This is a genomic window from Veronia pacifica, assembly GCF_001707825.1.
Taxonomy (GTDB): Bacteria; Pseudomonadota; Gammaproteobacteria; order Enterobacterales; family Vibrionaceae; genus Veronia; species Veronia pacifica.
On sequence record NZ_LYBM01000026.1, the window covers coordinates 1 to 57,671 of the forward strand.

Here is a 57,671-nt window from a genome sequence, read left to right on the forward strand (position 1 = left end):
GATTAGAACCCAAGGCAAAGAACACAACCAAACGGATGTTACTAAGGACCGATTGGACTAGTTTTTGGGGTGCAGGTCAGAGCCTACGATTTATGTTTAGTGGAAATTACTATGCCTGCGGCGAGTGAACAGTCGAGTGACTGTTTGACGTTTTCAGACGCACAACAAAGGTTCGTTGTGCGAATTTTATGTTGTATTGATTATGCTGTGTATTGAAACTACGGCATAGCCTGTCTAAGTGGTGGAAATCCGAGCGTTTTGCGTCTTGTTTGTGCAGATCATGGTCAAGCGAACAGTTTTTCCTTAAGAGCTTCACAAGTACCATCGATTCCCGGGAAGAGTGACCCAGCGGTTAAACCCATCAGAGTCAATTCTCTAACGACTTTATCCCGCTCACTCCAAGGTATATCAATACACTGTAAAACTGAGATATCATGCTTCTGCTCAAGTTTCTTGATGAATTTTTCAATATCTGCAACGTTTGATATTGTAGCGGTAGCTTGTTGCGGAATCATGCGTGGGTTTTCAGTGCCTAGCAAATCTACGACAGCTAGATTAAAGCAATTTACTATCAATGAATCTAAACCGACATGATAGGTTTCGAGTAATGTTCTGTTGAGCATAAAAATACGAACTTTTCTCTCTGGGTTATCTTTTGCATCTTTAGAAGTTATACCTCTAAATGCAAAAAAGGCAGCAACATAAGGTGAATATGTCCAGTCTAGTAATGGTGTAGGAAAACCGTGATGTTGTGCGAGATTGAGAAATGCGCCGAAATCTTTGTTATCAGCTAGCTTAAACTGATATTTTGTATCTGTCGTCAATTGTCTATGTAACTCAGGAATACACTTATTTCTATAATTGACAAGATCATATCTACCTTGTCTATTAAAACCTGTTTCTAATTTCCATTGTTGGTTCTGGCCTCGAAATATTGTTCCATCTGAAAAATCTAAGGCGTGTCTTTTGAACTCATCCCAACTGTAGTTAAGAGGCGTAAGTGACGAATCTTTACCACAGTTAATGCTATTAAGAAAACCACTCACTTCTGTGCCAATATCAGTTGTCATTTTTATAGAGATTGTGTTTTTGTCTATTCTCTCAACTATTACAACAACCTCATTAGGAATGAACATTTCATTGTCATGATATGATTTAATGCTATCCCAGCTGTCCACTGTTTTAGTAACTGGATGCACAGCTAAAATATCTGTAATGTCAAAAATACATCGATAGTCATCGAACCTCATTATATCGATATATGCCATAAGTGATGGCATCGAGTTGTCTTTATCCTCATAGTGAACGAGGCCTGTAAAACTGTCATCTCTATCATCTATGTTTAGAATTATCTCCCCATCGTTTGTACCAGAAACTGCCCCAAACCACTGACCTTGCATATAACTATTTCCCTCTTACTTATCTATTATTTTTATAACTTTCTTACTTCCGGTTTGAGGGACTCACCCTCTCCCCATCACCATAGCCACTCGGCCTTTCACTTCTATATCAGATTCAGAGACGGTGATTTGATTGCCATCAAAGCTGATCGCCAGTTGCTTACCTGGCAGGCGTTGAACAGAGTTTACTGATAGGCGGCCATCAATACCGATGAGGTAATTACCTGAAATGGCGTCGGTCTCTGAGGTATTGATAAACAGCAGGCTGCCGTCTTGCTCAATAACCAGCGTTTCTTTCGCTTTAAGGCCATATTTCGCCAGTGTTCAATCATCAATAGATGTTGCACCGTTAGCAGATAGATCGCCGTTCTTGAGCGTATGAACAGATACTGCATCAACCAATCGTCCAGATTCAGGGAATGCTTCACCTTCTCCCAGCGTCAACCAAGTCATCGAAATCCCAGTATTTAAATACATGTTTGCAGGCATTTAAAATTGGATAATACTTTTATCTTTCGATGTAAAAATACTCGATCAAAGTATTCCAAATAGCCCTGTAGTTTTCTAATCAGACACGATTTTTGCGGCTTGTTTCAGGCTCAATAGGTTGATCTTTAGTTATCGCAAACATCAAGCTGCGATTGATACTTCATTTCATAAACCAGCCCGTAAACGCCAAGTAGAAACAACAATGCCAGTCGGGTAATGACTGGCATTTTATATATCAAGATCTATCGCTGGTGTTTGTAGGCTTTACGCGAATGCGTCCTCTACAGTCAGCATTTTGATACCGCGAACTTGCATTGAATCCACCGCTAATGCATGCGAAATCGGATCAACGGTACAGCAGCATTCCTCAATCACTTTAGGGTTGTATTTGGCTGCTGCCGGAGACAGGGCTGTATGGGTCACACAGTTGTGGGTCATCATGCCCGTTAGCACGATCTCTTCTATCCCCATCTCCTGAAGTAATGCCTCAAGATTGGTTTTCTCGAAACAATCAGCATGGCGCTTAACAACAACGGGTGAGTTGGGCGCTTCAGCCATAATGTTTTTGTGGATTTCTGCGCCTTCGGATTCATCATAGAAAAAGAGACCTTCACCCAATTCAGGCGAGACGAGATGCTGAATATGAATTATGGGGATGTTCTTTTCATTCGCGATGGACATAGCATCAAGAATTTTCGCTGTGGTGATCTCAGGATGATAAAGCGGGTAGTGCCCGTTATCGAAATAATCGTTTTGGATGTCGATGACAATTAATGCCTGTTTAGCCATGTTATTTCCTCCCTGTACCTTGTTTGATGTGTCCATTATGCTGAATTTGAGCTGTTGAAGTGAGAGTCTAAAATGACACGAAGGAAGGCAAATACGACAAAGGTTATAGGATGAAAACAATTAAAATTGAGGTCATTAATTATCCAACAGCCAGTCAATCTGCGGTACATGGTGTTGTTGAGTCAATGACGCTTGCAAACACAATTTGTCAGCAGTTTGATGTATCAATTAGGTTCGATGTCAGTGTAAGCACGCTGGAAGATTTTGATGTAGAAAGGGTCGTTGATGTCGTGGTGCTACCGCCTTGTATTAACGATGATTTCTATACTCAAACCAATACACCTCTCAATACCTACCTGTTAAAGATGCAGCAACGGGGTGCCGTGCTTGCTTCGGCCTGTGTCGGCGCATTTATTCTCGCAAGAGGTGGGTTTTTAGATAATAAGTTTTGTACGACACACTGGAGATTGGTTGAGCCTTTTCGGGCTGATTTCCCTCAAGTAAAACTTAATGACAGTGCGATCATTGTAAATGAGGGGAATGTTATCACTGCGGGCGGCCGTATGGCATGGCTTGATCTGGTTTTCGAGATAATCTCGTTGTTTACCTCACCGACAATTGCGCTGAGTCTGGCGAAAGAACTGGTTGTAGATTGCGGTTTACGCGACCAGAGATTTTACCGTCAGTTTGTTCCCAGACTGGATCATGGTGATGAGCTGGTTCTGAGAGTTCAACGTTATTTGGATGAGCACTTTGCTGAACCCCTCTCTGTTCAAGATATCGCATCGAAACATTTTGTGAGCGCCAGAACATTACAAAGGCGTTTTCTCAATGCCATAGACTCCACGCTAGTCCAGTATTTACAGAAGCTGCGTCTACACAACGCTTGCCAATTGATGCAACTTACTAAAAACGGAATTGCTGAGATATCGTATGATGTTGGTTATCAAGATGTCAGTGCTTTTAGAAAGGTGTTCAGGAGGGAGTATGGCCTCACCCCAACAGAATTTAGAAAGCGATTTAGTACTTACTCTTCATCGGACTAACGACGCAGTAGAATCTATCCTGAGTAAATAAATCATGGTGATTTTACTCTGATAGCGCACTCTTTTTTTCGTGTTGCATGACCTATTTTGAATTCATTAGGAAATTGATAAAAATCTGCATTCTTCTTGGCAGATAACTGCGACTGGGGTAGAGCAGATAACAGGAAAACTGTCTGGCTTTCCAGCCGGGCAATATTTTCACCAGTTTTCCAGCTTCCACACAGTCTCTGGTAATGTGGTTAATGAGTAGACCAAGCCCCATGCCAGAAAAAACCATATCTTTGGCGAAGACAGGGGAGTTGGTTTCAAAAAAATTCACCGGCGAAAAACGCAGTATCTCCGACTGTCTCTGTAATACCAATTCGCCTCCATTCTTGAGGTTACTGATCAAAATCCATCTTTGTGAGAGAAGGTTTTCCGTTGTGACAGGTTCATTCAAGGTGTCGAGATAGGAGGGGGCTGCATAAACTTCCAGTTCATCATCGAATAGTTTTCTCGCGACGAATCCCATTTCATCCATCGCAGATACCCGAATCGCTAGATCAACCCGGCTTTTTATCATATCAACTCTGTCGTCACTGATAAGAAAATCAAATTCAATAAAAGGGTATTGTGTTGAAAACTCATTGATTCTTTTGAGCAGCCATTTGTTGGCAATATCGTAGGTCGTGCTGAGGCGGATTTTTCCACGCAACTCATCTTGTGACAGAACTTTGTCCGTCATTACAAGAGATTCCAGTACCGACTGGGCGAGCGGGAGAATTTTTTCACCGTCAGGCGTGACACTGAGTGTGCGTGTGGATCGTTGTAATACCCTTACTTTCACCAGCTCTTCCAATTTTCGAATTTGTTCGCTGACGGCTGGCCTACTGATACCTAACAGAGTTGCCGCTTTATTAAAGCTGCCAGTATTAACGACTGCTGCAAACACTGCCATGGCCTTGAGTCTTTGTAACTGCATTTCTATTATTCCGATAATCGTAACAGTGAGATTTGAATTTAGTCCCTTACTATGATTAATTAAAGAAACTACAATTAAATCAATAAATAATTAGTATATGAAATTAAGAATTAAAAATTTGATGAAAATAATTTAAAAAAGGAGAATCTTATGTCATCAGTTAATATGCAAACTCAGAACTTGGCAATTATCGACACGTATTTTTCAAGTCTGGCAGTTGGAGACTTAGATAAATTTGCCAGCCTTTTTTCTGATGGTGTGGTATGGCATCAACCAGGTGACAATAAGTTCTCCGGTGATAAGCAGGGTTTCGGTGAAGTCGGTGCTATGGTTGGCGGTATGATGGAAGACAGTCAAGGCTCATTCGTTGTTCAACCTGACGGTAAAGCTATGGCAAACGGCGACTTTGTCTCCGCTCCTGTTAAATTTAGCGGAAGTAAAGTGATTGGCGATGTTAGCAATGAGGTCGATATGCAGGGCTCAGATTTATTCAGAATTGAAGATGGAAAGATTGTAGAAGTCTGGCTTTTCTCATCAGATCAAGAAGCAGAAGATAACTTCTGGAATATGTAATTAGATGTTATTCAATATTTCATAATGATTTTTAAATAAAAAATTTCATAGACTCATTGAGTTAAAAAATTAATAAGCAAATTTTTTTATTAAAATACACTTTTTGGGTCTATGAAAGATTAACTTGTTTCATAATAAATAATGTGGACAGTTTCATATTTAAAAAATTGTAACTCTTTATAAAGGTACATTATTTTGAATTCATTACCATTGAGCGCCTGATACAGAGGTGCCCTAATGTGTACCAACAAAGTCACAGTTGCTACACAATCACACAATCTCATCAGTCAATGCGAGAGTCATCGTCGAAAATATCAGCTTGACCATGTCCTGCCTCATTCACTCTGAAACAGAACGAACTTTCTGAAATTAGACTATCTCCACGACGTTGGTCGCATCTGATATTTGCGTAGAGTTCAATCGCATTTCACGTTTTCTTGCGTTGTGGTCAAACAGCGTGGTGTTATTGTCTGGACACATATCTATAAAAAATCACATATGTGGTGACATAAACATAAGAGCGTGACGTGTGAGGAATTAACGATGGAAAAGACCCTACCACCAGCCCTTAAAAAGGGCGATACGATTGCTTTTTTTTCTCCTTCTACTCCAATTACTGCTCTGGCCACTGGGCGTTTTGAGAGAGCCCGTCATTTCCTGTCGGAAAAAGGATTTATTCTTAAAGCTGGCTCGCTGACGGGTAAAACAGATCATTATCGATCTGGTTCGATCCAAGAGAGAGCTGAGGAGTTGAATGCCCTGATAAGAGATCCCGCCGTGAGGTGTATTATGTCAACGATTGGCGGCATGAACAGTAATGCGCTGCTGCCTTACATTGACTACGAAGCACTGCTGAAAGATCCAAAAATCATCATTGGATATTCTGATGTGACCGCCTTACTTTCGGGCATCTATGCAAAGACAGGTCTAATCACTTTTTACGGGCCCGCGCTGGTGGCATCTTTTGGCGAATTTCCTCCAATGGTCGACGACACCTATGACAGTTTTAAACAGCTAGTCATAAATGGAATGGGCCAATCTCATCAGTACACTATGCCTGAAGCATGGACGGATGAATTCATCGATTGGAAAACTCAAAGCGGCCCGAAAAGTACACAGCCAAATCAGTGGGTCTTTCAGGGGCAGGGTGTGTATACAGGACGACTCATAGGTGGGAATCTCAATACTATGGCCGGCATTTGGGGAAGTCCTTACATGCCAGAGATTGAAGACGGCGATATTTTATTGCTTGAGGATTCGTTAAAGGGCATCGAAAGTGTGGAGCGTAGTTTTGCTCACTTAAAGGCGTGTGGGGTATTTGATCGCGTAAGTGCTGTGCTGTTGGGCAAGCATGAGAAATTTAATGATAAAGGCACAAAGCGGCAGCCAATAGATGTTCTTAGAGAAGTACTGAATGACCAGCCTTTGCCAATTGTCGTTGATTTTGATTGTTGCCATACGCACCCCATGCTAACGATGCCGCTTGGGGCGACGGTAACCGTTGACTTTGAGCAAGAGACAGTGCGCCTTGAAGATAAGTGGTAGTCGCCGCCAGTTCCGAACCTGTACTGTCTTTCCTTATCTGTCAAGATGCTGTGAATGACTCATCAGTGAGACCGGGATGGTAAACCACTCTCTCTCTGTCATACTATTTGGTAGACTACATTTAAACCAATGAATATGAACTAGTTTGGGGAAAAATCGATGGCTACTGGAAAGACGTTGCTGATAGGTGCTCTGCTTGGACTCTCATGTGTTGCTCACGGTGAGGAAAGCAGCTGGGATAAGGCGAAATCATCGGCGTCAAGTGCCTGGGATTCAGCGTTAGAAGCGGGTGAAAACCTGTGGGACGCAACCAAAGACGGTACAGAAGAAGCGTGGGATTCAACCAAAGAAAAAAGCTCAGACCTTTGGGATAAGACCAAAGAAAAAGGTGCTGACGCATGGGATTCAACCAAAGAAAAAAGCGGCGATATCTGGGAAGGAGCCAAAGAGAAAGGCAGTGAACTCTACGAACAGGGGAAAGATAAAGCCGATGAATTACTGTTACCTGAGAATGGTGAATCAAAAAAGCCAGCTGATGTTGAAGAGCTAGACATTTTTGATCAATCCGCGTGATTTGTAGGGCTCGTCGGTAGCGAACCGACGAGTCATCTAATCACTGGTTCACAACGATCGACTCACCCGCCATTATTTAAATGCCTGCTGTTTTTCTCTCAAATATCTTTTAGTAATAGTCCTTTATTTCTTTTAGCAATGCTTCTTTCCTCTCTGCCTCGATAAACGAGGCGTTAATAGCATTAATGGTGCATTGAACCAGTTGGTGCCGGGTAAGATTCAGTGCTTTGTGTACGGCGATAAAATTATCTGTCATATAGCCGCCAAAAAACGCCGGATCATCAGAGTTGATGGTCACGCACAGCCCCTTTTTCAACAAAAAAAGGATGTTGTGCTGCTCCATAGAGGAAAACACGCGTAGTTTGATGTTAGACAGTGGGCAAATTGTCAGCGGCATTTTCATCTTGGCTAAATCATCGACTAATTTTCTGTCTGACGTACATCTCACGCCATGGTCTATCCGCTCAGCTTTCAGATCGTTAATGGCGGAGCGAATATTGTCTGGCGGTCCTTCCTCTCCGGCGTGCGCCACACACTTTAGTCCAAGTTGACGGCTGGCGGCAAAAACACGACAGAATTTTTCTGGTGGATGACCCACTTCAGAAGAGTCCAGTCCAACCCCGACAATCTTATCCAGATGAGGTTGAGCCTGCTCAAGGGTTTCAAATGCATCCTGCTCACTGAGGTGCCTCAGAAAGCTCATGATCAGCTGAGAGCTTATCCCCAATTCCTCTTCGCCTTTTTTTAACGCATCAGTGATACCGTTTATGACGACGTCAAAAGGAATATTTCGCTGAGTATGAGTTTGTGGATCAAAGAAAATTTCAGTGTGCCTAACATTGTCCTGTTGGCAACGAAGAAGGTAAGCCCAGGTCAGATCAAAAAAGTCCTGCTGGTTTTGCAGAACATTTGCGCCCTGATAGTAAATATCAAGAAAAGACTGTAAATCAGTAAACTGGTAGGCATTTCTGGCTTCTTCAACACTGGAGTAGGGTAAACGGATATTGTTTCGTTTGGCCAGTTCGAACATTAACTCTGGCTCAAGAGAGCCTTCAATATGCAGATGTAACTCTACTTTTGGCATGTCGCGGATAAAATCTTCCATACTGACAACTCCATGATATTACGTGGCGTTAACCCTAATGTTCACGAATCCTATCTGTTCGCTCGATTGGGATTAACAGGACACTGGCAATCGTTAAGTGTAATAAAACCAGTGTCTTAACTAATCATGGCAATAATTCAGTTATCTCGCGAGTAAACCCGTCTGCCGAGTGAGTAAGTTTGTGATACCGCTCGGTCATCGCCCAATGTGGTAAGAACAAACAGCTTTTCTTCAATATTTTTACAGTGCTCCATCCTTGTTTTCATGAGCTCTGTCGCTTCAGGATCGATGACAACGAAATCCGCCTCTTTTCCGGGAATGAAGTTGCCAATTTTGTCAGATAAATACAGCGCTTCAGCCCCACCCAAGGTGGCCTGATAGAGAGACTTTATCGGGTGCAGTTTGCAGCTTTGCATTTGCATTACCTTGTATGCCTCACCCATGGTGTGAATCATTGAAAAAGTAGTGCCTGCGCCGATATCAGTGCCAATTCCAACCCGGACGCCAATTTTTTCCACCTTCTCCAGAGGGAAAAGACCTGAGCCCAGAAACAAATTTGATGTCGGGCAGAAAGCGACTGCCGCTCCTGCTTCTGCCATGCGGTGGCACTGCTCATCGCAAAGGTGAACACCATGGGCAAAGACAGCCCTTGGTTTGACCAAACCGTGTTGATCATAGACATCGAGGTAGTTTTTACTTTCAGGGAAAAGCTCTTTTACCCACGCAATTTCCTGCTTATTTTCAGATAAATGGGTATGTAAATAGACATCAGGATATTCGGCCAGCAATTTACCAGCCATCGCCAGTTGTTCATCTGAACAGGTAGGGGCAAAGCGGGGAGTGACAGCGTAATGTAATCGGCCTTTGTTGTGCCATTTTTCAATCAGGTTTTTACTGTCTTGGTAGCCGGTTTCTGGGGTATCGGAGAGAGCCTCTGGTGCGTGTCGATCCATCAACACTTTTCCGCCAATCATGCGCAAATTACGCTTCTCGGCTTCCTGAAAAAAGACATCCACCGATTCCGGATGCACGGTACCAAAGACCAGTGCTGTCGTGGTGCCATTCATCAACAGCTGATCAAAAAACTCAATTGCAACTTCTGATGCGTAGTCAACATCCGAAAAACGCATCTCCTCTGGGAAGGTATAGTTATTCAGCCAGTCAAGAAGTTGGTCGCCATAGGCACCGATGATTCTGGTTTGCGGATAGTGAATATGGGTATCAATAAATCCTGGAAGGATGAGTTGCCCGCGTAAATCAATAACGTTGAGGCTGGTAGGGAGCTGTTCAGATAACTCCCTGTAATGCCCTAGCGCCTCTATGTGGCCATCTTTGATAACTAACAGGCCATCCTCAAAGTATTGAAAACTGTTTTCAATACCCATGTGTGTCGGGTTGCCAATACTGTGTAAAACGGATGCCCGGTATGCCTCTCGAGAAGACGCTTCATTGCTCATTCTTTGCTTTCCTTGTTCTTTATCTATGCCCGGGCTTTTTTGACATTGTTAGCTTTTGAAAGTGTCAGTGTGTTCTCAGCCATTTTATCGACATTTTGTGCTTTATTTTCAAGGGTCTGATAATACCCAATTAGCTCACCAGCGACTGATACAGCGATCTCAGACGGATGTTTACCTGCCACATTTGAAATACCAATAGGGCAGATCATGCTGTTAATCTGTTCAGGACTAAAATCACGTTGTTTCAAGCGATGTTCAAATCGCTTGCGTTTGGTTTCGGAGCCAATTACGCCAAAGTAGCGACTGTCGCCTTTTTTTAAGATTGCTTTGGTGAGCTCAAAATCCAGATGGTGATTATGGGTCATCACTAGGTAGAAGCCATTGGCTGCCAGTTCTGAGACCTCGGCGACCGGGTCATCAGTCACTTTGGTTTCAACATTCTCTGGCACATTGTCTGGAAACTGCTCCTCGCGTTCGTCCACCCATATGATAGAAAAAGGCAGGCTAGCAAGTATTGGGACGAGTGCTTTGGCGACATGTCCCGCACCAAACAGCATCAGTGGATAGCGTTGTGGCATTATCGGCTCCAGACAAATTGATACCATGCCGCCACAGCATTGACCCAAGCTGGCACCGAGATTGAATCGTTCAATCTGCATTGAGCTGACCCTGTTCTCTAACATTTTGCGCGCAAGTTGTGTTGCCATATGTTCCAGGTGCCCACCACCAATTGTGTCAGTGATCCCGTCGGCTGTTACCAGCATTTTGGTTCCGGCACTTCTGGGTACTGAGCCTTTTTCGTCGATAACAGTCACCAGCACACAGGGAACGGCTTCTTTCTCATATTTTGCCAGCGTATGTATCCAGTCGTAATTTTGCATCAGGCGGTCTCTCCCAATATTTTAGACTCGGAGACGTCGTCCTGAACCTTATGTTCACGGGCACGCTTAATCGCGAGATATACCTGCTCAGGTGTTGCGGGGGCGGGTAGGTAAGGGATCACGCCGTCATCAGCAATACTGACAATGGCATCTTTGATGGCGCTCCATACAGAGATGGCGAGCATAAAGGGAGGTTCACCGACAGCTTTAGAGTGAAATACGGTGTCCTCAGGGTTGGCACGATTCTCAACCAGTTTTACATTAAAAACTTCTGGGACGTCATTCACTGCGGGTATTTTGTAAGTCGCGGGCCCTGCTGTTGCAAGACTGCCAGACTCATTCCATACCAGTTCTTCAGTGGTTAACCAACCCATACCCTGAACGAACCCACCTTCGACCTGACCAATGTCGATAGCGGGATTCAACGCTGCACCGACATCATGCAAGACATCGACACGAAGTACCTTGTATTCGCCTGTGAGGGTATCAAGGATAACCTCAGAACAGGAGACTCCATAGGCAAAGTAGTAGAAGGGGCGGCCTCTGGCCTTTTTATGGTCATAGTGTATCTTTGGCGTACGGTAAAAACCCGTACTTGCCAGTGAGATTTGATTGAACCAACACAGCTCAGCAAAATCTGCAAAGGTCATTGTTGCCTGATCGCCTATAGATACAATGCCATTGCTGAAAACGACATCTTCTTTATCGACCTTGTAATGGCTACTGGCAAAATCGACCATACGTTGCTTGATTGTCATGGCGGCATTCTGGGCTGCTTTACCATTCAAATCCGTACCGGATGATGCTGCAGTTGGTGAGGTGTTGGGTGTTTTTTCTGTATTGGTAGCGGTGACGTTTATGGTGTCAATATCGACACTGAAGGTTTCAGCCACTATCTGAGCCACCTTAGTATGCAAGCCCTGGCCCATTTCTGTCCCACCGTGGTTCAGGCATATGCTGCCATCGGTATAGATAGTGACAAGAGCACCAGCCTGATTGAGGAAGGTGGCGGTAAATGAGATCCCGAACTTGACGGGTGTCAGTGAGATCCCTTTTTTGAGGATCGGATTTTGCTGATTGAAGGTCTTTATGTCTTCGCGACGTTTTTGATAATCACAACTTTGTTCCAGCTCCTCAGTCATTTCCTCCAGCAGGATATCTTCTACTTTCTGGAAATAGTGTGTTTCATCGCGACCATCGTGCTCGCTGTAGTAGTTGCGTTTTCTTACATCAAGCGGGTCTTTGCCGAGCTTGCAGGCAATATCATCCATGATGTGCTCGATGGTCATCATACCCTGTGGGCCACCAAAGCCACGATAAGCGGTGTTTGATGCGGTATGTGTTTTTACGCAATGCCCGGTAATGGTGGCATTGTTAAGGTAATAGGCATTGTCGGAGTGAAACATTGCCCGGTCGACAATAGACCGGGAAAGATCGGTGGAATATCCAGCGTTGCCTGATACGACAATTTCTATCCCCTGAATGCGGCCGGTATCATCAAAACCTACCCGATACTGGTTATAAAAAGGGTGTCGTTTCCCTGTCATTATCATATCTTCCCGACGCGGCAGACGGAACTTAGTGGGGCGTCCGGTTTTGACTGAGATAACAGCAGCGATACAGGCAGGTGAAGCGGCCTGTGTTTCTTTACCGCCAAAACCCCCTCCCATCCGACGCATATCAATCAGGACTTTGTGCATGGGCACTGCCAGCACGGAGGCGACAAGCTTCTGAACTTCGGTAGGGTTTTGTGTGGAGCAGTATACAATGACACCACCGTCTTCGGTTGGCACCACGCTGGACGCCTGTGTTTCCAAATAGAAGTGTTCCTGACCACCGATGTGAATGTCGCCTTTAAGAACATGCGGTGATGCTGCAATAGCTGCTTTTGCATCTCCTCGTTTTTGAGTATGGCTGTCAGTGACAAAAAACTCTTTTGCAAGAGATGCCTCGACATCAATTGCGGGCTGTAGGATTTCATAGTCAACGACAGCGGCCATTGCCCCTTTTCTGGCGTTATCCAGTGAATCAGCGGCGACAGCAATAACGGGCTGACCCACAAAACTCACTTCGCCGTCAGCCAACATGGGATCGCCAGCTTCAACGGGACCGATATCCAATTCGCCCGGCACATCATCAGCCGTCAAGACATAGGCAACACCCGGAATATCGTAGCAAGGACTTGTATCGATACGAGTCACTTTTGCATATGCATGAGGGCTGGTTAACGCGTAGACATGAAGTTGATTAGGGAACTCCTGTCTATCATCAATATATATCGCTTCGCCAGTGACATGCTTTGCAGCACTCTCATGCTTTACTGATTTCGCAACACCCGTGTTAAGCCCTGATTTGGCTTGTTCTAACATTTGTTCACGAGTCATTTCGGGAGCAGTTTTACGAGACATAACTGATCACCTCTATTTGTATATCTTGTTCAGCACTCTGATTTAGCCGTTGTTGTAAGTAAAACCGATAGAGCAGATTAGCTGCTGTTTCGATGCGATACTCCTTTGAGGCCCGGCAATCTGATATCGGCGAGAAGTCTGCCTCCAGTGCTGTCATGGCTTTTTGAATATTGATTGCGTTAAAGACTTCACCGCGTAATGCTTGTTCTGCGAGTGTTGCCCGGGCGGGAACCGCCGCCATGCCTCCGTATGCAAGGCGAACATCGATGACAACGTTATTTTCAATAGTGAAATTAAATGCGGCACATACCGCTGAGATATCATCATCAATGCGCTTAGAGACTTTGTGAGCCTGAAAAATCTGGTTGGCAGAAGGTTTTGGAATGCGTATTTGCTCGATAAACTCTGATACCTGCAATTCTGTTACCTTGTAACCTTTAAAGAAATCATCCAGTGAAATTTCACGTCTCTTGTTGCCCTTACGGAGAACAACACTGGCATTCAGAGCAATCAACAGAGGAGGGGAGTCACCGATGGGAGAGGCGTTGGCAACGTTACCACCGAGCGTTCCCTGATTTCTGACTTGTAGCGATGCAAAGCGATGGAGCAGTTTGCTGAAGTCAGGAAAATAGGGCTTGAGGATGTTGTGAACCTGAGTCAGCGACACATTGGCACCGATTTCAATGTGAGTGTCTGTCTCGTTGACAGTTTTCATGTCGCTGACGTTACCCAAATGAACAAGTATGTCGATGTCACGATGAAACTGAGTCACTTCGAGTGCGAGATCAGTCCCACCTGCAACCATTTTTGCGTCAGGATGCGTAAGTAAAATATCGGCGAGTTGGTCGCTACTTGTTGGTATGAATGCGCTGTGCGACCTGTCTGTCAACTGACTGGGTTGGTCTGTTATCGCTAACAACTTCTCAACGACTTCGGTCTGGTATTCGGTGAACCTATCATGTAGTGCTTCTTCCTGACTGATTGACAGGGCAGCATCTACAATTGGCCTGTAACCTGTGCAGCGGCACAGGTTTCCTGCCAATGCTTCCTCTACATCCATTCTGTCTGCGTTAGGCGCATTTTTGGTGAGTGCGAACATCGACATAACAAAGCCGGGCGTGCAGAATCCGCATTGTGAACCGTGGTATTCAACCATCGCCTGTTGAACTGGATGGAGTTGTTCGCCGGATTTTAAATCTTCGACAGTGATTAACTGCTTGCCTTGCAGCGAACCAATAAACGTCAGGCAAGCATTTACGCTCTGGTATGAAAGTTCTCCATTTTTGACCTCACCCAAGACGACGGTGCACGCACCACAATCTCCCGAGCCACAGCCTTCCTTGGTACCACTCTTGCCTGCTTGCTCACGCAAATACTTCAATACTGTTGTATTCGGCGAGAGCTCACTCACTTCACGCATCTCTTGGTTTAGTAAAAAACGAATCACCAAATTCTCCTTGATACATTCTGCGACAAATTGTTAACCACTCAGCAACATTTAAACTCTAGAATTTATTGACCGAGCGGTCAATAAATTTTGTTAACCAACGGGGATTAAAAGTGAGACTAAGGAGGTGGCATTTACTTTTTTATTTATAAATCACAATAAATTCATTTATTTAAGATGATTAATAAATAACTGGTTTTTTTTGTGGGTTTGTTATTGATAAGGATTTTGAGGAGGTTTTTGTGGTGTCAGTGTAAAGAGATCACAAGTTACTGAAGGCTATAAGGCCAGAGAAGGAATGTGGCGGCTACGGTTAATATTGGTTGAGTTAAATACCAGAATAGCCTTTTCAGCCACTGGTTTGTCAGTGATATATTTAGTGAATACTGGCGAAGCAGGGGTTGCCTCGCCCGAAGAGTCAAAAGTGTTATGACTACTTTTTATTCGTTACATTTGAGAACACAGTATGCAGGTCTTTACGAGGCTTCACTTCATTAAGGCGGAGCTTGGATTTGATATGGCTTAGGTGTTCAACCATCAAGTTTCTGGCGTGTTTTTCATCGCCTTCTTCAATTGCATCTACCAGCATTGTGTGTTCATCTAATGAACAGTTACTGGCTTTACTGGTCTCGTACAATGCAATAATGAGAGAGCACTGTGATACCAAGCTACGTTGAAAACTTAAGAGTGGCGGATTATTTGCCATCTCTGCCAGTTTTATGTGGAACTCACCAGAGATTCGAATAGCGCGCCCTTGATCGCCCTCTAGGGTCGCCTTATCTTCCTCTATGATCATTGCCCGACATTCTTCAATCTGTTTCTTTGAGGCATGTTTGGTGGCTAACTCGATGATGGCCAATTCAAGTACTTCTCTTGCTTTGAGTATCTGATTGGCTTCTTCAACACTCGGCGAAGCGACAACAGAGCCTCTGTTAGGACGGGTAACTACCACCTGTTCTACCGATAGCCTCAACAGCGCGCGTCTGATTATGGTCCTACTCACACCAAAGATTTCTCCCAGCGCCTCTTCACTGAGCTTTGTGCCGGGTGGAAGCCGATGCTCTAAAATAGCATCGAATATGTGACCATAAACGATGTCATCCTGCGTACGTGACGATTGCTTCGTCGTCTTGATTTTTGTTTTCGATAATCCAGCCATCTGCCCAACTTGTGTGGTAAACCATGTGCTCTTGATATGATGATGATGCCAGTTATTTATCTAAAAAGGCAAATTAATCACTCTAAACGCATACATTTTTTTTACCAAATTGTATATCAAAAATAGCTATTTGTACTGTGGGTGAGTGAAAGTTTGATTAGAGTTTGATTATTTACATTACATTTATTAACGCTCGGTGGCATGGGGTTGGTGAGCCAGTATCAAAAAATAAAATTGACTTGGCCTACTGTTTTTAACACTCGCTATATTCAAAGGCCATTGATGTAGCCAATGCGTCTGAAATATTCACCGAGTAGGTATATCTTTGCCCCGCTGTTTTCGTCTTTACTTCGCCTCAAAGCAAATTAGGTCCACCATCAAGTTTGTCGACACTTCACATTTATTCAATTTACAGGCGACATTATTTGAATTTCATCATGTTAAAAAAAACCTTTTAGTTGCAAACGTTCGGAATTCTCAAAAAAAACACAAATCTTTAACACTATGAAAAGTAATGGCTTTATTATTTATGCTCAATTATTTATTCGCCATCTGTCTTGCCTTTATTTTTAGACTTCATTGCATGGAAAAATTATTAGCAATAACAGTTATTTATATAATTTTTTTGTATCAATTATATATAAAATAAGAAGCATAAAAATACAAAAAATGGATGTTTTATTGGTGAGTTTTTTCGTCGCTCATTTACAAATTAAGACCCTCTGTTGTCTCATTAATTAAACGATACCTCGAGAATAATTGTATTCACAAGCTATCATTATTGTATTCAATTTTAGAGGTTGGCATTCGACTTCATTTTTTAAAGAGTGCTGAGTCTTACGTATTTCTATCTGATGTAGCTACTTTGCATGCTAGATAGCAGTGGTTTGGCTCAATTTAATGTATTACCACTACAGCAACTGGCACAGGGAGGTTCACACATGAGTGACAATGATTCGTTAGTCGATAAACTAAGAGATCCAGATTATACACCACCCCTTTCTCAAGCTATTCCCCTAGGGCTCCAACATTTACTCGCCATGTTCGTCGGCAATATCACACCAGCTATTATTATCGCTGGTGCGGCTGGATTTGGTTATGGTTCGAACTCACCAGATTTCCACAATATGATTTACATGTTGCAGGTCTCTATGCTGTTTGCTGGCGTTGCCACATTATTTCAGACCATTGGTTTTGGCCCTATTGGTGCCAGGCTGCCTATTGTTCAGGGGACAAGTTTTGCTTTTGTTCCCATCCTTATCCCTATCGTTGCGGGTAAGGGAGTAGACGCGATGGCAGTGGTCACAGGTGGCGTTATTGCTGGTGGCCTTTTCCATGCTGCACTTGCACCTTTGATCGGTAAGATACGTTTTGCTCTTCCCCCTTTGGTTACCGGTCTGGTTGTCACAATGATTGGGTTAAGCCTGGTGCATGTGGGTATTCAGTATGCGGCAGGCGGTGTTCCAGCTGAAGGAACGGCGGAGTATGGGAGTGCACTGAACTGGACAGTAGCCATACTCGTGGTCGTTGTGACACTCGGTGTGAAGTTTCTGACCAAGGGCGTCACGTCTGTTGCTGCAATCCTCATTGGGATGTTGGTTGGGTATGTGGTTGCGTGGTCATTCGGCATGGTGAGCTTTGCAAATGTAGGCAAAGCCGCCTATTTCTCAATCCCTAATCCCTTTCATTTCGGTATTGATTTTACGGTAGCGGCAATCGTAGGTTTTTGTTTGATGTCGTTTATATCAGCTATCGAAACGGTTGGTGATGTGTCAGGTATTACTAAAGCGGGTGCGGACAGAGAGGCAACATCAGAAGAGATTCGTGGTGCAACTTATGCCGATGGTCTGGGTTCAGCTTTGTCTGGTGTGTTTGGCGCCTTACCAAATACTTCTTTCTCACAGAATGTCGGATTGATTGCATTGACTGGCATGATGAGTCGGGGTGTTGTCACTATCTGTGCGATATTCTTGATTGTCGCCGGATTCGTACCAAAAGTAGGCGCGTTGATCACCACCATTCCAATTGAAGTGCTTGGCGGCAGTATTATTGTGATGTTCGGTATGATAGTGGCCGCTGGTATTTCATTGCTGACAGAGGTGAATTGGAACCGAAGAAATATGGTTATCTTCGCTGTTTCTCTATCTATTGGCCTAGGTTTGCAGCAAGAGCCCGGAACACTTCAGTATGTGAACGATACTGTTAAGGTCTTCCTGACATCGGGTCTTCTCCCGGCGGCATTTCTTGCCATCATATTAAATCTGATTATCCCCGAAGAAGCGTAACTTGACCGTCCCTGTGAATTTACATTCATGGGGACACTCTCCTGACACTGTAAAAACCATCCTCTTCGAAAGCACGACGCATAGAAATTTTCGCAGCGCAGTCTGATTTTACTCTTTCTCTTTTTAGAATTTTCGTTTGGCCTACTTTAAGATCCTATTAATTATGATTGCTTAGTCTAAATAATGTGACTAATCGTCAAATTAAGATTAATTACTCTAACATGTGGTATTGTATTTTTGCGCTATTTCAAAAACAAGTAGAAATAATAATTAAAGGAATATTGTCTTATGCTGAACACAATCAGCCTTCTTATCTGCCGATGCTTTATGACACTCTTGGCTGTGATGTCAACAATAGTCCCACTGCCCAGACCTACTCTGTTCACTGGTCCCAACTCCTCGGCTCAACTTTGCCATACCCTGTCGCTGATGGGGCAAACACGTATTTTACTGGTGACTGACAAACCTCTGGTTGAACTTGGTCTTGCTGGAAGAATAAAAGCAGAGTTGGAAAACGAGGGCGTGAGTTGCGTGATTTTTGACGGGGTATTACCCGATCCCACGTCGGAACAAGTTGAGAAAGGATTAGCCTGTTATCATAGTGAAAAATGTACTGGCGTGTTGGCATTAGGGGGAGGGTCTCCGATCGACTGTGCCAAAGTAATAGCGGCTGCTGTCAACAATAAGAAAAGTGTGCGTAAAATGTCTGGTTACTTCCGTCTTTTTAAAGCACCAGCACCTTTCTTTGTGATCCCGACCACTGCAGGCACGGGTTCAGAAGCGACGATAGCAGCAATCGTTTCAGATCCAGTTACTCATGTAAAAACGCCTATTATTGACCCTAAACTGGTCCCCATAATGGCAGCCCTTGACCCGACGCTTGTTACAGGTTTACCCCCCATGGTCACTGCAGCAACAGGCATGGATGCACTAACTCATGCCGTTGAGGCTTATGTGTCGAGAAATCGTGCACAAGACAGCGATGGTTACGCAATAGCGGCCATAAAGCTTCTCAGCACTAACCTTGAACAGGCTGTGAGAAGCGGCGAAGATGAGAAGGTTCGCTTCAATACCATGTTTGCCTCCTATTTAGCAGGAATGGCTTTTACTAAAGCGGGTGTCGGATATGTTCATGCTATTGCGCACAACTTAGGGGCTAAGTATGGAACGCCTCATGGAATAGCAAATGCAATTGTACTACCAAACGTCTTGGACGAGTTTAAGCATGATATTCAGCCTCGACTCGCAGAGCTGGCCGACGCGGCGGGTGTGAGCAGTGAACACCAATCTGAGTCAGAAAATGCACAGGCTTTCATTGATTATGTTCGTCATTTACAGGCGACATTTTCTATTCCAACAACAGTGGATGACTTGAAGAGTAATGATATTCCTATGCTGGCAAGTGCCGCTTTGAAAGAGGCACATTGGACGTATCCAGTGCCTGTTTATATGAATCAATTACAGTGTGAAAAGTTGATCGCGCGGCTGGTAACGAAAGAAGTATAGAAGTTAGGTGGAGTAGTCAAATAATCGGTATTTTCCGGTCGTTGGATCCTCATTACCATAAATGACCCAACTACAAAGGTAGTCAGGGTCATTAACCACCTCGCCTGTTGAATGTAATACGTATTGACCAGGTTCTGCGGCCATTAAGTGCTCAAAGTCGGGGGGGATTCGAAATTCAGTTTTGGTATCGTTACGGCGTATAACTATGCCTTCCGCATCAACCCTAATGATTGGACCGAATAGCTGGATTCTCTCAATAGCATCATCAGCGGTATCGATTAACGAAATGCCAATCAACAACACTTTATTTATAAGATCATTGATTTCTTTCATAGGTACTCGACGTTATTCAATAAAAAATGCATCCAACTCAACGGATTGAGGGTGCAAAACGATAATATTATTTGTTGTTCTCGGTATCTTAAACTGAGCCCTGATAGAAGGCGTTGCTGTCATATTCATCTATAGATAATTGATCATCAATGTTATGCAAGGCTTGTACGTCAATTTTTAAAGCAATATCAATCAAATATGAAAAATATGAGAAATTTAAGCTTTGTACCTTACACGATTAGCTGATGAGTTTTCATGGGGTATTTCGCTTTAACGTTCCATTAATATGTCAGTTTTTTAATTGTTTCATTATTGAGAATGAAATATTAATAGGTATGTGATTAACCTAACTGTAGTAATTACTGACCTACAATGATCAATAGATGAAAGATCGCGTGTTACGCGTTTAATAAGGGATATGTGTATCAGCAAAAATAAATGCAATAGGCATTATATGATTAAGGTTTAATATGCATATAAATGAACATAAGCTTCCAGCATTCAATATTTACAATAGCCAAATTTTGCAGGTTTATGATTTTTGGGTATTAGGAATGACAAATTTATTTTTTTGGAAGTGTCCGACACGGGTTATTACTGAAAAATTTGAGATATCATTATCTAAAAACCATATTGATGTGGGGGTAGGCTCTGGATATTTTCTCGACCATTGCTTAAAAAAAGATACCTGCCGTATTGGTTTAGTAGACGCAAATAAAACGTGCTTATCAGCAACCTCCAAACGTATTAAGCGTTTTAGGCCAGAAACTTATGTTGCTGACATTAGAGACCCATTAAATGTTGAAACTGAGCAATTTGATTCAATGAGTCTGAATTTTGTATTACATGGCTTACCCGGCACAATGGATGAAAAATCAGTCGTTTTAGGCAACGTACTGAAGCTTTTAAGGCCGGGCGGAAAATTATTTGGCAGCACAGTGTTATGTGACAGTTCGTTGGATACTGGTGTCGCCGCAAAGACGTTAATGAAGATCTACAACAAGTTTGGTATTTACTCTAACCAGTCGGATACCTTGAACGAACTTAAAAAAGTGCTTAATGAGCATCTTGACTACATTGAAATAGACATTGTGGGATGTGTCGCAGTATTTTCAGGCTCGAAAAAGTCTACATCACTTGAAATGGACAATATTAGATTCCCTGTCTCTCCATTTCTATTTAGTGAACAATAAAACTATTTATTATTAGATAGTTAATGCATTAATAGCCTCTCTTAATTTACCTTGGCACCTCGTACTCAATCTACTTCCACAACCTCTCTAACGCTTGGTCAAACTTCAACATAATCCCCTGCTTTTACCTTTTTCTATAAAAGCCGTTTTTATTTTGCATGCAATATTTTTTAAATTACCGTATCACCGAGCTTGTCTTAGCGAAATTTTTGTTATTTTTCTGTTGATGATTTTTGGTACTGTCAAAGAAATTTATCCTTAATGACTGTCTTTTAAGACGGATATAATTATTTATCATACTGGTCATACCACACTTCAGCATTAATATTTCTTTTAAATAATAAAAATTAAATCAAGTAATTAAGTTTTTACAGCGAATCAAAAGTTCCGATTGAGACGGATCTGATTACTTTTTGAACTTGCTTAAATCGTGAATACGATCTAAGAATACAATTGTTAATAATTATTGTATACAAAAAGGAATTAGTGATGGCGAGGATGAGAGCAATAGACGCCGCAGTGGCAGTATTGAAGAAAGAGGGTGTTTCCTTAGCATTCGGCGTACCTGGCGCGGCGATCAATCCTTTTTACTCTGCATTGAAGAAAGTTGAGGGCATTCAGCACATCCTCGCAAGGCATGTTGAAGGTGCCTCTCATATGGCCGAGGGATACACGCGAGCTGAGCCGGGAAATATCGGCCTGTGTATTGGTACATCAGGTCCTGCAGGGACAGACATGATCACTGGTTTATACTCAGCACATGCTGATTCGATTCCGATTCTCTGCGTCACAGGCCAGGCGCCGAGAGACCGTCTGCACAAGGAAGATTTTCAGGCTGTAGACATTGAATCTATTGCAAAGCCAGTGACTAAGTGGTGCGCAACAGTAATGGAACCTGCACTGGTACCACGAGCTTTCCAGCATGCCTTTCAGGTGATGAAGTCTGGCCGGCCCGGCCCTGTTTTGATTGATTTACCTCTTGATGTTCAGCTGGCTGAAATCGAGTTTGATATTGATAGCTACGAACCTTTAGAAGCATACAAACCGTCTGCCAGCAGACAGCAGGCAGAACAAGTTATTAAGATGCTTAACGAATCAGAGCGTCCTCTGATTGTATCTGGCGGCGGAGTCATTAACTCAAATGCTTCAGACAAGCTTCAGGAATTTGCCGAACTTTTAAATATACCTGTTATTCCAACACTGATGGGATGGGGCAGTATCCCCGACGATCATCCACTCATGTCAGGTATGGTTGGCCTACAGACATCGCACAAGTATGGTAATGAAACTCTACTACGTTCTGATTTGGTGCTCGGTATTGGTAACCGTTGGGCTAACCGTCATACAGGCTCACTCGGTGTTTACACTGAAGGCCGTAAGTTTATTCACATTGATATAGAACCAACACAGATAGGAAGAGTGTTTTGCCCTGACCTCGGTATTGTATCTGATGCAGGGGATGCTCTTACTGAATTGTTGGCTGTGGCCAGAGAGCTGGCAAGCGCGGGCTCTTTACCCGATAGAACAGGGTGGGTAGATGAATGTCAGGAGCGGAAAGCAACCATGCTCCGCAAGACACATTACACAGAAAAACCTGTCAAACCAATGCGTGTCTATGAAGAAATGAATCGTGTATTTGGTAAGGACACCTGTTATGTCAGTACGATAGGCTTGTCGCAGATTGCAGCCGCGCAATTCTTACATGTTTACAAACCTCGTCATTGGATAAATTGTGGTCAGGCTGGCCCTCTTGGTTGGACTGTACCTGCTGCTCTCGGCGTACGAGCTGCAAACCCCGATAAAGAAGTCGTGGCAATATCCGGAGATTATGATTTTCAGTTTATGGTCGAAGAATTGGCGGCAGGTGCACAGTTCAAACTTCCTTATGTACATGTATTGGTGAATAACTCTTATCTTGGGTTAATCAGGCAAGCTCAGCGCATGTTTGACATCGATTATTGTGTACAGCTGGCGTTTGATAACCAGAACGCACCAGAGCTTGAAGGGTATGGTGTTGATCATGTCGCTGTGACCGAGGGTTTAGGTTGTAAGGCCTTACGAGTAAAGGATCCGGAAGAGATTGAGCCCGCACTCCAGAAAGCGCGGGATATGGCGAAACAATATCAGGTACCTGTTGTTGTCGAAATTATTCTTGAGAAGGTAACCAATATCTCAATGGGCGTTGATATCAACGCGATCAATGAATTTGAAGCTTTGGCGGAGAGTATTGCAGACGCGCCAACTGCAATTGCCAAAGCTTCAAAGCAATAATCTCTGTAAATGTCTAGCAAATAAGGAAATAAACTATGCCAAAACTTGCTGCCAATTTATCAATGTTATTCACCGAGCTTCCTTTTATTGAGCGGTTTGGTGCAGCAGCAAAAGCTGGATTCAAAGGGGTGGAGTACTTGTTCCCCTATGCGTATGACGCACAGGAGATAAAACAGGAGCTTGATAAGCATGGCCTTACTCAGGTGCTGTTTAATTTGCCAGCAGGTGACTGGGATGGCGGTGAGCGAGGTATTGGCGCGAACCCGGAGCGTGTAAATGAATTCCGCGCGGGGCTCGAGATGGCCATTTCTTATGCCAGAGTGCTAGGTTGTGACCAAATTAACTGCCTTGCAGGCATTCAGCCTGAGAAATTTAGCGAGCAGGAAGCAGAGGCAACGCTGGTTGCTAACCTCAAATATGCTGCCAAGGCGCTTAACGAGGAGGGTATCCGCTTAGTTGCTGAGGCGATAAACACACGTGATATACCGGGCTTCGTGCTTAACAATACCAAGCAGGGTCTGTCCATTCTCGAAAAAGTGGGTAGTTCCAATTTGAAGATTCAGTATGACATTTACCATATGCAGATTATGGAGGGTGATATTGCGCCTACGCTCAGCGAACACATCGAGTCGATTGGTCATATACAGCTTGCTGATAATCCCGGCAGACATGAGCCGGGTACAGGCGAACTCAACTATAAATTCCTCTTTCAGCATATCGACAGCATCGGTTATGACGGCTGGATAGGGTGTGAGTATAAGCCACTGACAACCACAGAAGAAGGACTCACCTGGCTCAAGAGCCACGGCGCATAACGAGGGGAAGCACTATGAGTACAATCGCATTTATCGGAACAGGGATCATGGGTAAGCCCATGGCGCAAAATCTTCAAAAGGCCGGACATAACATTATTCTTTCCAGTCATCGTGGTGCGGCTGATGCTGATTTAATCGGGGGTGGAGCCCACGTTGTTTCCTCTTTAAAAGAGGCTGCGGAAGCAGCTGAATTTATTATAACTATGGTGCCTGACACACCTCAGGTGGCTGAAGTTTTATTCAGTGACAAAGGATTAGCTCAAGGCTTGAGCGCTGGAAAAACTGTCATTGATATGAGTTCTATATCGCCGATCGAAACGAAAGAATTTGCAGCTAAAGTGAAGGAAACCGGAGCCGATTACCTGGACGCGCCTGTATCCGGCGGAGAGGTAGGTGCGATTAATGCAGCACTGACAATTATGGTGGGCGGTGATGAGAGTACGTTTGACTCGGCATTACCTCTGTTTGAAGCCATGGGGAAAAACATTAATCTGGTTGGAGATAACGGTGCCGGGCAGGTCTGCAAGGTGGCAAATCAGATCATTGTTGCATTAAACATTGAGGCGGTTTCTGAAGCCCTGGTCTTCGCATCAAAAGCAGGCGCGGACCCAGCTAAGATTCGAAACGCATTAATGGGAGGTTTCGCCAACTCGAAAATCCTCGAAGTCCATGGAGAACGAATGGTGAAAGGCACCTTCGACCCTGGCTTCAGAATCAAACTTCATCAGAAAGATCTTAACATCGCGCTTCAGGGAGCAGAGTCTCTGGGTGTGGCACTCCCGAATACTGCCAAGCACAGGAACTCTTTTCAACCTGCGCGGAATTAGGCGGCGAGGGTTGGGACCACTCAGCCATGATCAAAGCGATAGAGCATCTTTCTAAACACAGTATCCGCTAAACCGGAAGTCTTGCCCGGCGCATTGAAGGGGCCCGGGCCTTTTTCACTTATAATTTTAATGACAAATCGTATCGACTGAAATTATAAGCTGAAAGAGTAAGCGTAATTAAACGATAAACATGCGACAGCGTCAGGCCTTGATAAAAATGGGTCCTCCAGCCAGTATCAACGGCTAGGTAAGGGTAAAAGACAGTACCGATAAAGGAGTAACGGCACTTTGGTAGATTCGAATGACATCTTTAACATTTCTGATAGCGTTGTAACAGACAGTGCACGGATCGAGCATGTCACCTCGGATCCCCAGAGTTTTTTGCGTTATTTATTCGGCGTTGCAGTAGATGCGGCGTTACCGTTCGGTAAACTTGAACAGTATTTACCCGAGGATAAAAGTGGTCAGCTAGTCGTTATAGGTGCTGGTAAAGCAGCGGCATCCATGGCTAAAGAGCTGGAGAGTTGCTGGACTGGACCACTAAAAGGATTAGTGGTAACACGCTATCAGCATGGTGCAGACTGTCAGCATATTGAGGTCGTAGAGGCGTCGCATCCTGTGCCTGATGATCAGGGAGAGAAGGTGGCAAGGCGAATGCTCAAGCTTGTCTCTGAACTGACAGAAAAGGATCAGGTTATTTGCCTCCTCTCCGGCGGAGGGTCGGCACTTCTTAGTCTTCCAGCAGACGGTGTGCCGTTTGAGGAAAAACGCGATATCAATAAAGCGTTACTCCGTTCTGGCGCGACAATCAGTGAAATTAACTGTGTTCGTAAACACCTCTCCGCAGTGAAGGGTGGCCGACTCGCGAAAGCGGCTTATCCTGCTTCAATGCTAACCCTTGCTATTTCAGATGTGCCCGGTGATGAGCCAGATGTTATTGCCTCTGGGCCAACAGTCGCTGACCCAACAACAAGACAGCAGGCATCTGCAATCCTTGCACGATATCAGATTTCTGTCAGTGAGCAGGTGAGTCAATGGCTTGCCAGTGAGGATAGTGAAACACCGAAGCCCGGTGATCCCGAGTTATCGAGAAGTGACATTGTTTTAATTTCGACGCCATTACAGTCACTAGAGGCCGTTAAACAAGCATCAGAGGGTCAAAATATACCTGCTTTTATTCTCAGTGACAGTATTGAGGGGGAAGCGAGAGATATTGGAATGATGCATGGTGCAATGGCGGTACACTGCGCGACACAGCAGCAGCCTTTCACTCCACCGGTTGTGATTTTGTCTGGTGGAGAAACGACAGTCACGGTAAAAAATAAAAACGGTAGAGGTGGTAGGAATTGTGAATTCCTCTTGTCTTTGTATACGTGGATGCAGAACCAACAGTGTCGTCACCAAATTCATGCAATAGCTTGCGACACTGATGGTATTGATGGTGTAGAGGATAATGCCGGAGCCTTGCTCAGCCCGTCTCTCTATCATTACGCCGAACAGAAAAACCTTAATGCCGCCTTCTATCTGGATGCGAATAACAGCTATGCATTTTTTGAGGCGTTGAATACCTTGGTTGTGACGGGGCCAACCCGAACCAATGTCAACGACTTCAGAGCGATATTGATCCTGCCTGATCCTTGATACAGGCAGTGAACTACCGGCCCCACTCTTCTCGCTTCAGCATCAAAATGCCATCTTTTCCCTTTCTCTGGCTGCTTCGAAGCGAGTTTTTTATTCTGGGTATTGTTGAAATTCAAACTTAGCAGTACTTATTGATGACATGTCATTCCGTCAATGAGAAGTAGGTTAAGACAGCGCGCGTTACCTATATTTTCTCAAGCTCTCTTCAAAACAGACACTTTCATTCGGGTGGAATACACACAACTAACTCAAATAGCCTCATGGTTTAGGTTTTGGGGTACAGAGCTCTCTCTGACTTCAATGATGCTAAATCCGCGTGACAAACCTGCTCGTAGAGAGTATTGACTGAATCTTGATTGATACCTTGGACAGATAAACAGTGAGAACTGTTATCTAATCTTCAGCATACCTCCGGTAAACCATCTTCGAAAATCCATTCTGATTACAGTGCTCTTATTCTGACACAATGATAGCTGTCTGAAGGTCATGAAAAATAACTAAACGCTGCATCTTAAGATCGCATGCGTATATACTTTGCCATGCATCTTGAGACAACGTTGCAATGCCACCTTCTACTCTTAGGGAGACAGTAGGATTAAGAGGTTAATTTTCGGTATCGCTACATGGAGAAATGATGTCACGTATCAGGAAAAAAAATCAGGACAAAATAATAAACGTTGCCAGCAGACTTTTTGCAGAGAAAGGGTACGCAGGTACCAGCACTGCAGAGATTGCCAGCGAGGCAGAGATGCCAAAACCCAACCTTTACTACTATTTCAACACCAAAGACAAACTCTACAGAGCAGTACTTGAGAGTGTTACTAAACCGCTACTTGCTGCTTCTGAACCTCTTTCTAAAACGGATGATCCCCGCGAAGCGTTAACGGAATATATAAAAACGAAAATTATTATCTCGCGAGATCATGCGCTTGCATCGAAGACGTTTGCTAACGAGGTGATGACTGGAGCGACACATCTACCGAAAGATATATCTGATGCTTTGCTAGAACAGTCCCGTTTTATAATTCAAAAGTTTGAGAGTTGGATCGAAAAAGGGTTAATGGCACCTGTCTCACCTTATCATCTCGTATATATGTTATGGGCATCTACACAGACATACGCCGACTTTAATTGGCAGATTTGTCAGGTCGCTGGGAAAAGTGAGCTTGACGATAAAGACTACGAGGATGCCGCGAATTTTTTAGCTGAAATAGTTTTGAAAGGATGTGCGGTAAAATCTTAGTCAGCACCCGGCATGCTTGGATGACATGCATAAAACAATGAGCCCGCAGGTGCGGACTCATTGTGATAATTATGATGCTAGCGAGCACTGATCACATGAGTAAGAGTTTCAGTACAAACAGCGCGCTCAATATGTACATGGCGATAGAAATTTGATCCTGCTTACCTGTACCGACTTTTAGAACGGTATAGGTAATGAAACCAAGTGCGATGCCATTTGAAATTGAGAAGGTTAACGGCATCATCAGTGCGGTAACCGCAGCTGGCACTGCGTTCGTAAAGTCATCCCAATCGACATGGCGGATACTTCCCATCATAAGAAACGCCACATAAATCAATGCGCCTGCTGTGGCATAGGCGGGGATCATACCGGCTAACGGTGCAAGAAACATAGCTGCTAAAAAAAGCAACCCAACGACAACAGCAGAGAGCCCCGTTCTTGCTCCAGCCGAGACACCTGATGCACTCTCTACATAGCTGGTGACAGGAGGACAGCCAAAACACGCCCCGACAACACTGGAAAAGCTGTCGGCTTTTAACGCTTTTGGTAATCCATCTATCTTACCCGTTTCTTTGTTAACCAGGTTGGCTCGTTCTGCAACGCCCATCAGCGTGCCTGCGGTATCAAAAATATTGACGAACAAGAAGGCTAAGATCACGCTGATCATGCCCACATTGAGAATGCCGCCAAAGTCCATTGCCATAAATGTTGGTGCGATACTCGGTGGAGATGATACAAGTCCATTGTACTCAACGAGGCCAAGGAACATTCCAATCGCCGTGACACTGAATATACCTATCAATACTGCACCAAAAACCTGACGTACAGATAGCACACAGATAATGAGGAAGCATAATCCTGCAAGGCCTACTTCAGGTTTGGTAAAGTCTCCAAGTGTGACAAGGGTGGCAGGACTTGCAGCGACAATACCCGCTGTCTTCATACCTATTATGCCAAGGAATAAGCCGACTCCAGCAGTCATTCCATAACGAAGATCATTGGGAATGCTGTTGAGTATCCACTCCCTGACGCTAGATACACTCAATCCAACAAAAATGACGCCAGAGACAAATACAGCTGCGAGTGCGACTTGCCAGGAGTAGCCCATCTCACCGACTACGGTAAATGCAAAAAAAGCATTTAGCCCCATACCCGGAGCGAGCGCCACTGGCCAGTTAGCAAACAGGCCCATCATCAGCGTGCCTATTGCTGCCCCAATGCAAGTGGCCACGAATAACGCACCTGCATCCATACCAGTTGACGACATGATACTTGGATTTACAAAAATGATGTATGCCATCGTTGCGAAGGTAGTAATGCCTCCTATTACCTCTTGTTTGATGCTCGAACCATGCTCAGCAATTTTAAAGAAGTGTTGAAGTGCACCCTTATTTTTTAATTTAGATGTGTCTTCCATGTTTTCTTCCTGTTTTATTCAGTTGCAAACAAGCCTTCCTCGGGCGACAGCCTGAAGAGCGAACTTGTTCAACTATGCGTTGTCTATTGTCGACGCGAAAATCAGCTGCCTCGGTATGTTGAGAAGCTGTATGGAGAGACCAAAAGGGGAACATGATAATGCTGGTTTTGGTCATTAATACCAAACCTCAGCACCACGTCGTCAAGAAATGGGATTTCGTCGAGAGTCATACCCTGTTGCCTAAAATAATCTGCCGTTTCAAAAACCAGCTCATACTGTCCTTTGATGAGATCATCTCCGAGTAAAAGGGGAGAGTCTGTTCGTCCATCATGATTGGTGACCGTTGACGTGATCAGCACGCTTTCAGAGCCTGTCCGCTTGTACAAAGAAATCGAGATATTTGTACCAGGTCTTCCACTTGCTGTATCCAAAACATGTGTCGTCAACTTGCCCATAATTCCCTCTACTATGTAGTCATTAATTGTTATTGCGTCCTCCCAGTTTTTATTTACTGGGTTAAACCGGAACTGCACAGTTTAGTCTGGTAAGGTTGCATACAAATAGCAAGTTTCAATGTGCTGTAACATGTATTCAAAGTGAGAAAACATGTATCAAAATCACCTTTAAGGACACAATATGTGCAGTTTAAATCCATAATAAACTGAGAAAAAAAACTATTTTTAGTTCTTTGTATTATATTTATTCAATTGAAATTAAAGGATTAATTTACATAATTCAGTGCGGGGAATAAAGTGTTTATCATTCTGTTGGATTATTGTATACAATCTGCAATACTTACTTAGGTGCATTCAAAATTATCTGTGGTACCCCGCAAAGGAGACAACATGGCTCATGACTATCCAAGGAATTTGAAAGGATATGCTGATAACCCCCCTCATCCGCAATGGCCGGGTGACGCACGTATAGCGGTATCGTTTGTTCTGAATTATGAAGAAGGTGGCGAACGCTGTGTGTTGCATGGCGATAGAGAATCAGAGGCTTTTCTTTCTGAAATAGTTGCTGCTCAACCACTTCAGCAGAAAAGACACATTTCGATGGAGTCGATATATGAATACGGCTCTCGTGTTGGCGTTTGGCGAATCTTACGGTACTTCAGAGAACAGAAAATACCTCTAACCATATTTGCGGTGGGTATGGCAGCTGAGAGATATCCCGAAGTGATAAAGGCGATGGCTGATGATGGGCACGAAATCTGTAGTCACGGGTATCGTTGGATCGACTACCAAGACGTGTCCGTTGAGGCTGAAACTGAGGATTTGCACCGTGCTATTGCTGCACTCAAAGACATAACGGGAGAGAGACCTCTGGGTTGGTATACAGGACGAACCAGTCCCAATACCCGAAAAATTGTTGCCGACGAGGGCGGTTTTTTATACGACTCCGATGCATATGATGATGATTTGCCTTACTGGCATACCGAAGGCGAAAAACCGCAACTGGTTATTCCATACACCCTAGACGCGAATGATATGAGATTTGCAACGCCACAGGGTTTCAACTCAGGCGATCAATTTTTCCAATACCTGAAAGACAGCTTTGATGTGCTGTACGAGGAGGGAGCTGAATCCCCCAAAATGATGTCGGTTGGCCTCCACTGTCGTCTGGTAGGCCGTCCCGGACGGATGGCTGCTCTGAAACGTTTTATTGAGTATGTTCAGTCACACGACAAAGTGTGGTGTACCCGACGTGTTGATATCGCCAGACATTGGCATCAACACCACCCTTATCAGAAGATTCAAGGATAACGTCATGGCTAGGTTTTCCACGTGCTCGCCGTCAACAATGACTGAACAAGATTTCATGCAAATGTTTGGCGGCATATACGAACACAGCCCATGGATCGCAGCTGAGGTGTGGCAACAGGGTGTTGGCGACAGTGACGACGAAAAAGAGAGTTTCAAAACACGAATGGCAACCGTCTTCAATGATGCAACAGAAGATAAAAAGCTAGAGGTAATAAAAGCACACCCAGATCTGGCAGGCAAAGCTGCGATGAGGGGTGAATTAACTGAATCCTCAACGGCAGAGCAATCGGGGGCAGGCATAGATCAGTGCTCGCCCCGAGAGTTCGAGACATTTACCCGATTGAATGATGCCTACAAACAAAAGTTTGGCTTCCCTTTCATCATGGCAGTGAAAGGGGCCAACAAAGACCTCATTCTGGCCGCGTTTGTCAGCCGTATCGAAAATACCAGAGAGATTGAGCTGGAAACGGCGTATGAGGAAATCAATAAAATCGCCGCATTTCGTCTGGCTGAGCTCTAACTCTTCGGCTGGATTTTGACAAGACAAAAGGGGACTTGTCGTTACCTTTTATAATTAACGAGTGCACCATGTAATCAGGAATAAACACGTTCTGCAAATTGAAGCATATCGACACTGTATTGGTCGGGTGAAAGGGTAAGGGACGTATCTTTATATTAACCAAAGGATGCAGTGAATATGAGTAAAGAGACTGATTTTTGTACCTCAGTGAATTTGGCGAGCGCCAGACTGGGTACCGAAGTCATTTATGCCACTGATGATTTTTTTGCGGATAAAAGCCGTCTCGTTAAGGATGAGCCCGCAGAGTGGCGCGAAGACGTTTATGATGATAACGGTAAGTGGATGGACGGCTGGGAATCGCGAAGAAAGCGCGGTGAAGGCTATGATCACTGCTTGATTCGCCTTGGTCTGCCGGGATACATCCATGGGCTCGATATAGATACTACCCACTTCACGGGTAACTTCCCTCCCTCGGCGTCAGTGGATGCCTGCTATTCTCCCAACGGCGATCCCGATGATAATACTGAATGGCAGACTATCCTCGACTCCGTCAACCTCAATGGTAACAGTCATCATTATCACGCTGTAGATATCCCAGACAGGGACTTTACCCATATCCGACTCAATATCTATCCCGATGGCGGTGTTGCGAGACTTCGAGTATATGGTCATCCCCAGATTGACTGGAGCCAGGTATCACCCGAACAGGAAATCGATCTACTCGCAGTTGAAAATGGCGGTAAAGCGTTAGCCTGTAATGATCAGCACTTCGGCCATATGTCTAATCTCAATATGCCCGGACGCGGTGTCAATATGGGCGACGGATGGGAAACAGCAAGGCGCAGGGAGCCTGGTAATGACTGGGTGGTAATGCAACTCGGTCACTCGGGAACGATCAATCGAGTGGTTATCGACACAGCTCATTTTAAAGGCAATTTCCCCGACAAATGCTCAATTCAAGCTGCATTTGTTCAGGGTGGTACGCCGGATCAAATGGCAACACAAAGCCTTTACTGGAGAGAATTATTACCTCCCCAGAATCTGGCTGCACACACCATTCATGAGTACGTTCAGCAACTGGCCGATATCGGGCCAATCAACATGATCAGATTGAATATTTTTCCTGATGGTGGCCTGAGCCGTATCCGACTCTTTGGCACCAGACAGTAGAAGAATATGGGTATGAGGGTCATTCAACATGCAGTAAATGAGGCCTCATGAATTATCAAGGGAGTAATAATGTCTGATCAAAAACGTATCATCAACATTCAACCACTGACCAAGGAGGCTTTTGAGCCGTTCGGAGAAGTGATTGAAATTAAAGACCGCGACCATTTCGCAATTAACAATGGTTATGCTCATCGTTATCACAGACTGGCTGCAGCAGATGTAGACCAAGGCTCTGATGTGATTATGAGTATTTTCACTGTAGAGCCTTACCCATATCCGTTAGAAATGCGTTTGTTGGAAAGGCATCCGAAAGGTTCGCAGGCTTTTGTGCCGCTCCAAAACACCCCTTTTCTTGTCGTCGTTGCGCCTGTCGGAGAGCAGCCTGATCCTGAACAGATTCAGGCATTTATCACCGATGGCCAACAAGGCGTTAATTACCACCGGGGTATTTGGCATCATCCCGCTTTAGTGCTTAATCAGAATGAACGTTTCTTGATTGTCGATCGCGATGGTGAAGGCAACAATTGTGATGAATTTGAATTTAATAAAAACGATAGACTAATTATAAATCCCTAAAAAATATTAAGTTATTAGAACATTTTTCGATTTTGACATGAGTGCAAAGGTTGGAGTCAAAATCGAACAGGAGGAAGTTATGGAACCGATTTTTATCGAGTGGCTGAATCTTGCTATTCGTTGGGTTCACATGATCACGGGTATTGCCTGGATCGGAGCATCATTTTATTTCGTCTGGCTTGAAAATAACCTAAACCGAGCCAGTCCAAGAGAGGGATTATCTGGAGATTTATGGGCAATTCATGGTGGTGGTATATATCACCTTGAGAAGTACAAACTTGCGCCGCCTAAGATGCCGGATGATTTACATTGGTTTAAATGGGAGGCGTATTTTACCTGGCTAACGGGTATGGGACTGCTTGTTGTTGTTTTCTACACCAATGCGGACTTATACCTGATAAAACCGGGCGGCGATATTTCGCCACTAGCTGGCGTCGGTATAGGTTTACTGGCACTGGCGTTGGGTTGGGTCATTTATGATATTGCCTGTAACTCTTTTTTAGGTAAAAAGCCTGCATTGCTTGGCGTGTTGTTGTACCTGTTCCTTGTATTCGCAGCATGGCTACTGAGCTTGGTGTTCAGTGGTAGAGGAGCATATATTCATGTCGGCGCAATCATGGGCACCATCATGGTGGGTAATGTCTTTTTCGTCATCATGCCGGGACAGCGCTCACTCGTGAATGCGATTGAGAAAAATCTTGAGCCTGACCCCGTTTTACCCGCAAAAGCGTTATTGCGCTCTAGACATAATAACTACCTGACTTTGCCTGTACTCTTCATCATGATCAGCAACCATTTTCCGAGTACGTATGGTTCGGAATACAACTGGCTGATTTTGGCGGCACTGGCGGCGCTCAGTGTCATGGTGCGTCACTATTTTAATACACGCCATGGCAGCCAGAAGTATGCGTGGACGTTACCCACAGCGGCGCTTGGTATGGTGTGCCTCGCATATGTGTCTATACCGGACAGAGCATCGCCGGTGGCACCAACTGCACATTCGCACTCTCATGGAGCCGATGTACCTGCAGTTTCGTTTCAAAAAGTCGCATCCATTATTCGTGAGCGTTGTACTGTGTGTCATGCTGCGGCACCCACGCACCCATCTTTTGCCAGTGCGCCCGCTGGTGTGATGTTGGATACGCCCGAGCAGATGAAGAACGATGTAGACAGAATCGTTGCTCAGTCTGTGACAACTCAGATAATGCCCTTGGGTAACCTGACGCAAATGACGGAAGAAGAGAGAGACATCGTTGGCGCATGGGCTGCCGCTGGAGCACCGATAAACTAGTGTTTTACTTTTTTTAGCATCAATAAATGTTATGGGCCTCTTTACCGGGGCCCAACAATACTATCTTCACCTATCAGAAATTGGTAGATCACGTTGGCAATCAATGTCCTATCACCTCCACTGTGCTCTGATATGGATAACAAAGCGTCATTCACCTTCTTGTTGCCTGCTTTAGGACGAAGTTGCTCGAGGAGCTGAAGGAAAAATGGAACACTGAACTCAGGGTGTGGTTGAAAGGTGAGTATATGCTGGCTTTTTGTTGTAATGGCAAAGGGACAGAATTCGGAACTGGCAATGCATGTAAAACCGTCAGCTGGAGTGATCACTTGATCCTGATGGACAACAATTAGGCTGATGGTTTGTTCTTTTTGTAGCAAAGAAAAGTCCGATTGAATGGTGAAAGGGCGGGTCCCTATTCCCCAGCCTTTTTGTGATTTTTCAACGATTCCACCCAGCGCTTTATGTATAAGTTGGTGTCCGAAACAAACGCCGACCGTGGGACATTTTTCCTGATCTGCTCGTCGTACAAAATCGCATAAACTTTCAATCCATGGTAGCGGCTCATAAACACTGGATTTGCTGCCACTCAGGACCCATGCATTGCATTCATCAACGGACGAGGGAAACTCAGAGTTAAAGCATCGCCAAACAGAAAAAGTAAAGTCACCACAAGTAGACAGCATAGTAATAAAGTCTTGATCATAAGTCCCAAATTCATCCAGTGACTCGGGATAGTGTTCATCGCAGAGAAGGATACCGATTCTCATATATACACATGCCTCTTTATGACTGAACTTGTCTATATTTTGCAGTCTGACCCAGTTATGCCGCTAAAAATTTCATTTGTTAGTGAAATAGATAAAGATTCTCACAACTGGGCTATCAACAACTTCTGTTGTGTGTCATATCAATACATTAGCCATGAAATTAACGCAAAAAATGAGCAAAAAAGATTCACCATTTGTTCGAATGATAAGCAAAATGTGTTTAGTGGAAACTAAAAGTTGCAGTTGACCACATATTGCAAGTGTCCAGCCTTTCATTGTTGGGTTAAACTCAAGTAAGATGCTGGAGAGAGTCTGGACATCATAGTGATGTGCCGAGCCATTATCATAGTGGAGAAACAAGCTTGATTAGTGTTTTCCTAGTAGATGATCACGAGCTGGTTCGCACAGGGATACGGCGCCTTCTTGAAGACGCCCGTGGAATGAAAGTGGTAGGGGAAGCCGAAAGCGGTGAAGAAGCAGTTAAGTGGTGTCGAAGTTCTAATGCTGACATCATCTTAATGGATATGAACATGCCGGGAATTGGTGGCTTGGAAGCGACCAAAAAAATGCTCAGGTATAACCCGGACATAAAAATTATTGTATTGACAATACACACGGAAAACCCGTTTCCAACCAAAGTTATGCAAGCTGGTGCAGCTGGGTATTTGACCAAAGGCGCTGGTGCTGACGAAATGGTACAGGCGATTCGTGCTGTTAACAGTGGACAAAGATATATTTCACCAGAAATTGCTCAGCAAATGGCATTAAGCCAGTTTTCGTCTGCATCTGAAAACCCTTTCAAGGACTTATCAGAGCGCGAGCTTCAGATAATGATGATGATTACGAAAGGGCAAAAGGTGACAGATATTTCTGAACAGTTGAATCTCAGCCCTAAAACGGTAAATAGCTATCGCTATAGATTGTTTAACAAGCTGGGTATTAACGGTGATGTTGAATTGACCCACCTCGCAATAAGACATGGTATTCTGGATACGGAAACTTTGTGACAACAATAGACGCCAGAAAAAACGTGTTTGACGCCAAAAGTTTTTTAAAAACAGTCCCGGAGAGCCCCGGTGTCTATCGTATGATGGATGCTGATGGGCAGATCATTTATGTCGGTAAAGCGAAGGCGCTGAAAAAGCGCCTTTCGAGCTATTTTCGCAAAAACGTTGTTGGTGAAAAAACAAAGGCATTGGTCAAAGCAATCGCTGATGTTGAGTTCACTGTGACGCATAGTGAAACAGAAGCTCTTATACTTGAACATAATCTGATCAAGAAACACCTTCCTCGTTATAACGTTTTACTCCGCGATGATAAATCTTATCCCTATATTCTCCTTAGCAATCACAGGCATCCGAGGTTGAGCATTCATCGTGGTGCTAAGAGGAGAAAGGGCGAGTATTTTGGTCCGTTCCCAGACTCTGGTGCCGTAAGACAAAGCCTGTATTTACTGCAGAGGATTTTTCCTGTTCGACAGTGTGAGGACTCTGTGTATGCAAACCGGACACGCCCTTGTCTGATGTATCAGATTGGCCGTTGTTCTGGTCCTTGTGTAGAAGGTATTGTCTCCGAGGAACACTACAGCGAAATGGTTGATTACACCCGTCAGTTCCTGCAAGGCAAGGACAGACAGGTGATTGCCTCCTTGGTGACTAAAATGGAGGAGGCCAGTAAGAATCTGGAGTTTGAAAAAGCGGCCGAATACAGAGATCAGATTCAAGCGCTGAGAAGAGTGCAGGAGCAACAGTTTGTTTCTCAGGACAGTGAGGACGATTTGGATGCTATTGGCGTCTCTATTGAGAACGGTGTTGCTTGTATCCACGTATTGTTTCTCCGTCAAGGAAAAATACTGGGGAGTCGGAGTTATTTCCCGAAAATGCCAGCAAATACAGACGCTGAGGAAGTGGTCGCCAGCTTCCTCGGACAGTTTTACATAAAGCAGGCTGAGGGCAGAACAGTTCCTACGAGCATTTTGGTGGGGATAGATCTGGGTGAGGAACTTGAACTGCTGACCAAGGCATTATCTGAGTTAGCTGGCCGCAAGATATCTGTTCAGAGTAAGCCCCGCGGTGCCCGGGCACGTTTTCTTAAACTGGCTCAAACCAACGCTGCTACTGCGTTGACCAGTAAGATTAATCATAAAATGACCATTCATAATCGCTTTCTGGCACTGGCGGAGACGCTGCAGCTCGATCCTATTAAAAGGATGGAATGTTTCGATATCAGTCATACCATGGGCGAGAAAACAGTGGCGTCTTGTGTCGTATTCAATCAGGATGGGCCAGTCAAACCTGAATATCGTCGTTACAACATTACCGGAATTACAGGTGGTGATGACTATGCTGCGATGGCGCAGGTATTAGAACGACGTTATGGCAAGCAGATGGACCCAGAAAAAATTCCTGACATCATTTTGATTGATGGTGGCAAGGGGCAGCTTAATCGTGCGTGGGAGGTGGTGAAACCCTTCATGGATTGCTGGCCAAAGCATCCTCTGATGCTGGGCGTGGCAAAAGGAGTGACGCGTAAACCTGGGTTGGAGACGCTGATAAAGGTCAGTGGAGAAGAGTTTTCATTACCCTCAGACGCTCCCGCGCTCCATCTTATTCAGCATATTCGTGATGAAAGTCATAATCATGCGATCGCCGGTCACCGGGCGCAAAGAGCTAAAGTTAGAAAATCGAGCGTTTTACAAGAAATTGAAGGTGTTGGCCCCAAAAGAAGGCAGGCATTGCTCAAATATATGGGCGGAATTCAAGAATTAAAAAGAGCGAGTGTCGAAGAAATCGCCAAAGTACCGGGTATTAGCCGGGTTTTAGCGGAGAAAATTCATTCTTCATTGCAACAACACTGACGTTGCGGCACCATACAGCAGTAATCCATTATATCTAAATAAAGTATGCGACTTAACTTACCAACGATTCTTACCCTGATACGCATTGCATTAATCCCGGTTTTTGTTGTCGCGTTCTATCTCCCCTTTTCATGGTCTGCATTTTTTGCAGCTCTCATTTTTGTTATTGCTGGTTTTACGGACTGGTTAGACGGTTATCTGGCCAGGACCTTAAATCAAACGACACGCTTTGGGGCGTTTCTTGACCCCGTCGCTGATAAGGTGATGGTCGCTATCGCGTTGGTGCTCATTGCGGAGCACTATGGCAGCATCTGGATCACGTTGCCTGCAGCGACAATGATTGCCCGTGAAGTGATTATCTCAGCGCTGCGCGAATGGATGGCTGAATTAGGTAAGCGTGCCAGTGTCGCAGTATCTTGGGTGGGCAAGTTCAAAACTGCCTCTCAAATGTTTGCATTAACTATGCTCCTTTGGCGGCCTGATTCGTTTATCATCACCATTGGCTATATTGCGCTTTATGCTGCAACTGCCCTTACTTATTGGTCTATGTATCAATATCTTTTAGCGGCTAAAGATGACCTTCTCGCTGATTGAGTATAAGAAAGCCGGGTTGTGACCCGGCTTTTTTCTTTGTTCATTTATCCCATCCAAAGTGACAGACCAATCTCACGTCAGAATCACCATCAATGTGCCAGCCAGTGTGAGCAACACATTTGCAATTGCGTAGGTACCTGCATATCCAAGGGCTGGTATCGTACTTCTTGCATGCTCGTTAATCATATCCATCGCTGGCGCACAGGTACGCGCACCAATAATTGCGCCAAATAGCAGGGCGCGGTTCATTTTGAGTACGTAAGCTCCCATCAAGTAAGCAAGGATCACGGGTACCAGACTCACGAGGGTGCCGCAAAGCAGAATTTCGAGTCCCATTTGCTTGAGAGATTCCAGCATGTTACCGCCAGCACTTAATCCGATTCCCACCATAAAGGTCATGAGACCCAGCTCCTTTGCCATATTAATGGCACCTTGAGGAACATAGCCAAAAGTAGGGTGGTTAGCACGCAGGAAGCCAAGCATAATACCCGCTATGAGTAACCCTGACGCACTGCCAAGTCCAAAGCTCACGTGACCAAACGACATGGTGATCAGGCCGAAAATTAGCCCAAGAATAAAGAAAGAGCAGAAAGCTAAAAGATCCGACACTTGACTGTGAACAGAAATAAAGCCAATTCGTTCAGCAAGCCCAAGTACCCTGCTTTTTTCTCCACTGACCTGAAGCACATCACCTTTTGACAGCATGATGTTATGATCCATTGGCATCTCAATCTGAGCCCGTATTACCCGATTAAGGAAACAGCCGTATTCTGACAGATTCAGGTCTGACAGCTTCTTGCCAATAATGCTATCGTTTTTAACCACGATTTCTTCTTCGGTTATCCGAAGGTCAAGAAGATCGCGGTCGAAGACCTCTTTACCATTTCTAAAGTTGGGGTCTAATCGTGCATGGCTGTCTGGGTAGCCCAGAAGAGCAATTTCGTCCCCCTCCTGAAGAATGGCGTCGCCATCAGGGTTGGCAAGAATACCGTTACGCCTAACACGTTCGATATAACATCCTGTTTGGCGATAGATACCAAGTTCTCGAAGGTTTCTACCATCAATCCAGTTAATCAACTCTGGACCAACCCGATAAGCGCGTATTATCGGCAGGTAAACTTTTCGTTGGCTACTTGACCCCAATCCACGTTCACGGGCAATTTGTTGTGCTGAGTCTTCAAGGTTTTCCTTTTGCAGCCTTGGCATGAGTTTGGCTAAAAGAATCAGACTTATCAGGCCGACTAAATAGGCCATGGCGTAGCCGACGCTGAGGTTATCTATCATGATGGCGATAGTATCTGGTGAGTGATCGTTGCCAGATAATCCGGTTTTGAGCGCATCTTTGGCCCCCACTAACACAGGAGTTGCTGTCATTGCCCCAGCCATCATCCCTGTCGCGATACTGGTATCGAAACCAAAGACGTATTGCAAACTGAGAGTCAGTGCAATAGAAGACAAAAGAACTGTCATTGCGAGAACAAGGTAAGACTTACCGTCACGGAAGAAGATACCGAAGAAATTGGGTCCAGCCTCGATGCCTACACAGAAAATGAATAGCATAAAACCAATGTTGAGAGCTTCGGGCCCGAAGGAGTAGCCGGCATGGCCAAATAGGAGTGACGTCAGGAGGACGCCAATGGCACTGCCAAATTGAAAGTTGCCAAGGCGAATTTTTCCGAGGCTGAGGCCGATGGCCAGAACAACAAAAAGTAACAGGATGTCCTGTTGGTGGAGCAGGGTTGCAACGTCTATGTTCACAGCAAGCGTGTCCGGGGTGGTGCTTATGGTTAAAATTGGCCGTTGATTATACTGTTTTTAGCTGAGAAGAAAGTTATTTTTGCGATTCATAAGTGATTTTTCTGTCAAGATTCACTGGTTGTGCATTTTAACTCTAGAAAGGCGATTAAAAAGACTGAATTGAAGACGGCCAGACAAAATAAAAAAGCCAGTTTACTACTGGCTTTATCGATTTTCACTCGGAGTTGAATGCTTATTCTTGGTATAGGCCTAAGTGTTCTTTGGCATAAGCCTCGAATTCTGTATATCCGCCCACGTGTTCCTGATCGATGAAGATCTGCGGAACCGTCTCGACAGGCTTACCGACTGTTTTTTCGAGGTCGGCTTTTGAGATACCTTCAGCGTGAATATCAACGTAACGGTAGTTGAAATCTTCACGGTTTTCTTTCAGTGATTCTGCTAAGTCTTTTGCACGTACACAGAATGGGCAGCCTGGACGACCGAAAATGACGACAAACATCTCTTACTCCTTTGAAGTTTTCAGATACTATGCATAAGAATACTGTTTCGGTAAAGTAGATTATTTAGTTTTTAACTATCGAAAAAATCTATCGATTCTTTTATGGTCAATGTCTTAGCTTCCAACGCCAATGTGATGCTTGCAATCATGCTTAAAGAACGTCGTTTATGGGGAAGTATCTATTGGTACCGATAAAGCACTTACAGCTGCGAGTATGTGTCAAGTAGATCATAGATCCCAGTGAAGTCGATGGAATGTTTCCTTTCTGGGAAAATTGATGCTTGATGTGTATTTTATATCGCATCAACACAGTTATGAGGTGGAAAAGCCCATTTTTCCTTTCAGATCATCAGTTTTAATCTCATCCTTTCAGACTGATTATTCAATGAAAAGCCATGGCAAGACAGCCATCAATAAACTTGCAGATTGACTCAAAGACAGGTATCTGTCGCTCATTAAGATATCTGTGAGCAATTGATACCTGTTGATTAATTTTTATCTGGATCATATTCCGCACTTAATCTACTGCCGGCAGGGGAAGGCCATTAGGCTTATTAATGAACATGACTTATATTCACGGTCGGGTACTAGCCCAGAGCAGAGGCAAGCACAATACCGCTCTTTATTTAAAAGTGGCATTCCGCAATATACGCTAGAGAAAATAAAAACAGCAAAAGATAAAATGTGGGTAGTCGACAATGATAAATAAAAACAACAAGTTGAGGAAATATCGGGTAGGAGAGCCTCACCTATGCCAAAAGGGGGAAGTAGGAAATCAGAGGCGTTTTTATAATCGAAAGAGTAAAATCAACGACTCTGACCATATTGGTCACAATTTTCTCAGTTAAAGGTATAATTTCTGTCAAAGAAATACTCATTTTAATTTCGATATTATTCACAATGGGTGCACTATTTATTATTCAGTACCCATAATCAAGACGTTAATTGTCACGTTTTACGTACCTCCCCCCTAACTAAGTGCGGCTATTTCCATGAAATATGGATTTGTACTTATGCTTGGTGCCTTAAAAAGTGGGCTATGATAGATTAATTTCAATAACACTGATGGAGCCAGATTTAATGTTTATTGGAAAGTTATCAAAGAAAGTCGGTATTAGTATTAAGGCCATTAGATATTATGAAGAGATTGGCTTAATTAAGCCCGCGCAAAGAGAGGGAAAATATCGAGTTTATGATGATAGTTACATCCCAGTATTAGAGATAATAAAACTAGCTAAAAAGCTTGGCTTTACATTAGATGAGTTAAAGGAGATAGCCGAGTCTAAAAGCCAACAAGGTTTGGTGCCCATAACGCAATTACGACAAGCGCTAGGAAAAAAACGCGCGAATGTTATGCAACAAATTGAAGCACTTAATCAAGTCCTGTCAGATATGACAACGCTTGAAGAGCAGGTTACTCAATACAACCAATGTTTACTTAGCAACTTAGCGTCGCTTGAACCCATGAATTAAAAACATCTAAATTTAGCTATTGACTCTCCTCTATACAGGAGAGTTTAGGATAAAGGCCTAAATCATCTAATAGGTCAAAAACATGAAAACAGCATTTATAACAGGGGCAACCTCAGGCATAGGCTTAGCTCTCGCGAAAGAGTTATCGGCGCAGGGCTACTCACTCATTCTTCATGGTAGAGACGAAGAAAAACTCACTAAATTGCAAAACCAAGTCGATGGAGTAGTCTCAACCATATGTTTAGATTTATCTCAAGTCAGCGCTCATAGTGAACTGGTCAAGCAGCTATCAAAATATGACAATACCATTGATATCGCTGTAAATAATGCAGGGTTTGGTCTGTACGGAGCACACTGTGAGCTAGCGCCTGATCAAGTTCAATCGATGATTTCTGTTAATATTTTGGCTCTCACTCATTTAAGCGAATACTTCGCAAAACGAATGGAAAAACAAGGTTTCGGCTATATATTGAATGTGGCTTCTACGGCGGCTTATCAGCCACAGCCATACATGGCTGCCTATGCGGCAAGCAAGGCTTATGTTGCCAGCTTTAGTGAGTCGCTAACCGTTGAAATGAAAAACAAAGGGGTCAATATTACCTGTTTGTCACCAGGCAGAACTGATACTGGTTTCTTTAGTTTTGATGGTGATGATGCCTCAAGCAGAGGAAACGGTACTTTTTCAGCAAAATACCGTGCAAGCCCTGAAAAGGTAGCAAAGCTTGGCCTAAAAGCCCTATTTAAAGGAAAATACCGCGAAGTTCCTTTCTTAGATAATAAATTTTACGTGTTCTTAAACCGCATACTGCCAAAAACTATCATGCTTAAAATGTATAGCCAAGCAATGACAAATATTTAGTCTTTAATTGAGGAAAATCAATGGGGTCAGAGTCGTTGATTTAGGCTTTACTTGTGTTTGACGGGCCTTATTGGTGCGACGCAAAACTAATGGAATAGTTAAGTTATGGCCCGCCTTCCCCGATTAAATCTGCCTAATGTACCTCAGTATATTGTTCAGCGTGGTAACAATCAGCAAGTGACTTTTGTTGAAGCAGATGACTATGTTGTTTACTTAGAAAAGCTAAAGTACTACGCCAGAGAATATGAAGTAAAAATACATGCGTCTGTACTGATAACTAATCATGTTTATTTATTGGCATAGAGATGCATCTATTTGATGGACGCCATGTGAATGGATAAGGTTGCTGTATCCGTCTCTAAGAAAGCGCATAAGGGAATTTATGAATCAGGTTATTGATACCATTTTATCGCACAGGTCTATCAGAAAATTTACTGAGCAGCCGATTTCAGACCAGCAACTGGAAGCAATTCTAAATGCTGCCAGAGCGGCTTCAAGCTCAAGCTTCATCCAGTGTGTTAGCGTGATTCGTGTAACTGATACAGAGAAGCGTCGTCTACTTGCTGAGTATGCAGGAGGACAGGCCTATGTCGAAACCTGTGCGGAGTTCCTCGTTTGGTGTTCTGATTTTAGCCGTCATGTTCAAATTAAACCTGACGCTAAAGTCGGATTTGCAGAGCAGACGTTGATCGGCGCAGTAGATACCGCTTTGATGGCTCAAAACGCTATGCTGGCTGCAGAGTCAATGGGTCTCGGAGGTGTGTATATTGGCGGGCTCAGGAATAATCCTGATAAGGTGTGTGAGCTATTAAAACTTCCTGAACATGTATATGCAGTATTCGGTATGTGCCTTGGTCATCCGGACCAAGATCCAGAAATTAAACCGCGACTCCCTAAGTCAATTATGGTTCATGATAATGACTACAAGCGCATTGATGAAGAAACGTTAGCTGAATATGATGAACAGGTACGTGAATATTATCAGACACGTACGGGCGGTAATAAATCTACCAGTTGGACCGAACAAATCTCAGCAACACTCGATAAGGAAGCGCGTCCTTTCATGAAAGATTTTCTGCGGCGAAAAGGCTATTTAAAATTCTAATTCTTTGATCGTTCTATCTTGGGCTGTCAGTAAAATCACTAGCTAAACCGAGAAGTTAATGACATGCGTAGGTCAATATTCATTCTGTTTTTTGAGACGAGTAAGACAAGCATAAGTAAAAAAATGTTTCATAAATCACGTTTTTGAGCAATAATTCGCGCCCTAAAATTTTCTTCTCAATTTGTAATGAGTACTACTATGTCAACCAAACTGGCAAACCCTGCACCGCTGGGCCTTATGGGCTTCGGTATGACTACCGTTCTATTGAACATTCATAACGCAGGCTTTTTCCCCCTTGATTCAATGATTCTTGCTATGGGTATCTTTTACGGTGGTCTGGCGCAAGTCATTGTCGGCATCATGGAGTTTAAAAAGGGTAATACTTTTGGTACCACGGCATTTACGTCTTATGGTTTATTCTGGCTGACTTTGGTAGGTTTGCTGGTTATGCCTAAAATGGGTCTAGCTGCACCAAGTCCAGCGGGTTTCATGGCTTGGTATCTGACTATGTGGGGAATCTTTACTGCATTTATGTTTGTAGGTTCGCTGCGCTATTGCCTTGCTAAACAATTCGTATTCGGCAGCCTAACCGTATTATTCTTCCTACTTGCTGCCCGCGACTTCACTGGTAGTGCTTTTATCGGCACAATCGCTGGTCTTGAAGGTATTATTTGCGGCGCAAGCGCAATCTACTTTGCAATGGCTCAGGTTCTTAATGAAGAATATGGTCGCACCATTCTTCCTGTTGGCGATAAGCAGCCAGCTCTAAAAATCGCATAAATTTTGCGAGGGCTGGTCTAGTGCCAGCCCGACATTTTTAAACACAGCAAATACAAGTCATCAATATACCGCTAGATACATCCACCACTCCATCTTCGACCATTATTTATATGTATCTATTCCGAAAGGAAGGCCCCTTCCTACAGTTGAGTACTATAGATATGGAGCCAATATTCTTACTTCTAAATCAGTATATTAATTAGTCTAAAATATTATGTTTTTCTGCAGCTAGAAAAACAATTTGCCTAATTTCATCTTTACTTAGGTCATAATCACTTATTTCACCGTCATCAATATCTAGAATACGCGTCTCATATTTTAGTAAGTCCATATAATATTTTTTACCTTTCCTGAGTACGCTAATATTAGATGGTGAATTATAACCTCGTGTTTCACTGTAGAGGAGAAGGTAATTTCGCTCTTGGTTAGTGAAATTTATGCCATCTTTATTGTTTAAGTCCAACTCTACACCCAGTAAATCAAAAACTGTGGGCAGTAAATCGAGTAAATTCGCTGAATCCGCCTTAGTCATTGGTAAATCATTGTTAAAGATACACAACGGAATTTGTACCTGCTGGTTTATTGTTGCGCTTGAATGAGTAAAGTAGCCTTCTTCTCCAAATGATTGACCATGATCTCCTGTCAAGATAACGATCGTATTCTTCAACACGTCATCGTCCTTAAGTTTATTTAGCATTGTGTGAACAATATCAAGAGCTTCATCAACTGCATTGAGGTAGCGACCTCTATCATCGGTATTTTTGTATCTATTAAATTTATCTTTATTCTCTACGGAGTATCTGCTGTGGGTCTGACTATTCAATACGTGTATGAAAGCTTTTCCTCTCTTAAGTTTCTCTGAAATGACATCGATATTATCAAGTAATCTATAGTCATTTGAACTTGTGCAATCTATTAAATCTTCACCATCAATAATTGAGTCAAATCCAGCGTCAACAAGCTTGGTTTTCATCTCAAAATGTTTGGTTTCCTGAGTTGAGATAAACAGAGAATCATATCCATGTTTTTTCAACTCGTGAAGAGTATTGTAAGTACCGTTTACGCCATATTCATTGGTGTAAAGCTGCATAATTGATTGGTTGGTATTGGGGCTCACTGAGTAAAAGCGTTGTACTTCAGATCTGTTAGTAAATGAATCAGTAATTTTTCTTGCAACCGGAGAGTCAGAGAACGCTTCGTCAGACATTGATTCAATAGTAAAAAGAAGTACATTAAAGTCCTTAGCTTTACCAAAATGTTCTGACTTATTCGTACTCGATTCTTTCATTCTTGATTGTAAAATCTCATCTAGAATATGTTTATTATTTTCTGTTGATATACCTTTCTTAATAGATGAACCCAACAGAAAGCCATAAAAAACAGATTTTAAACTAAGAAATCTTTTAAATTTAATAATGTCAAGGCTGAGTAATGAAAAAATTATAAGTAAAGCATGGTATATAACATTTGATTCCTCAACATATTTCCCTAAAGTCATTAATAAAATAGAAATAACAATCCAAGCTAAAAATGATTTAATATTTTTAATTTTTGACTTTGTTAAGCAAAAAACTAATAATATTATAGATGCTATAAGGAAATAATTCACTCCTGAGTCGAGATATATAAGGCTAGATATAAGGAATAAGTATGCAGCTAACATCCAATGAAAACGTGTTATTAAGTTAATAACAGCCTTAAACTCACCTTTGAAAGTGCTGACACCTTGGGTAAATACCTTAACATTATCCAATGATATTTTCATACCAAAGCAAAACATTATTAATGAATCTATCCATAGTATCGTTAATATAATTATTAATGCACCATAATAAAAGTGATTATTCAGAATTATAGATATAACTGTGATAATAAATAGAGATAAAACATCTCCTAGATTTAGTTTCCCTGGTGTTGAAAATTTGACTTTATAAATTTTTTTAATAAAAGAAGAATATATAGTCAACACTGAAAATATGAGAATTAATTGTTCGATATTCATTGACTTTCTCAAAAACTCAAAAATAGAAACACGAATTTCAGTATGTCTTTACTGAAGGTCTTGGGATGATATTTTACCAACTTTATTGAACACGATACATAGAAGTGAAACAAAAACGTTACATCCAGACATATTAAAGATGAAGCGAGTTTTAGGTGGATACTCCAGCATATAAAACTTTATTCTTTTTATGACACATTGTCTTGATTATTAGCCGTAACTGCTGATGAGGAGGGTACTTGTATTTTTAATGGTTATATGAGTGCTTTGAAAGAGGAAAATAAGGTGATAAAAACCGTATGCTCTTCATAATATTTAAGAGCATACGGTAAAACTCATAAGAATTGAGATAGGCGCAGTTTAGGGGTTAGTCACAAAGTACTTTGATTGCCAGACCGCCCTGAGACGTCTCGCGATACTTAGCATTCATGTCTTTTCCGGTTTCAAGCATAGTTTCAATAACTTTGTCCAGAGATACCCTGGGGTCAGACGAGCGACGAAGTGCCATACGCGAAGAGTTAATTGCTTTAACCGCAGCGATACCATTACGTTCAATACACGGCACCTGAACCTGACCAGCAACAGGGTCACATGTTAATCCAAGGTTGTGCTCCATACCGATTTCTGCCGCCATACAGACTTGCTGTGGACTACCACCCATCAACTCAGCCAGTCCCGCTGCAGCCATTGAGCAAGCCACACCAACTTCGCCCTGACAGCCAACTTCAGCACCTGAAATAGAGGCGTTTCGTTTGTATAGTCCACCAATAGCACCGGAAGCCGCAAAATAACGTGTGTAATCCTGTGGGCTGACTGGTTGGATAAACTTATCGTAATAAGCCAGTACAGCAGGGATAATACCGCAGGCACCATTAGTTGGTGCAGTCACCACACGGCCGCCCGCTGCGTTTTCCTCATTGACCGCGAACGCAAACATGTTGACCCAGTCAACCACTGCCATTGGATCTGTGTCGTTCTTCTCAGTGGTCGCTAGCTGTTGTTTTAGCACAGCGGCGCGTCTCGGTACACGAAGTGGTCCAGGTAAAACACCCTCTTTACTCATTCCGCGTTCCAGACACTCACGCATGGTTTTCCATATGCTAGCGAAGTATGACTGAATCTCATTTTCTTCGTGCATAGAACGCATATTTTCCATAACCAGCGCACTGATAGACAGGCCCGATTCCTGGCATTGACCGAGGAGCGTTTCAGCGTTGTGGAATGCGTAAGGAACATCGACTTTGCCTTGGTCATCTTTACCAAAGTTTTCTTCATCGACAATGAAACCACCACCGATGGAGTAATACGTTTTCGAGTAAACCAGCTCTTCATCATTAAATGCATGAATTTGCATGCCATTTTCATGTAGAGACAGGTTTGTACGGTGGAAATTCATCCCGCCTTCACGTGGAAAATCAACGATATGGCCGTCGATACCAACAGGGAGACGTTCAGTCTCTTCCACATGTTTGATGAAGCCAGGGATGCTGTCGATATCTACGTGCTCAGGACTGTTTCCTGCCAGCCCCATGATGATAGCAATGTCTGTATGATGGCCTTTGCCAGTTAATGACAGCGAGCCATATACATCAACGGTGATTTTTGTGATGTCCTGAAGCTTCTCTAAACCTCGTAGATCGTCGATAAACGATTTACCCGCCTTCATGGGTCCCACTGTGTGAGAACTGGAAGGGCCAACACCAATTTTGTAGATATCAAAAACACTGATCATTTGTCATACCTCAATCAATGCACGGAATTCATCTCCGGGCATCAGGAATCTATTTTTCTTAAATCCGTCCTTGGAGGTAGCGCGTTTTTCGTCTGATTTAATTACTGAAAAATCAGATGGAAAGGAGCAAGACCCGTTGGCCTTGCTCGGCAAAGGACGCGTATTCTACATGATTTTTTAACCAACGAAACCGTAAAGAATCGCTGAGATTGCAACAGTACCCATCACGGCAACAAACAGGTTACCTAGGTTGCCCGCGTACTTTTTCATGGCCGGTACTTTTCTGACCGCGTACATTGGCATGATGAATAAGATGGTTGCGATAATTGGACCACCCAATGACTCGATGAGGCCGAGAATACTTGGGTTAATAGTGGCAACCAGCCAGATAGTCAGAATCATAAAGACGACAGTAAACGTGTCGATTTTCTTGATATCGACCTTTTTTCCACGTCCACGAAGCTGTTTGGTGATAAGTCCGTTTAGGCCTTCACGTGCGCCAAGGTAGTGACCGAAGAATGAGGACACGATGGCAATGAAAGCAACCAGTGGGCCAAGATATGAGATAAATGGGCTGTCATGTTTGTTGGCAAGATACGACAAGATGGCAATGTTTTGTTCCTTGGCCATCGCCAGATCTGCTGGGGTTAAACTGAGCACACATGAGAAAACAAACAGCATGACAAAGCCAAGTAACATGCCAGAGGCGCGTTTAAGGATAGCCGTGGCTTTTTCCTCAGCTTTATCACCGTATTCACGGTGCTGTGCCATAGAAAATGCTGAAATAGCAGGGCTATGATTGAATGCAAATACCAGCACTGGGATTGAGATCCAAAGCGTCGATAAAAAGTCACCCGCTGATGGGACTTGTTCGAGTGCGGACAGATTCCATTCTGGGATCAGGTAAATCGACATAGAAAGTAAAATCGCAACCAAGGGATACACCAAGAATTGAGTGACTTTCAGCATCATCTGTTCGCCCGCAATCATGATGGCCATCATTGATAGAATCAGCACAATTGATAGAAGGACGCGTGGCAGTGACTCCATTCCTAGCTGATTGACCATGAAGGAATCAACGGTGTTAGTAATACCAACGCCATAGATGAGTACGATTGGATAAATCGCAAAGAAATAAAGTAGGGTGATGAGCTTACCCGCTGTTATCCCGAAATGTTCTTCAACGACTTCAGTGATATCGCTACCTGGCTTTTTAGAGGAAAGTACAAAACGTGCTAAGCCACGGTGAGCGAGAAATGTCATAGGTCCAACGAGCAATGTCATTGCAACCAATGGCCAAAAGCCGTTCATACCAGCGTTGATCGGAAGGAATAGGATCCCTGCGCCAACAGCGGTACCGAAAAGAGAGAGCGTCCATGTGGTATCTTTGGCAGACCACTTCATCTGTGCTGCCGAATTTTTTACTGCAGAAGTTGATAGATTTTGCATTGATTCGTTCTTATCCCGGCATTGCCGAGTCATTCATTTAGGACCGAGGGCATTCTCTCTATTTCTAAGACTAATTCCACGGTAAAATGCAAAAAAAAGAAAAAAATATAATTTTTTATATAAAAAGATGATCAAGATCAATGTAAAAGGTTTGACATTAAAAAATTTTTTATTTCATTACAATTTATTTGAATCCCATTTGGTGAATAAATATTCGAAGGATTTGCGCTGTAACTCCCCAGATCAGATGACCCTGATAATGAACAGCATCTAAGTTATAGGTTTTGCCCTTGAACTGAATTTGATGGCTTCCCCATGACCTCTGGTCAAGAATTTGTCTTAGGGGTACTTCAAACAGGCAGTCGACTTCCTGATGGTTTATCGTAGGCTGATAGTCACTATCGACAAAGGCCAAAACGGGTGTCACATGGTAACCTGACACTGTTGGCAAAATGGGTAAGGTGCCAAATATAGAATCTCTGCCAGTCATCACACCAATTTCTTCTTCCATCTCTCTAAGGGCTGTCGCAAAGGTATCGACATCCTCAGGATCGACTTTACCGCCGGGAAAGCTTATCTGGTTGGGGTGATGTTTGAGATGGCTGGCACGTCGGGTGAAAAGTATGAAAAGTTCACCTTGCCTTTCGACGAAGGGAACAATCACAGCGGCAGATGTCGGCGTTTTAATACCGCGTAGACGGGTTGCCGTTTCTGCCCGATCCAGCATCTGCGGATCGTAGTCCTTACAAGGGCTGAGACAGAATCTCTGCATTAACCAAGACTTGGAGTATTGCTCAGGGTGATGAGCAATACTATTATTTGAAACTGGATTGCCGAATGTGGGCGAATTTACTTCCATTTGCGCCTCTCAATTATTGTTATTTTAATTGATCATGGCACCACAAAAGCTAAGCCGCTAGTTTGATAACACAGGTAGGATTCGACTCAGTTTGTCCAGGGTTTCCTGATACTCTTCTTCCACCTTACTGTCAGCAACCAGCCCACCGCCAGCCCACGCATGAATGTTGTGATCGTGGCATACCAGAGTTCTGATCGTGATGCTGGTATCCATTTTTCCACATCTGCTGTAGTAGCCAATACTTCCACAATACACGCTCCTACGGTGAGGCTCCAGTTCTTCTATGATTTCCATTGCCCGAACTTTGGGAGCGCCTGTAATTGACCCTCCAGGGAAACAGGCGCGTAACAAATCCAGACCGTGCTTGTCATCTGCCAGCTCCCCAGTCACTGTGCTGACTAAGTGATGGACTGCGGGAAAACTTTCTATGTAGAAAAGGTCCGGAACGTTAACGGTACCCGGCTTAGCGACCCGACCTATATCATTTCTCAGCAGGTCAACAATCATCAGATTCTCAGCTCTATCTTTATCAGCGCTGGTGAGGTCATCAATCGCAGCCCGGTCTTGTTGCGGATCAATGTGTCGCGGGCGGGTGCCTTTTATGGGCTTAGTTTCAATATTCCGGTTGTCGAGCGATAAGAACCGCTCCGGTGAGACAGAAAGAATACAACTGTCTTCCAGTCTGATAAAACCAGAGAAGGGCGCTGCGTTATTTTCAGCAATTTTAAGATATGCCAACCACTCGTCGCCGGAATATTTCGCAGTGAAACGTTGAGCTAAATTTATCTGATAACAGTCGCCTGATTCGAGATATTGTTTAACTTGGGTAAACTTATTCGAATAGCTAGCAGGCGTCATATTGGCCTGCCATTCAGTATCGAGTGAAAAAAGTCTAGGCTGTCGCGATTGTTGACCGTCCAGCCATTTCAGGCGGTTTTGACCTTCTGCCTGAATGATCACTAATTTTTGTTCCTGATGATCGGCGATCATTGCCCAGTCATAAAGGCCTACCGCCATTTGCGGAATCTGAATATCATCCTTGGCGCTACTGGGAATACATTCAACCTGTCGACCCAAGTCATAACTGAAATACCCCAGTGCGCCCCCTAAAAATGGCCAGGGAGCGATTGATTGCATCTGGGGTAAGAGCCTGTCCTGCAGTTGTTTCAGTGCCGTGAATGGATCGTGTTGGTGATATTCACTGCCACCATCGCGATATTTTATGACGTTTTGTCCATCACTATGGCAAAAGGTAGCGATGGGGTCAGCCACCAAAATGTCAAATCTGTTGTCGGGGTGCTCAGTGGCGGCAGAATGAAGCAGCATTGACCATGGTAATTGGGCAATGTGACTGAAAAATCGGGTGACGGCATCGGGAGCATAATCCAGATACTGGATACTGATAGGTTTAGCGTATATTCCGGTCATTTTCGTTTTTTGTGATCACCATTAAGGCGCTAATTGGCGCTGTTTGGGTCGTGAGAGTATCATATCGACACATTTAGGTCAGGCAAATCAGTCCGATGATAGTCCGTATTCACTCGTACACGGGTTTAATAAACATTTTAGGTACTTAGTGTTTATGGTGCTCTAGCCAGTATGGCTGATACCATCAAGGGTATAAAACCGCAAAGCGAGATGTTTTGACCTCATAATCTAAAAAGAATATGCATCAATAATAATTCGTTAATGTGAGCAAAGATTTAACAGGTAGGCTTTTCTGCCTGATTGACTGAGACGTGAAAGTCGTCTGACAAAATACTGGAAGTAGCCCTTAGGGCATGGAATATAACTAATAAAGAGGCATTTATGACTGTCATTCGTAAGGACGATGTCATCGACAGCGTAGCTGATGCATTGCAGTACATTTCATATTATCACCCGATCGACTTTGTACAGGCCTTGGAAAAGGCGTATAACAAAGAACAAAGTCAGGCCGCAAAAGATGCGATTGCGCAGATATTGATTAATTCCCGCATGTCAGCAGAGGGCAAGCGACCTATCTGCCAGGATACAGGTATTGTGACCTGTTTCGTTAAAATTGGCATGAAGGTTCAGTGGGACAGTGATCTGACGGTTCAGGAAATGATCGATGAGGGCGTGCGTCGTGCCTACAACAATCCAGATAACCCGTTGCGCGCATCGATAGTCGCAGACCCGGCCGGGAAACGAAAAAATACCCGTGATAACACACCATCCGTTGTACATATTGATATGGTGCCGGGTGACAAGGTTGAAATTCAGGTCGCGGCAAAAGGCGGCGGCTCTGAAAACAAAACCAAAATGATCATGCTCAATCCGTCTGATGACGTAGCCGAGTGGGTTGAAAAAACATTACCTACCATGGGGGCAGGGTGGTGTCCTCCCGGCATGCTAGGGATAGGTATCGGTGGTACAGCCGAAAAAGCTGCTGTTCTGGCAAAAGAATCACTGATGGAACATATTGATATCCATGAGCTCATTGAGCGTGGTCCACAAAACGCAGAAGACGAGCTACGTCTCGATATTTTCAACCGCGTGAATAAATTGGGTATCGGTGCTCAGGGATTGGGTGGATTAACCACAGTCGTCGACGTCAAAATTAAAACCGCGCCTACTCACGCTGCCTCCAAGCCTGTATGTATGATCCCTAACTGCGCTGCAACCAGACATGTGCATTTCACCCTCGATGGAACAGGTCCAGCAGATCTCAAGGCTCCAAAACTTGAAGATTGGCCAGAGGTGACTTGGGAAGTAGGTGATAATGTACGTCGTGTTAATCTCGATGATATTACCCGTGAAGATGTTCTTGAGTGGAAAACAGGTGAAACGGTTCTTTTGTCCGGAAAGATTCTGACTGGCCGTGATGCCGCCCACAAGCGAATACAGGAAATGCTCCAAAGCGGACAAGGTCTCCCGGAAGGCGTCGATTTCAACAACCGCTTTATTTACTACGTTGGGCCTGTAGATGCTGTCGGAGACGAGGTAGTTGGCCCTGCCGGCCCAACAACGTCAACCCGGATGGATAAGTTCACCGATATGATGCTTGGAGAAACGGGTCTTTTGGGTATGATTGGTAAAGCTGAGCGGGGTGATAAGGCAATAGAGTCCATCAGCGCCCATAAAGCGGTATACCTAATGGCAGTTGGCGGAGCGGCTTATTTGGTAGCGAAAGCCATAAAAACATCGAGAGTGGTCGCCTTTGAAGACCTCGGTATGGAAGCGATTTATGAATTTGAAGTCGAAGACATGCCTGTAACCGTTGCGGTTGACTCGTCAGGTGCAAACGCTCACCAGATTGGCCCAGACACATGGAAAGTAAAGATCGCTGAAATGGAAGGCTGATTTTTATACTTTAATGAGCGTCTCCATGAAGGCCGGACATGCTCCGGCCTTCTCTTTTTCAATGTGTGCGAGCAAGTTATCTGCCGCATTTTAGCGCATTGGATACTGCTCATCTCTTCACTTCACAATGGTCATCATTACAGATAATTGCACCTTGTTCGGTTGAGACTTCATCAGCTATTTTTTTTTGATCATCAATGGTACTTCCGACATGGTTTGACTGTTCTGTCAGAAGTGTGCCGAGAGCATGACCAATCACTAAGTCATCCACAATACCGAGATGTTGAAAACGTACATATCCATCCTTATCAATGACCACTAGGCTTGGGGTACCGCTAAGCTGGTATTTCATCATTGTCTCTGGAATCGGCCCCACCTTTGATGGCTGGTCTATCGCTATCGGGAAATCGAGGCGGTACTCATAAGCGAAAGCTCTCAAAGCGTCCGGATTCATTGCTTGATGGTGTTCAAAAACAGTGTGGATACCCAACACCTGAACGTCATCATTCGCAAATGCGTGTTGGATTTTCTTGATTTGAGGTAAACCGTGCGAAACACACCCAGGGCACAGCATCTGGAATGCATAAAGCACAATTACTTTTCCTTGAAGGTTTTCCAGCTGAAGCGGCTCGTCAACATTCAGCCATTCACTAACAGCAAGTTCTTTCGCTTTTCCTAGATTAGGTAGTCTCATCATTATCTCCTCTGTCATTATCCTTGTTGTTTTTTTCGACACCTCCAGTGAAGCAAGAATGAATAAGCCTGTCAATATTGTTTTGACTCGAAACTATAGTGACTGAGTGCTAGTATTTATTTGAGGTAAAAAAAATACTATTTGTTTGCATTTTGTTGATATAAAAATAAATACATAGCATTTTTTAAAAATAGACGGCCTTGTCAGCGAGAATTAAGTACACTGGCTTTAGGTAATGATTTACCTATTGATCGGAAAAATGAATGAGCAAAAACGTATTAAAACTTCAACATACATTAGAACGCTTGAGTAGTTTGCTCAGGGCAGAGCGCCGAGCTTTTCAGACGAAATGGGGTTTGCTACCAGTCCAGTTTGAAGTGTTAAATTATCTTGCATCCTGCAACCGCTTTTCGGGAACATTGATGGCGATCTGCGATTATCTTGGACAAACAAAAGGCTCTGTATCTCAGACAATTAAGCTTCTGGAGAAGCGGGGTCTAGTGACAAAAGAAGTTGATCCCAACGATAAACGCGTCAGCCGTCTTACCCTCTCGGAGGAAGGGGGACACATTGTCGAAGAATATAATCAGTCCGGCATGTTGCTGGGACTGGATGAAGAGACGACTTCGAGTACACAGGCCTCAATAGATTCTTTGTTGAACCATATAGAGAAGAACATCAGGGTCAAACCTTTTGGCTTCTGCGAAAACTGTCAGTACAACTGTGTTATTTCGGATGATGAATACTATTGTAAGTTAGTAAAAACCAGTCTAACGCCTGATGATGTAGTGAAAATTTGTGTCGAGTATGAAACTAAAACACAAACAGAGAACCAACAAAGTGGATAGCATATTAGTGCATTAAATTGAATATAAAAGCGGTATGTCTACCGCTCTTTACACGAGTCGCTTCCTGCGTTTCCCGCTCTATCTGTGGGTATTACTACTATTAATTTCTTACGCTAAACGTTATCAAAGCGGTAAATACCAGAATATTCTCTGTATCCGTAACATTGACCGTGACCTGTTTTTCTCCCGACGTTGACCAATCTATATCCTCAGCTTCAGCAGTAGCAATCAGATCTGTTTTTGCTTTTTTAAGGTATTTAACTGTCATGCCAATGGGGATCCATTTCGCTTTATCCGGGACTGAAACCTCTGCCATCATCCCGCCCGCCAACTCAGCCATATTACACATTGCAATAGCATGGACTGTTTTGAGGTGATTAGTCACGGCACGACGTTTTTTCATACTGATTATTGCCTGACCCGGCTTAAGTTCGACGAACTTGGGTTTGATCGTTCGAAAGTAAGGGGCTTGAAAGCAAATCGCCCAGTTAAAAAAAGCTCGGCCCAGAGAAAACCCGGAAAGGTAGTTATAGGCTTTAAGGCTCTTACGCATCGAAATTCCCTCTTCTGTGATCTGGTCAGACCACTGTATTGGATAAATAGATGCAACACAAGTTTATGCTTGATTAGGAAAATGTAGAAAGTTAGTCACGCGCGAAAAAGAAAAGCCAGCGATAGATGCTGGCCTTAATTATATTAATGATTTTATATGAAAAATTCATTTTAGACTGTGAATTTATGAACTAACTCACTCTGATTATTCGCCTGTTGGTCAAGCTGTTCACTGGTATCAGACACGGTTTGCATTGCCTCGTAACTAATATTAGATATTTCGCTAATATGCACTATGTTACGTGCAATCTCCTCTGACGTGGTCGACTGCTCATTCGCGGCAAGCACGATTTGACTAGACATATCGCTGATGCTCAGAATGATTGCCTCAATTTCCTCCATGGCGGAGTTAGCATCTGATGCCTGGCTAATACTGTTGTTCATCTGTTCAACACAATCCTGCATAACCGTAACAGCTTGCTGGGACTCTGATTGCAATTGACTGATCATCGAGTCAATTTCAGATGTTGCATCTGATGTTCGTTTAGCGAGCACTCTTACTTCATCGGCGACGACGGCAAAACCGCGGCCCTGCTCACCAGCTCGTGCAGCCTCGATCGCGGCATTAAGTGCCAGCAGGTTTGTTTGGTCAGCAATATTCGTGATCACATCAAGAATAGACTCAATACTGGCCGACATTTCTTTGAGCGATGAGACAGCATTTACTGACTGATCGAGACGTTCGGAAAGCTGATGGGTGGTTGTTATATTTCCAGTCATGACCTTACGACCCTTGGTCGCTGCGTCGCTGACTTCCTTCACTTTTTGTTTA

The 57,671-nt window shown here is 43.8% G+C and carries 51 protein-coding genes and 1 pseudogene (1 of these 52 running past the window's edge); 27 read left to right on the forward strand and 25 right to left on the reverse strand.

From position 1 onward, the window contains the following. Positions 1-284: 284 nt before the first annotated feature. From A8L45_RS13910 to A8L45_RS13915, 4 genes are all read right to left on the reverse strand, one after another. Positions 285-1,400: an FRG domain-containing protein gene (locus A8L45_RS13910; RefSeq protein WP_068903290.1), complete on the reverse strand. Its 1,116-nt coding sequence runs from the start codon at positions 1,398-1,400 to the stop codon at positions 285-287. A gap of 63 nt (positions 1,401-1,463) precedes the next feature. Further along, positions 1,464-1,721: a S24/S26 family peptidase gene (locus A8L45_RS23855; RefSeq protein WP_083228349.1), complete on the reverse strand. Its 258-nt coding sequence runs from the start codon at positions 1,719-1,721 to the stop codon at positions 1,464-1,466. 3 nt (positions 1,722-1,724) lie between these two features. Then, complete coding sequence (locus A8L45_RS25025; RefSeq protein ID WP_217492162.1) at positions 1,725-1,877, reverse strand: hypothetical protein; 153 nt, start codon at positions 1,875-1,877, stop codon at positions 1,725-1,727. A gap of 276 nt (positions 1,878-2,153) precedes the next feature. Then, positions 2,154-2,678, reverse strand: a complete 525-nt coding sequence (locus A8L45_RS13915; protein WP_068903292.1) for a cysteine hydrolase family protein — start codon at positions 2,676-2,678, stop codon at positions 2,154-2,156. A gap of 110 nt (positions 2,679-2,788) precedes the next feature. Between A8L45_RS13915 and A8L45_RS13920 the strand changes: the two genes are divergently transcribed. Then, complete coding sequence (locus tag A8L45_RS13920; RefSeq protein WP_068903295.1) at positions 2,789-3,724, forward strand: GlxA family transcriptional regulator; 936 nt, start codon at positions 2,789-2,791, stop codon at positions 3,722-3,724. 82 nt (positions 3,725-3,806) lie between these two features. Here the strand turns inward: A8L45_RS13920 and A8L45_RS13925 are convergent, their stop codons facing one another. After that, entirely contained in the window at positions 3,807-4,685 is an 879-nt protein-coding gene (locus A8L45_RS13925; RefSeq protein ID WP_083228345.1) for a LysR family transcriptional regulator, read from the reverse strand. Between the two features lie 150 nt (positions 4,686-4,835). On the opposite strand from A8L45_RS13925, the gene A8L45_RS13930 reads away from it, so the two are divergent. From A8L45_RS13930 to A8L45_RS13940, 3 genes are all read left to right on the forward strand, one after another. Next, positions 4,836-5,258 (forward strand): nuclear transport factor 2 family protein, encoded by a 423-nt coding sequence (locus A8L45_RS13930; protein ID WP_245680729.1) that lies wholly within the window; start codon positions 4,836-4,838, stop codon positions 5,256-5,258. Between the two features lie 543 nt (positions 5,259-5,801). After that, a complete protein-coding gene (locus A8L45_RS13935) occupies positions 5,802-6,803 on the forward strand; it encodes a S66 family peptidase (RefSeq protein WP_068903297.1) in 1,002 nt (333 codons plus the stop codon). 159 nt (positions 6,804-6,962) lie between these two features. Next, positions 6,963-7,376: a hypothetical protein gene (locus A8L45_RS13940; protein WP_068903299.1), complete on the forward strand. Its 414-nt coding sequence runs from the start codon at positions 6,963-6,965 to the stop codon at positions 7,374-7,376. 109 nt (positions 7,377-7,485) lie between these two features. Here the strand turns inward: A8L45_RS13940 and A8L45_RS13945 are convergent, their stop codons facing one another. The 6 genes from A8L45_RS13945 to A8L45_RS13970 form a co-directional block, all read right to left on the reverse strand. Further along, a complete protein-coding gene (locus A8L45_RS13945; RefSeq protein WP_068903301.1) occupies positions 7,486-8,481 on the reverse strand; it encodes an adenosine deaminase in 996 nt (331 codons plus the stop codon). Positions 8,482-8,618: 137 nt separating this feature from the next. Further along, the gene (gene guaD / locus A8L45_RS13950) at positions 8,619-9,938 is read right to left on the reverse strand and encodes a guanine deaminase (protein ID WP_068903304.1); all 1,320 of its coding nucleotides are present in this window, start codon (positions 9,936-9,938) and stop codon (positions 8,619-8,621) included. 23 nt (positions 9,939-9,961) lie between these two features. Next, the gene (gene xdhC / locus A8L45_RS13955; RefSeq protein ID WP_068903306.1) at positions 9,962-10,819 is read right to left on the reverse strand and encodes a xanthine dehydrogenase accessory protein XdhC; all 858 of its coding nucleotides are present in this window, start codon (positions 10,817-10,819) and stop codon (positions 9,962-9,964) included. Then, positions 10,819-13,227, reverse strand: coding sequence for a xanthine dehydrogenase molybdopterin binding subunit (gene xdhB, locus A8L45_RS13960; protein ID WP_068903308.1), 2,409 nt, complete (start codon positions 13,225-13,227; stop codon positions 10,819-10,821). Before xdhB ends, xdhC begins: the two co-directional genes overlap by 1 nt. After that, entirely contained in the window at positions 13,217-14,674 is a 1,458-nt protein-coding gene (gene xdhA, locus A8L45_RS13965) for a xanthine dehydrogenase small subunit (protein ID WP_068903310.1), read from the reverse strand. The genes xdhB and xdhA overlap by 11 nt, the downstream gene beginning before the upstream one ends. A gap of 433 nt (positions 14,675-15,107) precedes the next feature. Further along, positions 15,108-15,833: a GntR family transcriptional regulator gene (locus A8L45_RS13970; RefSeq protein ID WP_068903313.1), complete on the reverse strand. Its 726-nt coding sequence runs from the start codon at positions 15,831-15,833 to the stop codon at positions 15,108-15,110. A gap of 941 nt (positions 15,834-16,774) precedes the next feature. Between A8L45_RS13970 and A8L45_RS13975 the strand changes: the two genes are divergently transcribed. Together A8L45_RS13975 and A8L45_RS13980 are read left to right on the forward strand one after the other, a co-directional pair. Continuing rightward, a complete protein-coding gene (locus A8L45_RS13975) occupies positions 16,775-18,118 on the forward strand; it encodes a uracil-xanthine permease family protein (protein ID WP_068903318.1) in 1,344 nt (447 codons plus the stop codon). 288 nt (positions 18,119-18,406) lie between these two features. Then, positions 18,407-19,624, forward strand: coding sequence for an iron-containing alcohol dehydrogenase (locus A8L45_RS13980; RefSeq protein WP_068903323.1), 1,218 nt, complete (start codon positions 18,407-18,409; stop codon positions 19,622-19,624). 3 nt (positions 19,625-19,627) lie between these two features. On the opposite strand, the gene A8L45_RS13985 is transcribed toward A8L45_RS13980, so the two are convergent. Further along, on the reverse strand, positions 19,628-19,957 hold the full coding sequence (locus A8L45_RS13985; protein WP_068903326.1) for a hypothetical protein: 330 nt from the start codon (positions 19,955-19,957) through the stop codon (positions 19,628-19,630). 470 nt (positions 19,958-20,427) lie between these two features. Between A8L45_RS13985 and A8L45_RS13990 the strand changes: the two genes are divergently transcribed. The 6 genes and pseudogenes from A8L45_RS13990 (at position 20,428) to A8L45_RS14015 (ending at position 27,947) form a co-directional block, all read left to right on the forward strand. Further along, entirely contained in the window at positions 20,428-21,150 is a 723-nt protein-coding gene (locus tag A8L45_RS13990; protein WP_068903329.1) for a class I SAM-dependent methyltransferase, read from the forward strand. 489 nt (positions 21,151-21,639) lie between these two features. Then, positions 21,640-23,421 (forward strand): glyoxylate carboligase, encoded by a 1,782-nt coding sequence (gene gcl, locus A8L45_RS13995; RefSeq protein ID WP_068903331.1) that lies wholly within the window; start codon positions 21,640-21,642, stop codon positions 23,419-23,421. A gap of 35 nt (positions 23,422-23,456) precedes the next feature. Next, on the forward strand, positions 23,457-24,236 hold the full coding sequence (hyi, locus tag A8L45_RS14000) for a hydroxypyruvate isomerase (protein ID WP_068903333.1): 780 nt from the start codon (positions 23,457-23,459) through the stop codon (positions 24,234-24,236). A gap of 14 nt (positions 24,237-24,250) precedes the next feature. Then, positions 24,251-25,134: pseudogene (locus tag A8L45_RS14005) on the forward strand (2-hydroxy-3-oxopropionate reductase). 277 nt (positions 25,135-25,411) lie between these two features. Then, positions 25,412-26,704 (forward strand): glycerate kinase type-2 family protein, encoded by a 1,293-nt coding sequence (locus A8L45_RS14010; RefSeq protein ID WP_068903414.1) that lies wholly within the window; start codon positions 25,412-25,414, stop codon positions 26,702-26,704. Between the two features lie 634 nt (positions 26,705-27,338). Further along, positions 27,339-27,947, forward strand: coding sequence for a TetR/AcrR family transcriptional regulator (locus tag A8L45_RS14015; protein WP_068903336.1), 609 nt, complete (start codon positions 27,339-27,341; stop codon positions 27,945-27,947). A gap of 91 nt (positions 27,948-28,038) precedes the next feature. Here A8L45_RS14015 and A8L45_RS14020 read toward each other — a convergent pair whose 3' ends face one another. Together A8L45_RS14020 and uraH are read right to left on the reverse strand one after the other, a co-directional pair. Next, positions 28,039-29,364 (reverse strand): NCS2 family permease, encoded by a 1,326-nt coding sequence (locus A8L45_RS14020; RefSeq protein ID WP_068903338.1) that lies wholly within the window; start codon positions 29,362-29,364, stop codon positions 28,039-28,041. Between the two features lie 101 nt (positions 29,365-29,465). Then, positions 29,466-29,819 (reverse strand): hydroxyisourate hydrolase, encoded by a 354-nt coding sequence (uraH, locus tag A8L45_RS14025; protein WP_068903340.1) that lies wholly within the window; start codon positions 29,817-29,819, stop codon positions 29,466-29,468. A gap of 390 nt (positions 29,820-30,209) precedes the next feature. Between uraH and puuE the strand changes: the two genes are divergently transcribed. The 5 genes from puuE to A8L45_RS14050 all read left to right on the forward strand — a co-directional run bounded on the left by puuE (position 30,210) and on the right by A8L45_RS14050 (position 34,687). Beyond that, complete coding sequence (puuE, locus tag A8L45_RS14030; RefSeq protein WP_068903343.1) at positions 30,210-31,130, forward strand: allantoinase PuuE; 921 nt, start codon at positions 30,210-30,212, stop codon at positions 31,128-31,130. 4 nt (positions 31,131-31,134) lie between these two features. Next, positions 31,135-31,650 (forward strand): 2-oxo-4-hydroxy-4-carboxy-5-ureidoimidazoline decarboxylase, encoded by a 516-nt coding sequence (gene uraD / locus A8L45_RS14035; protein ID WP_068903346.1) that lies wholly within the window; start codon positions 31,135-31,137, stop codon positions 31,648-31,650. A gap of 177 nt (positions 31,651-31,827) precedes the next feature. Continuing rightward, complete coding sequence (alc, locus tag A8L45_RS14040) at positions 31,828-32,820, forward strand: allantoicase (protein WP_068903348.1); 993 nt, start codon at positions 31,828-31,830, stop codon at positions 32,818-32,820. A gap of 69 nt (positions 32,821-32,889) precedes the next feature. Then, the gene (locus tag A8L45_RS14045) at positions 32,890-33,396 is read left to right on the forward strand and encodes an ureidoglycolate lyase (protein WP_068903350.1); all 507 of its coding nucleotides are present in this window, start codon (positions 32,890-32,892) and stop codon (positions 33,394-33,396) included. Positions 33,397-33,475: 79 nt separating this feature from the next. Next, positions 33,476-34,687, forward strand: a complete 1,212-nt coding sequence (locus tag A8L45_RS14050) for a urate hydroxylase PuuD (RefSeq protein ID WP_068903352.1) — start codon at positions 33,476-33,478, stop codon at positions 34,685-34,687. Between the two features lie 41 nt (positions 34,688-34,728). Here A8L45_RS14050 and A8L45_RS14055 read toward each other — a convergent pair whose 3' ends face one another. Next, positions 34,729-35,454: a type 1 glutamine amidotransferase gene (locus A8L45_RS14055; protein WP_068903354.1), complete on the reverse strand. Its 726-nt coding sequence runs from the start codon at positions 35,452-35,454 to the stop codon at positions 34,729-34,731. 362 nt (positions 35,455-35,816) lie between these two features. On the opposite strand from A8L45_RS14055, the gene uvrY reads away from it, so the two are divergent. The 3 genes from uvrY to pgsA are packed head-to-tail and all read left to right on the forward strand — an operon-like array spanning position 35,817 to position 38,905. Then, complete coding sequence (gene uvrY, locus A8L45_RS14065; RefSeq protein WP_068903358.1) at positions 35,817-36,461, forward strand: UvrY/SirA/GacA family response regulator transcription factor; 645 nt, start codon at positions 35,817-35,819, stop codon at positions 36,459-36,461. 23 nt (positions 36,462-36,484) lie between these two features. Further along, positions 36,485-38,311: an excinuclease ABC subunit UvrC gene (gene uvrC / locus A8L45_RS14070; protein WP_083228350.1), complete on the forward strand. Its 1,827-nt coding sequence runs from the start codon at positions 36,485-36,487 to the stop codon at positions 38,309-38,311. 45 nt (positions 38,312-38,356) lie between these two features. Continuing rightward, complete coding sequence (gene pgsA, locus A8L45_RS14075) at positions 38,357-38,905, forward strand: CDP-diacylglycerol--glycerol-3-phosphate 3-phosphatidyltransferase (RefSeq protein WP_068903359.1); 549 nt, start codon at positions 38,357-38,359, stop codon at positions 38,903-38,905. Positions 38,906-38,977: 72 nt separating this feature from the next. Here the strand turns inward: pgsA and A8L45_RS14080 are convergent, their stop codons facing one another. Together A8L45_RS14080 and A8L45_RS14085 are read right to left on the reverse strand one after the other, a co-directional pair. Then, positions 38,978-40,663 (reverse strand): aspartate:alanine antiporter, encoded by a 1,686-nt coding sequence (locus A8L45_RS14080; RefSeq protein WP_068903361.1) that lies wholly within the window; start codon positions 40,661-40,663, stop codon positions 38,978-38,980. A gap of 232 nt (positions 40,664-40,895) precedes the next feature. Beyond that, the gene (locus tag A8L45_RS14085) at positions 40,896-41,162 is read right to left on the reverse strand and encodes a GrxA family glutaredoxin (protein ID WP_068903363.1); all 267 of its coding nucleotides are present in this window, start codon (positions 41,160-41,162) and stop codon (positions 40,896-40,898) included. Between the two features lie 1,065 nt (positions 41,163-42,227). On the opposite strand from A8L45_RS14085, the gene A8L45_RS14090 reads away from it, so the two are divergent. The 5 genes from A8L45_RS14090 to A8L45_RS14110 all read left to right on the forward strand — a co-directional run bounded on the left by A8L45_RS14090 (position 42,228) and on the right by A8L45_RS14110 (position 45,379). After that, on the forward strand, positions 42,228-42,635 hold the full coding sequence (locus tag A8L45_RS14090) for a MerR family transcriptional regulator (protein WP_245680731.1): 408 nt from the start codon (positions 42,228-42,230) through the stop codon (positions 42,633-42,635). An 82-nt stretch (positions 42,636-42,717) separates the two neighbouring features. Beyond that, positions 42,718-43,494, forward strand: coding sequence for an SDR family NAD(P)-dependent oxidoreductase (locus A8L45_RS14095; RefSeq protein WP_068903366.1), 777 nt, complete (start codon positions 42,718-42,720; stop codon positions 43,492-43,494). A gap of 105 nt (positions 43,495-43,599) precedes the next feature. Continuing rightward, a complete protein-coding gene (locus A8L45_RS14100; protein ID WP_068903368.1) occupies positions 43,600-43,797 on the forward strand; it encodes a hypothetical protein in 198 nt (65 codons plus the stop codon). 79 nt (positions 43,798-43,876) lie between these two features. Continuing rightward, on the forward strand, positions 43,877-44,599 hold the full coding sequence (gene nfsA, locus A8L45_RS14105) for an oxygen-insensitive NADPH nitroreductase (RefSeq protein ID WP_068903370.1): 723 nt from the start codon (positions 43,877-43,879) through the stop codon (positions 44,597-44,599). Between the two features lie 198 nt (positions 44,600-44,797). Then, the gene (locus A8L45_RS14110; RefSeq protein ID WP_068903372.1) at positions 44,798-45,379 is read left to right on the forward strand and encodes an acetate uptake transporter; all 582 of its coding nucleotides are present in this window, start codon (positions 44,798-44,800) and stop codon (positions 45,377-45,379) included. Between the two features lie 199 nt (positions 45,380-45,578). Here the strand turns inward: A8L45_RS14110 and A8L45_RS14115 are convergent, their stop codons facing one another. The 5 genes from A8L45_RS14115 to pabB all read right to left on the reverse strand — a co-directional run bounded on the left by A8L45_RS14115 (position 45,579) and on the right by pabB (position 52,849). Next, entirely contained in the window at positions 45,579-47,381 is a 1,803-nt protein-coding gene (locus A8L45_RS14115) for a sulfatase-like hydrolase/transferase (RefSeq protein ID WP_068903374.1), read from the reverse strand. 367 nt (positions 47,382-47,748) lie between these two features. Continuing rightward, positions 47,749-49,113 carry an L-serine ammonia-lyase gene (locus tag A8L45_RS14120; RefSeq protein ID WP_068903376.1) on the reverse strand — a complete coding sequence of 455 codons (1,365 nt, stop codon included), beginning with the start codon at positions 49,111-49,113 and terminating at the stop codon, positions 47,749-47,751. Between the two features lie 177 nt (positions 49,114-49,290). Continuing rightward, a complete protein-coding gene (locus A8L45_RS14125; RefSeq protein WP_068903379.1) occupies positions 49,291-50,562 on the reverse strand; it encodes an HAAAP family serine/threonine permease in 1,272 nt (423 codons plus the stop codon). Between the two features lie 184 nt (positions 50,563-50,746). Then, positions 50,747-51,421, reverse strand: coding sequence for a CoA pyrophosphatase (locus tag A8L45_RS14130; protein WP_083228346.1), 675 nt, complete (start codon positions 51,419-51,421; stop codon positions 50,747-50,749). A 57-nt stretch (positions 51,422-51,478) separates the two neighbouring features. Then, positions 51,479-52,849 (reverse strand): aminodeoxychorismate synthase component I, encoded by a 1,371-nt coding sequence (gene pabB / locus A8L45_RS14135; RefSeq protein WP_068903381.1) that lies wholly within the window; start codon positions 52,847-52,849, stop codon positions 51,479-51,481. 381 nt (positions 52,850-53,230) lie between these two features. Here pabB and A8L45_RS14140 point away from each other — a divergent pair, with 381 nt between their 5' ends. Next, the gene (locus tag A8L45_RS14140; protein ID WP_068903383.1) at positions 53,231-54,745 is read left to right on the forward strand and encodes a fumarate hydratase; all 1,515 of its coding nucleotides are present in this window, start codon (positions 53,231-53,233) and stop codon (positions 54,743-54,745) included. 109 nt (positions 54,746-54,854) lie between these two features. Here the strand turns inward: A8L45_RS14140 and A8L45_RS14145 are convergent, their stop codons facing one another. Continuing rightward, a complete protein-coding gene (locus tag A8L45_RS14145; RefSeq protein ID WP_245680732.1) occupies positions 54,855-55,442 on the reverse strand; it encodes a peroxiredoxin family protein in 588 nt (195 codons plus the stop codon). A gap of 260 nt (positions 55,443-55,702) precedes the next feature. Between A8L45_RS14145 and A8L45_RS14150 the strand changes: the two genes are divergently transcribed. After that, positions 55,703-56,287 (forward strand): MarR family winged helix-turn-helix transcriptional regulator, encoded by a 585-nt coding sequence (locus tag A8L45_RS14150; protein WP_068903386.1) that lies wholly within the window; start codon positions 55,703-55,705, stop codon positions 56,285-56,287. Positions 56,288-56,387: 100 nt separating this feature from the next. Here A8L45_RS14150 and A8L45_RS14155 read toward each other — a convergent pair whose 3' ends face one another. Together A8L45_RS14155 and A8L45_RS14160 are read right to left on the reverse strand one after the other, a co-directional pair. Then, on the reverse strand, positions 56,388-56,840 hold the full coding sequence (locus A8L45_RS14155) for a hotdog fold domain-containing protein (protein WP_068903388.1): 453 nt from the start codon (positions 56,838-56,840) through the stop codon (positions 56,388-56,390). Between the two features lie 170 nt (positions 56,841-57,010). Then, positions 57,011-57,671, reverse strand: partial view of a methyl-accepting chemotaxis protein gene (locus tag A8L45_RS14160; RefSeq protein ID WP_068903390.1) — the end only. 1,343 nt of this gene lie beyond the right edge of the window; 661 of the gene's 2,004 nt are visible here — the last part of the coding sequence; its start codon lies off the right edge, out of view; its stop codon occupies positions 57,011-57,013.

Coding starts and splice junctions, on each gene's coding strand:
- A8L45_RS13985 (WP_068903326.1), bottom strand. CDS start 19,957: ATGAAAGAAATCAATGATCTTATAAATAAAGTGTTGTTGATTGGCATT.
- A8L45_RS13925 (WP_083228345.1), bottom strand. CDS start 4,685: ATGCAGTTACAAAGACTCAAGGCCATGGCAGTGTTTGCAGCAGTCGTT.
- A8L45_RS13930 (WP_245680729.1), top strand. CDS start 4,836: ATGTCATCAGTTAATATGCAAACTCAGAACTTGGCAATTATCGACACG.
- uraH (WP_068903340.1), bottom strand. CDS start 29,819: ATGGGCAAGTTGACGACACATGTTTTGGATACAGCAAGTGGAAGACCT.
- A8L45_RS14150 (WP_068903386.1), top strand. CDS start 55,703: ATGAGCAAAAACGTATTAAAACTTCAACATACATTAGAACGCTTGAGT.
- A8L45_RS14095 (WP_068903366.1), top strand. CDS start 42,718: ATGAAAACAGCATTTATAACAGGGGCAACCTCAGGCATAGGCTTAGCT.
- xdhC (WP_068903306.1), bottom strand. CDS start 10,819: ATGCAAAATTACGACTGGATACATACGCTGGCAAAATATGAGAAAGAA.
- A8L45_RS13920 (WP_068903295.1), top strand. CDS start 2,789: ATGAAAACAATTAAAATTGAGGTCATTAATTATCCAACAGCCAGTCAA.
- guaD (WP_068903304.1), bottom strand. CDS start 9,938: ATGAGCAATGAAGCGTCTTCTCGAGAGGCATACCGGGCATCCGTTTTA.
- A8L45_RS13975 (WP_068903318.1), top strand. CDS start 16,775: ATGAGTGACAATGATTCGTTAGTCGATAAACTAAGAGATCCAGATTAT.
- A8L45_RS14140 (WP_068903383.1), top strand. CDS start 53,231: ATGACTGTCATTCGTAAGGACGATGTCATCGACAGCGTAGCTGATGCA.
- hyi (WP_068903333.1), top strand. CDS start 23,457: ATGCCAAAACTTGCTGCCAATTTATCAATGTTATTCACCGAGCTTCCT.
- pgsA (WP_068903359.1), top strand. CDS start 38,357: ATGCGACTTAACTTACCAACGATTCTTACCCTGATACGCATTGCATTA.
- A8L45_RS13940 (WP_068903299.1), top strand. CDS start 6,963: ATGGCTACTGGAAAGACGTTGCTGATAGGTGCTCTGCTTGGACTCTCA.
- A8L45_RS14145 (WP_245680732.1), bottom strand. CDS start 55,442: ATGATGAGACTACCTAATCTAGGAAAAGCGAAAGAACTTGCTGTTAGT.
- alc (WP_068903348.1), top strand. CDS start 31,828: ATGAGTAAAGAGACTGATTTTTGTACCTCAGTGAATTTGGCGAGCGCC.
- A8L45_RS14020 (WP_068903338.1), bottom strand. CDS start 29,364: ATGGAAGACACATCTAAATTAAAAAATAAGGGTGCACTTCAACACTTC.
- A8L45_RS14115 (WP_068903374.1), bottom strand. CDS start 47,381: ATGAATATCGAACAATTAATTCTCATATTTTCAGTGTTGACTATATAT.
- A8L45_RS13980 (WP_068903323.1), top strand. CDS start 18,407: ATGCTGAACACAATCAGCCTTCTTATCTGCCGATGCTTTATGACACTC.
- A8L45_RS14110 (WP_068903372.1), top strand. CDS start 44,798: ATGTCAACCAAACTGGCAAACCCTGCACCGCTGGGCCTTATGGGCTTC.
- A8L45_RS13915 (WP_068903292.1), bottom strand. CDS start 2,678: ATGGCTAAACAGGCATTAATTGTCATCGACATCCAAAACGATTATTTC.
- A8L45_RS14045 (WP_068903350.1), top strand. CDS start 32,890: ATGTCTGATCAAAAACGTATCATCAACATTCAACCACTGACCAAGGAG.
- A8L45_RS14130 (WP_083228346.1), bottom strand. CDS start 51,421: ATGGAAGTAAATTCGCCCACATTCGGCAATCCAGTTTCAAATAATAGT.
- A8L45_RS14100 (WP_068903368.1), top strand. CDS start 43,600: ATGGCCCGCCTTCCCCGATTAAATCTGCCTAATGTACCTCAGTATATT.
- A8L45_RS14155 (WP_068903388.1), bottom strand. CDS start 56,840: ATGCGTAAGAGCCTTAAAGCCTATAACTACCTTTCCGGGTTTTCTCTG.
- A8L45_RS13990 (WP_068903329.1), top strand. CDS start 20,428: ATGCATATAAATGAACATAAGCTTCCAGCATTCAATATTTACAATAGC.
- uraD (WP_068903346.1), top strand. CDS start 31,135: ATGGCTAGGTTTTCCACGTGCTCGCCGTCAACAATGACTGAACAAGAT.
- pabB (WP_068903381.1), bottom strand. CDS start 52,849: ATGACCGGAATATACGCTAAACCTATCAGTATCCAGTATCTGGATTAT.
- A8L45_RS14125 (WP_068903379.1), bottom strand. CDS start 50,562: ATGCAAAATCTATCAACTTCTGCAGTAAAAAATTCGGCAGCACAGATG.
- A8L45_RS13935 (WP_068903297.1), top strand. CDS start 5,802: ATGGAAAAGACCCTACCACCAGCCCTTAAAAAGGGCGATACGATTGCT.
- A8L45_RS25025 (WP_217492162.1), bottom strand. CDS start 1,877: ATGTATTTAAATACTGGGATTTCGATGACTTGGTTGACGCTGGGAGAA.
- puuE (WP_068903343.1), top strand. CDS start 30,210: ATGGCTCATGACTATCCAAGGAATTTGAAAGGATATGCTGATAACCCC.
- A8L45_RS14090 (WP_245680731.1), top strand. CDS start 42,228: ATGGAGCCAGATTTAATGTTTATTGGAAAGTTATCAAAGAAAGTCGGT.
- A8L45_RS14055 (WP_068903354.1), bottom strand. CDS start 35,454: ATGAGAATCGGTATCCTTCTCTGCGATGAACACTATCCCGAGTCACTG.
- xdhB (WP_068903308.1), bottom strand. CDS start 13,227: ATGTCTCGTAAAACTGCTCCCGAAATGACTCGTGAACAAATGTTAGAA.
- A8L45_RS14120 (WP_068903376.1), bottom strand. CDS start 49,113: ATGATCAGTGTTTTTGATATCTACAAAATTGGTGTTGGCCCTTCCAGT.
- A8L45_RS14050 (WP_068903352.1), top strand. CDS start 33,476: ATGGAACCGATTTTTATCGAGTGGCTGAATCTTGCTATTCGTTGGGTT.
- A8L45_RS13910 (WP_068903290.1), bottom strand. CDS start 1,400: ATGCAAGGTCAGTGGTTTGGGGCAGTTTCTGGTACAAACGATGGGGAG.
- nfsA (WP_068903370.1), top strand. CDS start 43,877: ATGAATCAGGTTATTGATACCATTTTATCGCACAGGTCTATCAGAAAA.
- A8L45_RS13945 (WP_068903301.1), bottom strand. CDS start 8,481: ATGGAAGATTTTATCCGCGACATGCCAAAAGTAGAGTTACATCTGCAT.
- A8L45_RS14085 (WP_068903363.1), bottom strand. CDS start 41,162: ATGTTTGTCGTCATTTTCGGTCGTCCAGGCTGCCCATTCTGTGTACGT.
- A8L45_RS14015 (WP_068903336.1), top strand. CDS start 27,339: ATGTCACGTATCAGGAAAAAAAATCAGGACAAAATAATAAACGTTGCC.
- A8L45_RS13970 (WP_068903313.1), bottom strand. CDS start 15,833: ATGGCTGGATTATCGAAAACAAAAATCAAGACGACGAAGCAATCGTCA.
- gcl (WP_068903331.1), top strand. CDS start 21,640: ATGGCGAGGATGAGAGCAATAGACGCCGCAGTGGCAGTATTGAAGAAA.